Here is a 57,671-nt window from a genome sequence, read left to right as displayed (position 1 = left end):
CGTGGCGATGGTGCCGCTGGCGCGCACCCCGCTCTTCGTGTGGCCCGCGCCGCGCACCGCACGTCGGCCGGCCCCGCGAATCGCGGCGTCGACCTCCTGACCTCCTCTCGCTTTCCGGAGTACTCTTGATCCGCACTAGCCATTCGCATTCCGGAGGACTCCATGACCGCTGCACCGCCCATCCCCATGCGCGCCCGCCTCTGGGCGGAGTTCATCGGCACGTTCTGGCTGGTGTTCGGCGGCTGCGGCTCCGCGGTGCTCGCGGCGAAGGTCGTCGATGGTGACGGCATCCAGATGGGCATCGGCTTCCTGGGCGTCGCCCTGGCGTTCGGTCTCACGGTGGTCACGGGTGCGTACGCGCTGGGCCACATCTCCGGCGGCCACTTCAACCCGGCGGTGACATTGGGTGCCCTGTGCGCGGGGCGCATCGAGGCGAAGGCCGTCGCCCCCTACATGGGCATCCAGGTCGTCGGCGGTGCGGTCGCGGCGACCGTGCTCTACATCGTCGCAAGTGGACAGGACGGGTTCGCGATCGACCCGTCCGCAGCAGGCTCCTTCGCCACCAACGGGTTCGGCGATCTGTCGCCGGGCGGCTACGGCCTGCTCGCCTGTCTGGTGCTCGAGGTCGTCCTCACCGCGATCTTCCTGTGGGTCATCCTCGGCACCACCGACAAGGGGGCGCCTGCTGGTTTCGCGCCGCTGGCGATCGGCCTCACGCTGACGATCATCCACCTCATCGCGATCCCGGTGACGAACACGTCGGTGAACCCGGCACGGTCACTTGCCGTCGCCTTCTACAACCCCGCGGCACTGGGGCAGGTGTGGCTCTTCATCGTCGCCCCGCTGATCGGCGCCGCGATCGCGGGACTCAGCTACAAGACGCTCACCGCCGCGAAGGACTGACCCCGCTCGCTATCAGGGCACAGGAAGACTGAGCGGCCTACTGCTCATCCCCGTGGCGTCGCCGGTCAGTCGGCTGTGAACTCCGTCGCTATCGGCGGAATCCGCCTGCGCGCCGGTGCAGTGACTTCTCCGCGCCGCTCACCACGAGCAGCAGGGATGCGAACCAGATCGCCCCGGCAGGCCCCACGGCCCACGCGATCCCGCCGGCGGCCAGCGGTATGACGACCTGTCCCATCCGGTTGCCCATGAGGCGGACGGCCAAGGCGGTGCTGCGCCACGCGGTGGGCACGGACTGGACGACCAGTGTCATGGTGAGCGGTTGGCCCAGGCCCAGGAAGAATCCGCCCACGGCCATGAGGATGATCGTCACCACGGGCCACGTGAGGGTCGACGGTGTTGCGACGATCGTGACGCCGGCGCCCAGCAGGCTCACGATCACGAGGTCGCTGCGGCGGTACCGGGCGGACAGCCACGGCAGGCAGATCCGCGACGCGATCGTCGCACCCGCCCGCACCGCGAGGAAGACTCCCACCCACACCGGGGCGACACCGTGCCGCTCCCCCACGACCGGGAGGAACGCGATGAGGAGGTCGGCCATCGTGAGCAGCGCCAGGGACGCGATCATGTGGGAGGGGATCGTGGGCAGCCGCAGGATGCGGAGCATCGTCGGCTTGCCGACGGGTGACCCCTCCGTCGCCGAGGCCCCCTCCGGTCCGCCCGCCCCTCCCCTGTGCGAGACACCGACTTCTGTGACGCCTCCTTCCGCGGCACCCCCGTCCGAGCTGCCCGCCTCAGGAACGCCGTCCTCCGAGACACCGCCGTCCGGTACACCGGCCTCCGGCACGTCGTCCTGTGGGGCTTCGGCCCTGCCCGCGCCGTCGCGATAGGGGCGGGCGAAGCCGAAGACCAGGGGCGCGATGACGGGGAGCGCGACGAGTGACACGGCGGCCCCCACGAGCATAGTGGTGCGGATCGCCGTGGTGCGCGCGTCGAGGTCCGTGTCGCTGCCCAGCATGAGTCCGCCCAGCAGCGGGCCCAGCAGCTGCCCCACCGCGTAGCCGGCGGTGAACCAGCCGAATCCCCGGTCCAGGTCCTCCGGCGGCATGTACCGGGCGATGGACGCCTGCCCCGCGATGGTGAAGACGATGTGGGCGACACCCAGGACGACGGAACCGATCGCAACCACGACGATCGTCGTGGCGTAGGCCAGCAGCAGGCAGGATGCGGCGAAGACCACCGCGCCGACGGCGATGAGTGCGGAGAGGCGGGGCGTCCGCTCCGTGAGCCTCCCCAGCCACATGACGAGGACGAGGGGCAACAGCGCGTACGCGGAGGTCACCAGGCCGACGGCCCCGGCGTCAGCCCCCATCCCCAGCAGCTGGTAGCTGACCGTGGGGCGGACCAGGTTGAGGGTCGTCTGCGTGAGGATCGCGGTACCGACCAGCAGCCACAGCCAGACGTGCGGTCGACCGCCCACGTCAGTTCACGCGCGCGCCGAGGCGCTGTGTGTCGACCGTGTGCATGTAGGCGGCGAAGGCCTCGGTCGCGCGCTCGACATCCGAATCGGCGAGCGCGTCCAGGGAGTCCTCGAGCCGGTGACGCATGTCGCTCTCCCAGTGGTAGGCGGACATGCCGCCCAGGTCCAGTTCGAGGATCGAGTTGAAGTCGAAGCTGTCCAGCCATTCGGCGAACTCGGCCGCAACGGCGGCAGGCCCGTCGGACGGCGTGGTGGCTGCGAGGACGTCGCGCGCCCAGTCGGCCCGGGCGGAAGCGCTCATGATCTCCGCGCGCACGCGGATGCGGACGGAACCGTCGTCCTGCTCCTCCTCGATGACCTGGTCGACCGTCTCGTCGAAGGCGAGCCACCACTGGAAGGGGACCCGCCAGCAGGAGACCTGCGTGTACATGAGGTCTCCGTCCTCGCGGCGCAGCCAGTCCATCCGCTCCATGGATGCTTCACGGCGGACGCTGCGAGGCACCAGAGGGTCCAGCAGCGATGTGGGGACCGACTCCTCGAGCTCCCGGATCGCGCTCCACGACAGCACGTCCTGCTGGACGGGCCATACCCGGTCGATCCCATCGGAAGTCTGGGAGGCCGGCAGGAGCATGCGCATGCTGGGAGTCGCCGGAGGCATCGGAGCGGGAGGCAGGACGAGCAGCCGCTGGTCCGCATCCTCCCGCAGGGCGGATTCGATCCGGTCCCGGTTCGCATCGGTACCGCCGCCCTGCCACCGAGGGTGCGCTGCGAGCGGCTCGAACACGCGCAGGAACAGTTCGTACGGACGGGTGAAAGACATGGACACCAGCTTATCCGCGTGAGCGGGAGCCCGCGAGGACACACGTCCGAAACAGCGTCCAGGATACGGACTCGTCCCACATGCGTCCGGCCTGAGTGGCCCCCCGGAATGGCTAGCGATACGCCAAAGAGGTAAGATACTGCGCAGAACGATGGAAGACGGACCAGGGACCTCGTGTCACCCGCCCTGGATGAGCACGGAGGGGGTCAGGCCAGTGGGTCGCGGTCGCGCCAAGGCGAAGCAGATCAAGGTCGCTCGAAAGCTCAAGTACTACAGCCCGGAGACGGACCTCACCGCACTCCAGCGAGAGCTGGGGGGACAGTCCGCAGTGTCGGAATATGACGGTGAGGACGACTACTCTGCCTACGCAGACAAGTACAACGACTTCGACGATGACGACGACAGCGAGGACGCTCGCTGACGGACAGTACGTCCTGTTCTGACAGAAGGGGCGGGGAAGACCACACCGGTCTTCCCCGCCCCTTCTGCAATCCCAGAGACGACGCCAGCGCCGCCCCGGGTCACGCAGTCAGTCGATGAGGATCGCGGCTCCCGCGTCCACACCCTTGGCTCCCTGGACGTAGGCGTCCGCACCGCTGTGGGTGGAGTCGTCGGCCACCACGTCGCCCAGCACCCACGCTCCGGGGTAGGCGCGCAGCACGTCGTCCACGCGGTCGGCCGCGACGGACAGCACCATGCCCACGCCCTGGTTCCAGGTGCGCTCACGGTCCAGCTGCGGCACTCCGCCCAGGTCGCCCAGCACGTCGAAGACGGGCGGGACCGTCCAGGACGACCGGCGCATGACGCCCACGGTGCCCTGCGGCAGGATCCGGGCGACGTTCGCGCTCAGCCCCCCGCCCGTCACGTGGGAGATCGAATGGACCGCACCGGGCAGCTCTGCGATGAGCGCCAGCAGCGGGCCGGTGTAGACGCGTGTGGGGGTGAGGACCTCCTCGCCCAGGGTCCGACCGAACTCCTCGACCTCGCGGTCCAGCGACCAGCCCGCGTCCGCGATGATCCGACGCACCAGGGAGTAGCCGTTGGAGTGCAGGCCCGATGCCGGCAGTCCCACGAGTGCGTCGCCCACCTGCACGCGGTGGGCGCCCAGGACCTCGTCGGCCTCCACCACACCGGTGGCGGCACCGGCGACGTCGTACTCGTCGACGCCCAGCAGCCCGGGGTGTTCGGCGGTCTCCCCACCCACCAGGGCGACGCCCGCGCTCGCGCAGGCCTCGGCGATGCCGCGGACGATCGCGGCGATCCGTTCCGGCACGACCTTGCCGCACGCGATGTAGTCGGTCATGAACAGCGGCTTCGCACCGATGACGACGATGTCGTCGACCACCATGCCCACGAGGTCGTGGCCGATCGTGTCGTGGATGTCCAGCTGCTGCGCGAGCGCCACCTTCGTGCCCACACCGTCCGTGGACGTCGCGAGCTGCGGGTGGCGGTAGTCCTTGAGAGCCCGGGCGTCGAAGAGGCCGGCGAACCCGCCGAACCCGCCCACGACCTCGGGCCCGTGGGTGGTCGCGACCGCGGCCTTCATGAGTTCGACGGCGCGGTCACCTGCCTCCACGTCGACGCCGGCGGCGGCGTAGGTGGTTCCACTGGTGCGTGCGTCGTCAGCCTTCATGTGTCATGACCTCGTGTGTGTGAGTTCCATTCCGGGCCCCTCGACGGGGATCGGGTACTTGCCTGAGAAGCATGCGGAGCACAGCCCTTCCGCGGGCTGGCGGGTGGCGGCGATCATGCCGTCCAGGGAGATGTAGCCCAGCGAATCGGCGCCCAGATTCTGGCACACCTCGTCGACGCCCAGGCCGTTGGCGATGAGTTCGGCGCGGGTCGCGAAGTCGATGCCGTAGAAGCAGGGCCACTTGACCGGAGGGGAGGAGATCCGCACGTGGACCTCCTTCGCGCCGGCCGCGCGGAGCATCTTGACGATGGCGCGCTGCGTGTTGCCGCGGACGATGGAGTCGTCGACGACGACCAGGCGCTTGCCCTCGATGTTCTCGCGCAGCGGGTTGAGCTTGAGGCGGATGCCCAGCTGGCGCAGCGACTGCGTGGGCTGGATGAAGGTGCGGCCCACGTAGGCGTTCTTCATGAGTCCCTGGCCGTAGGGGATGCCGGATTCCTCCGCGTAGCCGACGGCGGCCGGCACGCCGGAGGCCGGGGTCGCGATGACCATGTCCGCCTCCACGGGGTGCTCGCGGGCCAGGGCGCGGCCCATCTCCGCGCGGGCGGCGTGGACTGTCCGCCCGGCGATGATGCTGTCAGGACGTGCGACGTAGACGTACTCGAAGACGCAGGTCTTGGGGTCCGGCTCCGCGAACCGTTCGGAGCGCAGGCCCTGCTCGTCGATGGCGATGAGTTCACCGGGGTCGACTTCGCGGACGAAGGTGGCGCCCACGATGTCCAGTGCGGCGGTCTCCGAGGCGACGACCCAGCCGCGCTCCAGCCGGCCCAGTGCCAGGGGGCGCACGCCGTGGCGGTCGCGGGCGGCGTAGAGGGTGCCCTCGTCCATGAAGACGAGGCTGAAGGCGCCGTCGAGCTTGGGCAGCAGGCTCATCGCCGCGTCGTGGAGTGATTCCTTGGCCGACGACCCGAAGAGTTCGGTGATGAGGGAGGTGTCGTTCGACGAGTCCCGGTGGCCGCGCGTCCGCAGCGTCTTGTTGGTGGCCTGCGCGACGGTGTGCTGGTGGTCGGCGCGGTATTCGTCCGCGATCGCTTCGAGGGTCTCGACGTTCGTGAGGTTCCCGTTGTGGGCGAGTGCGAGCGTGCCGAACGGGGTGGGGCCCAGGGTGGGCTGTGCGTTCTCCCACGAGGACGCGCCGGTCGTCGAGTAGCGGGTGTGGCCGACGGCGATGTGGCCGGGGAGGGTTTCGAGGTCGGTCTCCTTGAAGATGGAGGAGACGAGGCCCATGTCCCGGTAGACGAGGATCTGCTGGCCGTTGCTCGCGGCGATGCCGGCGGACTCCTGGCCGCGGTGCTGCAGGGCGTAGAGGCCGAAGTAGGTGAGGCGGGCGACTTCTTCGCCGGGGGCCCAGACGCCGAACACGCCGCACTCCTCGCCGGGAGGGGTGTCGAAGGGGGGTTCGGCTGGGGCTTCAGAGGGGTCCGTCTGGGGGTCCGTGGTGGCGGGCGCGAAGCGCTCCGCGCGGGACAGGTTCACTGCGGGCACAGGTTCATTGTTTCACATCGCCCGAGGCCGTCGGATCGTCCGTCTCCCGGCCCGGTTCAGTGCCCGTCGCCGAGGTGCCGGTCGACGGATCTCCCGGCTCGCTTCCGGTGGCCGGGTCTTCTGAGGCGGTGTCGGCCGCCTGCCCGTCCGAGGCTGCGTCCGTGGTGGATGCGGTGGCCGAGTCGTGGGCGCGGTCGCCGTTGGTGCTGAACTCCGGGCCACCGGACCCGTTGCGCGGGGTGCTGCGTGCGACGTATTCGGCGCGCACGGTGTAGGTGCGGACCTTCCGTGCGTTGGTCCAGTCGAGGATCAGAGCGACGCCACCGCCGAGTCCTGCGCCCAGGAGCCCGAGCACGAGCATGAGGAAGGCCATCGCGGTGCCGGTCGAGTAGTCCGCAGTGAGGGCGGACGTGTCGACGGGGAGAACGACGAGGATGCCGGCGACGATGAATCCGAGGAAGATCCCGGCGAGGATGAAGACGCCGTAGCGGGGGCTGCGGCGGACGACGACGTCCAGGTCGTCGGTCATGCGGATATCGGGGTCCTCGGTCATCGGCTCCTGCTCAGGACGGGGGCGGCGGTGTGCCCCACCATTCTAGATGCCATGCGCGAGGACCTGCTGCCCCCACGCGATCCGGGCGTGCGCGTCCCACGTGTATACATGCGTGGGACGGGCGAGTTGCACTCGCCCGCCCCAGCGGTCTCTCATCCCTTATCTGATGGCGTTAGCAGTCAGCCACGGTCAGCAACGGTAGAAGGTCACCTTCACGTAACCCATCTTTCCCGTAGGGGCGCCTGTTGTATGCGTACGAGGGTCAAGCCCGGCGTCGAATTCGATGACGGTACCACTCACGTAGCTGCTCCCTCCGCCACCGGTCGCAGCGATGCCGTAGCGACCGTCATAGATGTCCGGTTTAGGGCCGGTGTAGTTGGCCAAGGCCGAGGCACCGCCACCGCCGCCGCTGTATCCGCCACCCCCTCCACCTTCCACACTGGTCGATTGGGGGCTGGTGCCGTTGACGGCTCCGTTACCACCGTTACGGCCCGAGCCAGGCGACCCATTAGGGCTCCAGTCCACGCTGAAATCGGTAGGGCCACTCACCCACCGAGGAAGACCCCCCGCACCGGGTGACCCCGCTGTGGCACCGCCGCCTCGACCACCGCCTGACATCAGCCGGATCTGTGACGCTGTGGGAGCCGAGTCGGTGTCGGGTCGATTGCCCATCCACCCCAGGAGCCCGGTCTCTCCCGCCATCCCGCTTCCGGACCATCCGCCATTGCCGTTACCACCGAAAGCAGTAACTGACGAGGAGTTGTAGGTTGCCGTGGTGTCCTGGCGCAGGCTTCCCGAGAAACGCGCGGCCACGGCCTGCGACCCGCTGCCCGGAATCGGGTACACATTGGCGTGCGACCCTCCTCCACCGCCTGCAACAGCGACGATCGTCGCCCCTGCGACAGTCGTCCCCAAGAGAAGTGTGCTTGCGCCGCCACCACCACTGCCGCGCACATTCTGGCCGGTGCCACCGTTTCCGCCGTTTCCGAACAGCGACTTCCCTCCCCGGCCTTGACGGCCATAGGACTCGCCGCCGGCCCCCGCCACCAACAAGTAGGTCTGCCCCGGCGACACGGCGAGGTCACCTATGATGCGGGCGCCGTCGGTGAAGTTGCTACCACCTGAACCACCAACGACTTCGAACTGCATGCGCCCGGCACCGTCGGGAACCGGCACGCTCAGGGCTGCACGAGCGTTGCCCAGGTTCGTATCGGTCGCATGGACCTCGTTCCCTCCGGGGACCTCCTCAACGCACGATGCCGCAAACGCCGGTGCTGCGGCGGACACCGTAATGGCGGGAACCGACCACGCTGCCCCCTTGACGAGTACACGCCGGTTGAGTCCGCCGCCAGAACCGCGGACCACTCTCCCGGCGCCGGTTGCCGCAGAAGAGCTTTCGCTCGTAGGCTCGTTGTTGTTCATGGGTCCCTTCACTTCTCATGACGGACACAGCGGAGTCACGACCTGCCCACGGGCGACCCGCAAATGCCGAGTGAACGCGCATGCGCGAAGGTGCGACCAGCGTCCAGACGACCGCTCTCCCACTAAGACCTGAGGATACGAGGCAACGCAACGTTGCCGTTCGATAGCAGTAACTTAGTCTCTCTTGCGGTTACCGGCAAGTCTCGTGACCACCACCACGGGAGCACATGAACCCTTCTATCACCAACGACGCGTCGACGACTCAAGGAAGCAGTGAGAGGGCCGGTGCGTGATTCCACCGGCCCTCTCGCTATTGCTTACCAGCGCCGGGCTGTCAACAGGAGAACGTCACTTCGATGAGCCCGTGCGCACCGAAGCCACCGCTGGCAGTGTTCGACGCAAGGCCTCCCGTGAACGTGTCCACAACGCTGGAAACCCAGCTCGCGCCCCCTCCACCGCCACTGCCGACTCCGGTTTGGAATGCCGCCTGCTTCGGACCAGTGCCGTAGAGCATGGCCCCTGCGCCACCGCCGTAGTACCCACCACCGCCACCACCGGCTGACGGAGGATTCGGTCCGTCGGCGTGCTGGTAGTCCGCGCTGCCACCATGCCCGCGCCCGCCGGGATGCCCGTTGACCAGACCGTTGAACTTGATCTTCTGCCAGACCCACGAGGAGTCGGCGTGGGCTCCAGCCCCGCCTGCAGAGGTTCCACCGCCACTTCCACCTTCGACGCCCATCGCAATCGCACCCTCAGTGAGCTTGTGCGGGCTGCGCGCACCCTCGGGCGTGACAAACATGTAGGCGCCCTCACCACGAGCGCCCGCAGCAATCGACCCTGCCGCCTTCGGAACGCCCGCAGCTCCTGACCCCTGCGGCACCTTGCCGAAAGCAGCGTGCAGCGTGCTCGACCCCTGATAGTAGAACGTGCCGTCGCCCAACGACTGCGCCGTCGACTGGCTGAGCCCGCCACCGCCCCCTGCGACGACGAGCACGTCATCGCCGAACTGGAGGATGCTCGCTGCACCACCACCGCCGGATCCGCTGCCCATCCCGTGGCCGCCGGAGCCTCCGAACTCGAGCCCGGTGGAGTTGACGACGCCAGCTGCGTTCGTGGTGTTCTTCTTCACGCTGGCCCGGTGCTGCCCAGCGCTGCCGGGCCTCAGCGTCACCTTCTCACCCCCGGAGATCGGGATGAAGCCGTCGATGACGGCACCTTGCCCACTCTTACCGTTCCGGTTGGACAGAACGCCACCGCCACCGCCGATCACCTTGAACGTCATCAGGGTCGCCCACTCGGGTGCCGTCACTACCCTGCGGATCGGACCGCCGTCCGTCGTATGAGCCTTGGCAGCTTTTTCCGTATAGGTCAGAGGCGGGTTCGAATCCGGGCTGCACGCTAACGCGGGAGCGCCTGAAACCATCACGATCGCCGGGGCCGCCCATGCGGCCTTCACGGCGGCACGACGGGGAAAAGACCTGGGTTCACGCCGAGGCGGAAGAATGAGATCGGACACTTTGGCTCCCGCCGAAATTAAGAACTGAAACGATTAAAGAACCATAGAGTAACCTCACCACGGAGAATAGGCAAAATCAATTAATTGCAACTAGTTCTGCAAATGCATCGCAAGATATTTCTGCAGGTCAGCCCCCTACGACACGCCACCAATCACGCCATTGTTGGCGACGTCACACGCCACTGGAACGCCATTCAAGAATATGACCAGCCGGCCGACCGGGCTGTCCGCGAATGACTCTCACAGGTAAAACCCTTCAGTGATCTCCGCGCATTCACATACCATCCAACCAGCCAGCAAATGTGCGCCACAATTGCTACTTCTGAGATTCTTGATACGGACTGGCGGGGTCGCATCTCCTCATCGAGAAGCAAACCGCGCGACTCAACGCGGTGGTCGGGGCGGAGGAGCATTCCCAGGTCAACATCACCGGGTGGACCTACCAACGTGTCGTCGCCGCCTATCGTGACCTCGACCGCGCACGCGGACATGCGCGGACGCAGGCCGTCATCCAAACGGTCTCGACAGGTGGGCCGGCGGCATTGACGGAGCTGACCACCTTGGGCCGGACTTCACGAAGAACCCGGTAGGGATGCAGATGTGACCTCATGACTAAGGCTACAAAGCAACCAGGATAAACGCCGGAGCAAGGGTACTGAACCACAAAGGGTTGCTGAAACCTTCCGTTGCCCTCGCTACTGACTGCTTATTCTCAACTCATTGCCCCCGAACGAGCGCGACGGCGTCGCGCCCAGTAGGAAGTCGCCGGAAACTCAAAAAGCAGCGCGATCGGGTATCGCGCCTTCAACTTGCTTAAGACCCACCCGACCAACAGTGCTGCAACCACATTCGCGACAAAGAGAAGATAGAAATCATCCAGACCGAATACTTCGAGGACCGCCCCCATCCCGAACATCACCGGAAAGTGCGAGAGGTAGTACACGATCGAGTGCGCGCCTACATATTCCACGAATCTCGACTTTTGCGGAGCTCGGTAGAAGCGCTGGAACCACCCGACGACCGCAACGATGCCGATAAGACTCGTAATTATTGCGACGATCGACCAGCCGCTGGGTGCGAAGAGGCTCAGAACCACGGCGGCTATCAGTGCAGTCCAGCGCACCACTCCTCGTGTCGTTGCGTAACACGCTCGCGTGGACGAGGAAAGCTGATGTCCGAGATAGAAGTATGCGGCGAAGAGAACGAATTTGCTGATGAACCCACGGTCTTCGATCATCATAGACACGATGATGGCGACCAGCGGAATGACACCCGGAGGGAACCTCCCCACGAGAGGGGCGACGCAATAGTAGATGAAGACGAACAGCAGGAACCAGAGGTACGTGACGGGGATCCACACCTGAGGACGCGCAAAGAGCTCAAGCTGTTGCGTGGCCGCCAGGAATATGGCGGCCCAGACCACATATGGCCAAAGCAGCTTTCTGAGTTTCCCGCCGTAATACTCACCGAAAGGTTTCGTCAGCGACCGCCCCAGCAGCATGCCGGACAAGAACATCAGAACGGGCATCCGGTAAGGAGCAAGAAAATTGTTCAGATGCGCGAATGCGTCAGGCATCGACGCAGGCTGGTAGATCGTGGGAATCGAACTCGCATGCCAGACCAGCAGTGCGAGCATGGCGGCCCCGCGGACAAAGTCCATCCACTGGATGCGAGACCCTCTGTCAGCGACTTGGACACGCACTCGAAGTTCAGAGTGGCGATCCCGCCTCATCCAGGGTCTCCCTCTTACAGTTTCATGACGACGGTTTTCGTCTGGGTGTACTCGTCGAAGGCTTCGATAGATTTCTCACGCCCGTAACCGGACTTCTTGAAGCCGCCGAACGGGAGCTCCACTCCCCCGCCGGCACCGTACGTGTTGACGAAGACTTGGCCGGCCTCGATCCCGTGCGCCATACGGTGTGCCCGCGACAGGTTCTGCGTCCACACCGCAGACACCAGCCCGTACTCCGTCCCGTTCGCCAGCTCCAGCGCTTCGTCATCGTCGTCAAAACGCGTGACGGCAACGACCGGGCCGAACACCTCTTCGTGGAAGATCCGCTGCGACACGTCGACGTCGGTCACGATCGTCGGCGCCACGAACGCGCCACACTCCAGCGCGCCACCCAGCCCGTCCGGACGCCCACCACCCACCACGACCTGTGCGGATTCGACCTCGTCGAGGAACCCCTGCACGCGGTCACGCTGCTTCATCGACACCAGCGGCCCCAGGCCCGGGTCATCGATGCCGCGCCCCACCGTGATCGCGTCCATGACACACCCCATCTTCTCCACGACCTCGTCGTGCACAGAGGAATGGACCAGCAGCCGTGAACCCGCGGAACAGGTCTGGCCGGCGTTCTGGATGACGGACCGTACCAGGCTGGGGACAGCACCCTCGATGTCCGCGTCGGGGAAGACGAGGTTCGCGGACTTGCCTCCCAGCTCCAGCACCGTGGGGATCACCCGGTCTGCGGCGGCGTGGGCGATGAGGGAGCCGGTCGCTGTGGAACCGACGAAGCCCAGGTGCGCGATGCCGGGGTGATTCGCAAGCGCGTCTCCGGCCTCGGCGCCCAGCCCCACGACGACGTTGAAGGCGCCGACCGGGAACCCGGCTTCGTGAATGAGTTCGGCCAGTCGGACAGTGGTGCGCGGCGTTTCGTCCGCGGGCTTCGCCACCGCGCAGTTGCCCGTCGCCAGCGAGGTCGCTGCGGCACGGCCGATGAGCTGAAGCGGGTAGTTCCAGGCAACGATGTGCCCCGTCACCCCGTAGGGTTCGCGCCGGGTGTACACGTGCATGTCGTCCGCCAGCGGGATCTGATGACCGTAGTACGCCTCGATCGTGTGGCCGTAGAACTCGAAGTAGCGGGCACACACATCCGCGTCAGCATAAGCCTGAGTGAGCGGCTTGCCTGTGTCCTCGGACTCCAGCCGGGCGAGCTCCTCGCGGTTCGCGCGGATGAGCGCCCCGGCGGCGACGAGCAGCTTCGACCGCTGCTCAGGTGAGCTGCGGCGCCACTCCCGCTGCGCCTTCGCTGCGGACTGCACCGCGTGGTCGACCTCGTCCACACCGGACCTCGCGACCTGTCCGATCACGGCACCCGTCGACGGGTCGATGTTCGGGTACGTCCGGAGCGTGGGGAGATGGCGGCCGGCGATGAAGGATGTCGTCTGCACAGTGCGAGCGGTCATGGCCTCATTCAACACCACGCCGCACCGTCCACGCAGGGGCGTCCGCGGTCTGGATCAGGCGAGCGCCCGTCCCTGCGTGTCGAACAGTGGCAGCAGGTGTCCGAGGTACGACCGCACTCCCGATGCGGCGACGGCGTGAGTCTCCACGGCGTGCGCGAAGTCCGTCTTCCCGGTGACCAGACTCAACCATGTCGCGGGGTCCGCTTCGACAGTGTTGGGCGGCGTGCCACGGGTGTGCCGGGGGCCTTCGACCGCCTGGGTGACACCGAACGGAGGCACCCGCACCTCCACGCTTCCCCCCGGGTTGCGGGCGGCGAACTCCTCCAGCGTGAACCGGACAGCTGTCGCGAGGGTCTTCCGGTCGACCTCGGCCGCACCGCACGGCTCCGCCGCGCACCACACGTCCAGTGCCTGCCGGCCGACTGCGGGGTCCGTCTTGCGCTTCACACTCATGCCCCGCTCCTCCGCACAGTCGTCAGTGCATCGCCCACGCGCAGTGCGCCGACGATCCGGGCCTCGCCGCTGCCCTCGATGCCGCCCGTGATCGGCTGAGTCAGCCGCGCGGCGACCTGGGCGGCAGCATCCGCGTCCACGGCCTCGGCGAATGCGAGAAGCTCGAGGGCGACCAGCGTCGTGGGACGGGACGAACCGTCCAGACATTTCACTGCGACCGACCATCCGCTGCGAGTCGCCATCACCATGACGCCTTCGGCACCGAACTTCGCGAAGATCCCCAGATCCTCGATCACGGTGGTGTTGGGGCGTCCGCCGCCTTCGATGCCCCAAGGGTGGGCGAACACGGCGTCCATGAGGCGGGCCGCAGGCTCGTCGGCCCCCTGAGCGACACGACCGATCGCGGTGGCGAGCGCTGTGAGCGTGAGTGCGTGGACGGGCGCGCCGCAACCGTCGACTCCCACGGCCAGCGGTGGTCCTCCGGTGTATTCCTCCACGACCCGGGCGACCTCCTGCTGCACCGGGTGATCCGGTTCCAGGTAGGAGCCGAGGTCGTGGCCGCCTGCCACTGCGGCCATGAGGAACGCCGCGTGCTTGCCGGAGCAGTTGAAGTGGAGGCGCGACTTCTCCTCACCGGCGGCACGCCGTGCTTCGCGCGTCGCGCGGTCCGCCGGCGCCACCGACGGGCACTTGAGCGCGGACTCGTCCAGACCAACGGAGTCGAGCATCCCGGCAACCACGTCGATGTGCCGCTGCTCCGCACGGTGCGACGCCGTCGCGAGGACGGCAGCCTCACCCTGCAGGTCCGCGCCTGCGCGCATGCTGGCGATCGCCTGGAGGGGTTTGAGCGTCGAACGGACGAAGACGGGCGAGTCGACGGATCCCACAGCGACCACGGGCGCACCGCTGGGGTCCAGCAGGACGGCGGAGCCGATGTGGCGGGACTCGACGAAGCCCGACCGTTCGACGACCGCGAGCTCGACCGCTTCCTCCGCAGAGAACGTCTGCACTGCCATCGCGTCTCTCAGCTCCCGGCTCCGGCGATCTGGTCCATCGCGGTGGGGTCGGAGTCGTTGAGGAACTTCTCCACGCGGGCGGCTTCCTCGGCTTCTCCGATGCTCGCCGCAGCGCGGCCCAGCGCGTAGAGGGAGCGGAGGAACCCGCGGTTCACGTCGTGCGTCCACGGGATCGGGCCCACGCCGCGCCAGCCGGCGGCACGCAGAGCGTCCAGCCCGCGGTGGTAGCCGACACGGGAGTACGCGTAGGAATCGACAATGCGTCCTTCGTCGAACGCTTCGTCTGCGAGTTCCGCCCAGGCGAGACAGGACGCGGGGTAGGCGCTGGCGACGTCCAACGGTTCGTCACCTGCTTCCAGCCGTGCCTTCGCGGGCACGTCCGGGTGATCGTCCGGCAGGTACGTGGGCTGAGGCCCCAGCTGCGAGGCGTCGAGGTTGCCGATGGGCGAGGGATTCCCGAGGTTCTGGCTCATGCCCCCAGACTATCGGGCGGCTGGAAACTGTCGTCCTGACGCTCGCAGGATCTCGAGGGGCTTCGCCACCGTCGGTGCCCCGTTGCGGAACAAGCGCTTATGCTGAGGCTTGGCTTGTGCGGGTTCCACACCCGAAGTACTTCAATCGAGGAGAATCGATGCCTAGTCGCCTTACTGTCGTTCTTCCAGACAGCATCATTCGACAGGGCAAGGATCTCTACCTGGACCCCAAGACACTCAGCGGCCTGAATGCGTACGCAGCCAACTGGCCGGGCGAGTTGACTGTCATCGCAACTCCTTCAAGGAGTACACGGGTCACAAACCTCAACCACGCCACCGAGTCTGAACTCGCGTTCAGTATCGTCACCACGGACAATCCACTAGGCGCGGCACACCGGCGTGGGTCCGTTGCGACCCTCGCTCTGCACACCATCAGCAACGCCCCTCTCATGGAGTTCGATCCACGCCGGATCATATGGACAACTGAGAACCCGCTTCGCCAGCGGCTCTCCTCGTCGTTCATCGGATCCAACGCAATAAACGGGATCCGTTCTTCGATCGGCCACCTCCGTCGCGCAGCACCCTTGTGGTCGATGATTCGTCGAGCTGGGGGCATTCAGTGCAATGGCTACCCGACTTGGAATGCGTACTCTCACCATTCAGCAAACCCAATGCTGTTCTTCGACACCCGCGTCTCCGACAAGCAAATTAACGACTCGCAAAAGCGTGAATACGCGCGTAACTCCGCAACGAGGCCGTTAACGGTGGCGTTTTCCGGGAGACACATCCCTATCAAGGGACCACAGTACGCCCTCGCCGCTTTCGACGCGTGCTCCCGTGACGACTACTCCACACTGTTCATCAATGGCCACGGAGAGATGACTGAGAGCCTTCAGACTAAAGCCGCTTTCGACAACTCCAGAACATCGTTTACTGGCTACCTCGAATACGAATCCGAGTGGACCGCATTTGTGCGAGAGAACGTGGATCTGATGATCCTCCCGCACACTCAGGGGGATCCAGCCGGAAGCTATCTGGAAGCAGCCGCGCTTGGTGTCCCGGTGATCGGCTTCAACAACGCCGCCTTGACCCCACTCACCGCCAGGCACGGCATAGGCTGGACTGTCCCGATGAGACGCGCAGACCGCTTGACGCTGAAGCTCCGGGAACTGGCGAACAGCCCGTCCGAGATACGGGCAGCAGGTCAACGCGGAATCGACTTCATGTCACAACATACGTTTGAAACCGAGTTCAGGCGACGCATACTGCACCTCAGAGAGGTTGCACAACACTGAGTGCGGCAGTGCCTTACGCAGTCATGTCTGGGGATCCTGCCGAAATTTCATTCAGGTTACGTTGAGGCTTTGCGCCACGGTGGGGAGAAGAGCAACGGAGCATACGTTCGAGCAAGCCTTTCAACCGCTAGCGGTCCCGCGACCCCGATGAGCAGCCCGACAACAAGATGGAACGCTGATGAATCCACACCCGTGACCGTCAGCGCAACCCTAATTCCAGCGGTAAAGATAATATGCGACAGGAAGATATGATTCGAGTGTCTACCAAAGGAGGAAAGGGTGCTCTCGATCTGTGGCATCGCACGCATCACCAGAGAAACCAAAGCAATAGTTGCGATGACACCTGCGCCCGTCCCGACAGTGCCCAACACCACACCTTCAACAGAGCGTTCGGAAGGAAGGCCAGTCGGCGCCGACGAATTAAGCCCGAACCCAAGTCCGAGCGGCACTGCGCTTCCCGCAACTGACATCAACATAACAGCAAGCCAGCGAGATGCTACAGATTCGATAAAACACACTGCGGACCCCACACGCACTGCGGCCCCTATCACGACAAAAATGATGAGTGGCAAGCCCGCCAGGAAAATCACTTCGGGAAGTGCCGACCACGTGAGGAGGCACAATGCACCCTTCGATGCCATGCCGAACACGAGTCGCCCTGTCGATCTCCGCGGCTGGGCGACGGCAGTCACGGCAGATGCCAGGCATCATGAACGGCAAGAACCACAGTGGAGACAGCGGATAGAGCAGGTTGAAGGCTTCTGCCCACGTGACCGGGATGCTCGCGTAGTTACTTGCTACGACTGCGATCGTTCCCTGAATCAGAGTCCAGACGAGGAACTGATACGCGATGAGCTCGCTCCGTGTCACGATAAATGCGCGCGGTCCGCGTCTCATGACGGAACCAGGGATCAGGGTGCCTGCCAACAGTGCGAACAAGGACATCCGAACGAGATGAAGAGTTCTATCGAGTGAACTGAAGAACGGGATCGACGGATCGACGATGTCGGCGGCGAAAAGCTCTCGAAGCACATACCCGAAGACGACTCCGATGATCGCGGCACCCGAATGGCGTCGACGAGCTAGTACCGCTGGCTTCCAGATACCTCTGTTCGGTCCCGCGGCCCACCGCCACGCGGCGGTTCCTTAGTCATCCTGCTCGGCGGTGATCGCAAACGGGTCTGCGACGACAGCGCCTCGGGCACCGTCTGATACGGCGTCGTCGTATTCGTCGGGGGTCGAAACACCAGTCACCCACACGTCAAGTTCGGCATGAGTCCACGACTCCCACGCTTCAGAGTCATGATTTGCCGCAACGCTGTCGTAACCCGCTCGCAGGAGTTCTTCGGGCGAAGTCTCGTCGGCTTCCCCCACATAGAGAACCGAGACGTTGCGGTCGTTCGCTCTGGCAGCGGTCTCGTCATCCGCGGTGCGGATGATGAGTGAGTCGATCCTGTCTGCGTCCTCCGCAGCGGTGAGCACCGCGTCGAGCTCGCCCTGGGTGTCGACCGCCGGCATGAAGATGGTGTCGTCCGCGTACGTCCTGTACACCTCCGCCCACGTGGCCGGGGTGCCCGCGTCGGTGTCCTCACGCGGGGCGGGGATCTCCCCGTCCGCGAACGTCTCCTGCGTCAGCTCGGAGTAGGGCTTCCCGAACACGTCCTCGCCGTCATCCGGCCCACCCTCGCCCAGCACCACCGTCCCGTCGCCCAGCACCACGAGGTCCACGGCGGGGGCGAAGCCGAACCGCACGTTCTCACGAACCGCTTCGAGGGAGTTCGCCGGATATACGGCGGAGCCTGCGCCGTCCGCGGCGACGACTGGGGTGGGCATCGTGTCGACTGTCACCGGGTCACTGGACGACAGCGTGGACCAGACGATCAGCCCCACGACACCCAGGACGGCGACACCCGCAACGACGAGCGGAGCGATCGTCCCCCGACCCTCCCTCTCCTCCTGCGCATGTGCGACGCGCTCGTCCCACGCCGCCTGTTCCTCCGCGCTCACCGGCTTCGCCCGCCCCGGGCGCGTGCCAGGTACCTCCGCGGTTCCCGTCCCGTCGCCGGTCCCGCCGCCCTCATCAGGCGACTTCCGGTTCTTGGGTGCGAGGTCGGCAAGGGTTTCCATCCGGTCGTCCCTGTCGCGTCCGCGCTTCCTCTTGGCCACGAGGGCTCACCTGCTCCTGTCTCTGTTCGATGCCGCTCCGGTCGCCAGCCCCCGCAGGAAGCCCGCGCCCCAGCTCAGGTGCATCGACGGCAGGACCAGCGCGAACCAGCACCGTTCACGCAGCCCCGCGTCTCTGGCGCTCCACGCGGCGGCGACGATCCCCGCGATATAAGCGGTGCTGGGCACGTGCACCAGCGACGTGAAGCGCCGCAGCACCCGCGGCCACCTGCGGGTCGTCCCGCTCAGCTGCAGCAGCGCTTCGATGAGAGCCGCCGCCACACCGACGACCAGCAGCGGTGGTGCGAAGTACCGCACCGAATTCCGGGTGCCGTGCCTGCGGACGATCTCCGCCCGCCACACACCCGTCGCATAGAACTGCTTGACGAGCTTCGACCACGACGAGCGCGGCCAGTACGTCACCCGGAGGCCCGGGGCGAACCAGACACGTCCGCCGGCTTCCCGGATCCTGAGGTTGAGCTCCCAGTCCTGCCCGCGCCGCAGCGATTCGTCGAAGCCGCTCAGTGCGTCGAACACCTCACGACGGAAGACCCCCAGGTAGGCGGATTCCGCTTCCTGCGCTTCGTCGCCGGCGTGGTAAGCGGGGCCGCCCAGTCCGATCCGGGACATGTACGCCCGGGCCACGGCCTTCTGGAAGGCGCTCTTCCCCTGCGCCACCATGAGGCCGCCCACGTTCGCGGCCGCCGTCTCCCGGAGCACCTCGATGCCGCTCGCCGTGTAGTCCGCGGTGAGCTCCGAATGGGCGTCGACCCGGATCACCACCGGCTGGGTCGTGGCGGCCACGGCCAGGTTCAGACCGATCGGCGTGTCACCCTGCGGGTTGTCGACCGCGACGATCCGCGGATCCTTCTCAGCCATCCCCGTGACGATCTCCGTCGTCCCGTCCGTGGACGGACCGATCGCGACAACGATCTCCTTCTCCCCCGGATACTCCTGGGCGAGGACCGTCGTGATCGCCTCCTCCACGTGGTCCGCCTCGTTGAGGATCGGCATGATGTAGGACACGCCCGGGACCGCGGCGAGTGGCGGCAGCGCCTCCGGTGTCAAACCCGCGTGCGCCGCACTGTTCTTCCGGCTCACTTGTGCTTCTCGTATTCCTTGACGACGTCCTTCGTGTCCCCGTCCGCCCGGAGGACGCCCTTCTCGATCCAGATGGTCCGGTTGCACGTGTCACGGATCGACCGCATCGAGTGGGACACGAGGAAGACGGTGCCGGCGGCTTCCCGGATCTCCCGGATGCGCGCTTCGGACCGCTTCTGGAAGTCGCGGTCGCCCACGCTCAGCGCCTCGTCGACGATGAGGATCTCGTGCTGCGCGGCCGTCGCGATGCCGAACTTCAGGCGTGCGGACATGCCGGACGAATACGTGCGCATCGGCATGTCGATGAATTCGCGCAACCCCGTGAACTCCACGATCTCGTCGTACTTCGACTCGATCTCTTCACGCGTGAGCCCCATCGCCAGCCCGCCCAGGATGATGTTGCGGCTGCCGGACAGATCGCTCATGAGTGCCGCACCCACGCCCAGCAGGTTGGGACGCGACTTCGCGTAGACCGCACCGCGGCTGGGCGGGGTGAGTCCGGTGATCGTCCGCATGAGCGTCGACTTGCCGGACCCGTTGGTGCCGATGATCCCGATCGATTCGTTCGCCCGGGCGACGAAGGACACGCCCTTGAGCGCGTGGACGGTCTGGAGCTTCCGCCCGCCGCGCTGCAGGATGCCCGTCGCGCTGCCGGGGGTGATCCGCTTGCCGGTCGACAGCGTCCGGTATTCGACGTGGACCTCGTCGCAGATGACGATCGGCTGGTCCTTCTCCACCCCGTCCATGGGGGTGTGCTCAGCTCTCTCGGCCATACCGCTCCTCCGCCTTCCAGAAGAACACCACGCCGATCACCAGGATGACGACCGCCCAGATCGCGAACTGTCCCCAGAAGTGCCAGGGGATGTCGTAGTCCGGCAGCAGGATGCCACGGGCGATCGACAGAACATTGTGCAGCGGGTGCCAGTTGTACACGGGCTCCCATTCGGGGAAGTTCTTGAGGATCCGCGATGGGTCGAAGAAGACCCCGGACGTGTAGAAGATCATGCGCGACACGAAGGGGATGAACTGGCTGAGGTCACGGAAGTGGACGGTCAGCCGGGCGAAGATGAGCGCCACCCCGGTGTTGAAGATCGTGAAGAGCACGATGAGGGGGATGAAGAGCAGCCATTGGAGGTTGGGCCGCGCCCCGTTGAAGGTGGTGATCGCCACCATGAGCAGCAGCGTCGGCATGAAGTTCAGCAGGCATTCCAGCACCTTCGCGAGCGGCAGGACCATGCGCGGGAACGGCAGCGACTGCACGAGGCTGGAGTTGGAGATGATCGCCTTCGACCCGCCGTTCATCGACGAGTTGAAGAACTCCAGCAGGAAGACCCCGATGACGACGAACGACACGAAGTTGGGTGGGCGGGATCCCGCGAGGATGAACCCGAACACCAGGCCGTAGACGCACGCGGAGAAGATCGGTCGCAGCAGCACCCACGCCATTCCCAGGCGGTTCCGCTCGTTCTCGCTCTGGATGCGGTAGCGGGCCAGGGAGAGGGTGAAGTCCCGACGCTCCCACACCTGCTTGAGGTAGGACGGCAGCGAAGGGCGGGCACCGACGCGGGCGAGGCCGTATTCCTCCGCCAGTTCGGAACTCTTGCTCATCTATGGGGTGCTCTCTGAAGGGATGCGGACACGGTGATTCTAGCCCTCGAACCGGTGTGCCCCTCACGGGCAGTGCACACCGACTAGTCTGTGGGGCGTGAAGGTACTCGTCATCGGTCCCGGCGCCCGCGAACACGCCCTTGTCTCTGCCCTTTCCCGCGACCCGCAGGTCGACGCGGTCATCGCCGCTCCCGGCAACCCGGGCATCGACCTCCTGTGCGACACGCGTCCCCTTGATCAGACGGATCCGCAGGCTGCGGTCGCGCTAGCGCGTGAGCTCGACATCGACCTCGTCGTCGTGGGCCCGGAGGCCCCCCTGGTCGCGGGTGTCGCGGACGCGCTGCGCGACGCGTCGTTCCCGGTGTTCGGCCCCGGGCAGGAGGCCGCGACGCTCGAGGGTTCCAAGACGTATGCGAAGGAGGTCATGGAGGCCGCCGGTGTGCCCACCGCGCAGGCGGTCGCCGCGACGACCCCCGCCGAGGCCGCGGACGCCCTGGACAGGTTCGGCGCCCCCTACGTCGTCAAGGCCGACGGTCTGGCTGCCGGCAAGGGCGTCGTCGTCACCGATGACCGCGCCGAGGCGCTGTCCCACGCGGAGAGCTGCCTCACCGTGGCGGACCGCGTGGTCATCGAGGAGTACCTCGACGGGCCCGAGGTGTCGCTCTTCGCGGTCTGCGACGGCACCTCCGTGGTCCCCCTGTCTCCCGCGCAGGACTTCAAGCGGATCGGCGACGGCGACAGCGGCCCCAACACCGGCGGTATGGGTGCGTACTCGCCGCTGGACTGGGTGCCGGACGGGCTCTCGGACGACGTCGTCGCACGGGTCGCGCAGCCGGTCGTCGACGAGATGGCCCGTCGCGGCAGCCCGTTCGTGGGGCTCCTGTACTGCGGCCTCGCCCTCACGTCGCACGGGATGCGCGTCATCGAGTTCAACGTCCGGTTCGGCGATCCGGAGACGCAGTCGGTGCTCGCCCGGCTGCGCACCCCGCTGGGCGGCCTGCTGCTCGCCGCGGCGCAGGGCACGCTGGCGGACCACCCCGCACTCGACTGGGATCCGCGCCCTGCGGTGACGGTCGTGCTCGCCGCCGGGAACTATCCCGGCGCACCGCGCACCGGCGACCCGATCGCGGGTCTCGAGGAAGCGCTGGCGCTCGAGGGTGTCGACGTCCTCCACGCGGGGACCGCGAAGGGGGACGACGGCGAGTTCGTCACGAGCGGCGGCCGCGTGCTGTCCGTCGTCGCGCTGGGTGACGACCTCGCAGCCGCCCGCTCCCGCGCCTACGAAGCGGCGCGCCTCATCGACTGGGAGGGCGTGCAGTTCCGCTCCGACATCGCACTGCGGGCGGAGCGCGGGGAGATCACGGTGCCCACGACCTCGGGCGCGGGATCCACACCACCGGGTGACGCGCCGGGCGCGGCCGCGACGGCGACTTCGGAACCGGCAGCACCGGCTGCTGCCTCCGCAACCCCTCCGGAGGTCCCGGGCTGGGTGCACGCGTATTCGGGCAAGGTCCGCGACCTCTACATCCGCACGGGCGTGCGGTCGCTCGCGAAGGCCGACGAGGTGCTCATGGTCGCCTCCGACCGGATCAGCGCGTACGACTGGGTGCTGCCCACCCCGATCCCGGACAAGGGCAAGGTGCTCACGGGACTGAGCCTGTGGTGGTTCGACCAGTTGGCGGACCTCGTGGGCAACCACGTGGTGAGCGTCGACGTGCCGGCGGAGGTCGCCGGCCGCGCCATGATCTGCAACCGTCTGGACATGTTCCCGGTGGAATGCGTGGCGCGCGGCCACCTCACCGGGTCCGGTCTGGCCGACTACCGGGCGACGGGATCCGTGTGCGGCAACGCGCTGCCGGACGGCCTGGGTGAGGCGAGCCCGCTGGAGCCTGCGGTCTACACGCCCGCGACGAAGGCGGCGGTGGGCGACCACGACGAGAACATCGACTACGACCGCACCGTCGACATGCTGGGTGCCGTGGACGCCGCACTGCTGCGGGACCTCACGCTGCAGGTGTTCGAGAGGGCGCGGGAGATCGCGGCGGAGCGGGGGATCATCCTCGCGGACACGAAGTTCGAGTTCGGCCGCAACGAGCACGGTGCGGTCGTCCTGGGCGACGAGGTCCTCACCCCCGATTCCTCCCGGTTCTGGGACGCGGAGACCTTCACTGCCGGTGAGTCGCAGGACAGCTTCGACAAGCAGTTCGTGCGCGACTGGCTGACCTCCGAGGCGTCCGGGTGGGACAAGTCCGGCGACGTGCCGCCGCCGGAGCTTCCCGCCGAGGTCGTCGCCCGGACCCGGGAACGGTACATCGATGCGTTCACGCGGCTCACGGGCCGCGAGTTCCCGGCGTGACGACAGAGTTCGCGCGTGCCGCGAGCGTCGTCGTGCCGTCGCGCGGCGGAGCCCGGCACCTTCCCGTCCTGCTGGGTGCCCTCTTCCGACAGGACCGTGACGATTTCGAGGTCATCATCGTCCTCGACGGTGACATCGACCGGTCGCGGGAAGCGGTCGCACGCTTTGCGCGGTCCTACGGCGACAGACTGTCCGTCATCGAGTTCCCGGAGAACCGCGGACGGGTCGCGGCGCTGAATGCGGGCTTCGGAGAGGCTCGGGGGCGGGTCCTCATCCGCTGCGACGACGACTTCGAACCGGCACCCGGCTACGTGAGCGCTCACATCAGCGCTCACATCGACGCACACAGCGAGCAGGGAGGAGTCGTCGGCCTGCCGCGCAACCGTTTCAGCGACACCCCCTACGCGCGGGTGTACGGCATCCCGCGCGATGAGCTGTTCCGTGCGGAGGCGTATGCGCGCCCGGTCTCAGAGCACTGGAACTACTGGGCCGGCAACTGCTCCGTGACGCGCGAGACCTTCGACCGTGTGGGACCGTACGACAGCGACTACCGCGCCTACGGCTGGGAGGACGTCGACTACGGGTACCGCCTGCATGACGCGGGGATCCCGGTCCGGCTGGTGCCGGAGACGGAGACCGTCCACCACGCCGCGGCCGTGAGCACGGCGCTGCGGATGAAGCGCGCCTTCTACTCCGGTGCCGCCAGACGACTCTTCGACGCGAAGCACCCCCGCGCCTTCGCAGCGGCCCACGACAGCAGTCCCGCGGCAGTCCCCGAACCCTCACTCTGGAACCGCATCGTGGACGCCGAAGCCCGGCTCATCACCGCGGAGTCCGTCGAACGGGTCGGTGACACCATCGACGCGGCGATCCGGGTGCTTCCGCGGCCCGTGGCGGAGAAGCTGGTCGCCTCAGGCGTCGAAGCGGCCTCGGCCGCGGGACGACGCGTCGACGGACGGCTGGACCGCACGTTCTGAGCACGTGCACGCACCGGCCCGCCCCCGGACTAGACTGTGAGCACACTCGTCATTCCACCGCTAAGGAGCACGCGCGCATGGGTCGCATCGTCGTCGAAGTGATGCCCAAGCCAGAGATCCTTGACCCTCAGGGCAAGGCCATCGGGACAGGACTGGAACGGCTGGGACTCACCGGCTTCACCGACGTCCGGCAGGGCAAGCTCTTCCACCTCACCGTCGAAGGCGAGGTGACCGCCCAGGCGCTCGAGAACGCGCGCGAAGCGGCGGCCTCGCTCCTGTCCAACCCCGTCATCGAGGACGTCGTCTCTGTCCGCGCTGCGGATGCCGAGGAAGACGACCGATGAGCGCCCGCGTGGCGATGGCGACGGCGGCCCCCCTGGTGGGGGACCGCGGCGACGGCGGGGCGATCCCCGGGGCTGACGCGCTGCGCGTGGGTGTCGTCCAGTTCCCCGGCACGCTCGACGACCGCGACGCCCTGCGCGCGGTGACGCTGTCCGGGGCGCAGGCGGTGCCCCTGTGGCACGGCGACGATTCGCTGTCGGACGTCGACGCGGTCATCCTGCCCGGCGGGTTCTCCTACGGCGACTACCTGCGGTGCGGAGCGATCGCCCGGTTCGCACCGCTCATGACTGCGGTGGTCGACGCGGCGAAGGGCGGCATGCCGGTCCTGGGCATCTGCAACGGCTTCCAGGTGCTGTGCGAATCGCACCTGCTGCCCGGCGCTCTCATCCGCAACGACCACCAGCGCTTCATCTGCCGCGACCAGGAACTGGTCATGGAGAACACGGACACGACGTGGACCCGTGACTACAGCACGGGTGAGACCATCACGATCCCGCTGAAGAACGGTGAGGGCGGCTTCGTCGCGGATCCGGCGACGCTGGATCAGCTCGAGGATGAAGGACTGGTGGTCGCCCGCTACCACGGCTTCAACCCGAACGGCTCGCAGCGCGACATCGCGGGCATCACCAATGCGCGCGGCAACGTCGTGGGTCTCATGCCGCACCCGGAACACGCGGTCGAAGCGGGCTTCGGCACCGACTCCGCGAACGGCATGCGTGCAGGTGTGGACGGACAGGGCTTCTTCACGTCTGCGCTGCGGAGCCTTCTCTCCGCGTGACCGGGCCGCTCCACTAGGGTGGGACGCATGAGCGAATCCCTCCAGACCCTGGTCGACCGTGCGGCGTTCCTGTCTGCGGAGGTCCAGCAGAGGTTCGGCGCACTCATCGCAGGAAGCGACTTCGACGTCGACTTCTCTGCCGCGCCGCGCTTGCGCTTCACCGGTGACGACCCGATCACCTTCCGTCCGCACATGATCGGGTCGTCGGTCGACCGGCGGGCGGAGAAGACGTGGCACTGGGGGTGGGACAACCTCAACGGCTTTCCCGATCCGGTCGTCGCCCTTTCCGCCCGCGTCCGCGACCACGGCGCCGCTCATGGCATCACCGCGCTCACGGACGCGGAGCTGCCGATCGAATCGAAGGACCTTCCGCTCGCGCTCACTCTCGCGGCGAAGGCCGTCACGGGTGCGTGGGCGCACTACCCGGTGGCCGCGGGCGGCGGGACGACGGTGTGGGTCCTGGTCGACGACGAACGGTTGGCGAGCACTGAGCCGGAGCTCAAGCCGGTGGTGCGCGCCATCGCGTCCGGCATCACAGGTCTGGAGCTCTCCGATCACCGCGCCGCCTTGGCGGCATATGCCGAACTGAGGGGCCTGCGCACTGCGGCGCTGCCGGACGGCGGGGTGAGGATCCTCTGCGCGGACGGTTCCGCTGACGTGACGTTCGACGAGGAAGAGCGGATCGCCTCCTGCCAGGCGCATCAGCCGCTGGAGGGCGAAGCCGCGGAGCAGTTCGCCGCGGTGGGACCCGTTGCAGGAACCGCCGTGTTCGGGGTGGCGTACGACGATGCGGACGAGCCGGTCCTCGAAGAGACGCCACCGGTATCGGCTGAGGATGCTGCAGCCGACGAGCGGGGCGTGCCGGAGCCCGCACCTGCTCGTGCAGGAGCTGCGGACGACAGCGGGCAACCCGATGCGGTCGAACCCTCCGAGCCTATCGAACCTCAAGCACCTGCGGAGCCTGCGGAGAAGCCCGCGGAGCCGGAAGAGAAGAAGGGCTTCTTCAAGCGCCTGTTCGGCCGGTGAGAGACGCGCAGTCCGCTCGTGTCACCGAGCAGTCTGTACACAGGTGTTCGTCCGCAGCGGCGGTGCAGTCCTCGCACTTGAGGAACTGTGTGCGGCACGAGCCGTTCGTGCAGTTGACGAACAGAGGCGTCCGCCCGCCGCATTCAGTGCAGCTGCCCAAGGATTCGGCGCCGTCGCCGAACTCCATGTGCATGCGATTGTCGAAGACGTACAGCGAGCCGTCCCACAAGCCGGAATTGCCGAAGGCTTCGCCGTATTTCGCGATCCCGCCCTCCAGTTGATACACCTCCTGGAAGCCACGATTGCGCATCAGCACACTCAGCACCTCGCAGCGGATGCCGCCGGTGCAGTACGTGACGACCGCTTTGTCCTTGAGATGGTCAAACCGACCTGACTCAAGTTCGTCGAGGAAGTCCCGGGTGGTGTCGGCGTCTGGGACCACGGCATCCTTGAATCTGCCGATCTCTGCTTCCATCGCGTTGCGACCGTCGAAGAAGACGACATCGTCGCCCCGTTCCTCGATCAGCGAATGCAGTGCGCCCGGCTTCAGATGAGCTCCCCCGCCTTGCACTCCGTCCTCCGTGACGACGATGTCGTCTGACGCATCGAACGTCACCAGCTCGGGGCGCACCTTCACGCTGAGGCGCGGGAAGTCATTCCCCGTGCCGTTGGACCACTTGAAGTCCGCACTGTTGAAAGGCTTGTACGACCGGGTGCCCTTGGCGTATTGCTTGAGATCCCACACATCCCCGCCCAGGGTGGCGTTGATCCCCTGCGAGGACACGATCACCCTGCCGGTCAATCCGTGACGCTCCGCCAGCGCGTGCTGCCACAGACGAACGGCGTCGGGATCCGCCAATGGAGTGAAGACATAGAAGAGGACGATCTTGGGTACGGCCATGGGCGCGATTCTATCGGTCGGCATGCGGCTACGATGGAGGCATACCCAGACTGGAGCCTCGGCCGAAAGGGCGTTCAACTGCGATGACCACTACCGCTTCTCCCGGAGCTTCGTCGGACAAGAGGGTCAAGGAGACCGTCGAGTTCGCCGCCCAGAATCCGGACGTGGAACAGCCCTTCGCAGAACTGGGACTGAAGCACGATGAGTACCTGAAGATCCGCGACGTTCTGGGGCGTCGCCCCACTTCCGCCGAACTCGCGATGTATTCGGTCATGTGGTCCGAGCACTGCTCCTACAAGTCCTCCAAGGTTCATCTCCGCAAGTTCGGGGACAACGTCACGGACGACATGAAGAAGAACCTACTCGTCGGCATCGGAGAGAACGCCGGCGTCGTCGACATCGGTGACGGCTGGGCGGTGACGTTCAAGGTCGAGAGTCACAACAGCCCCAGCTACGTCGAGCCGTATCAGGGTGCCGCCACCGGTGTGGGCGGTATCGTCCGCGACATCATCTCCATGGGGGCACGACCGGTGGCCGTCATGGACCAGTTGCGGTTCGGTGCGATCGATCACCCGGACACCGCACGGGTCCTCCCCGGTGTGGTCGGCGGTATCAGCGGCTATGGGAACAGCCTCGGCCTCCCCAATATCGGCGGAGAGACGGTCTTCGATCCCAGCTACCAGGGCAACCCCCTCGTGAATGCACTCGCCGTCGGCGTGCTCCGGCACGAAGACATCCGCCTGGCGAACGCTTCCGGCAAGGGCAACAAGGTCGTCCTGTTCGGTGCACGGACAGGTGGTGACGGGATCGGCGGTGCGTCGATCCTCGCCTCCGAATCGTTCGACGACTCGAAGCCGTCGAAGCGCCCTGCGGTCCAGGTGGGCGACCCCTTCGCAGAGAAGGTCCTCATCGAATGCTGCCTTGAACTCTTCCACGCAGACACCGTCGAAGGAATCCAGGACCTCGGTGCCGCAGGTATCAGCTGTGCGACATCGGAACTGGCGTCGAACGGCGACGGCGGCATGCACATCACGCTGGAGGACGTCCTCCTGCGCGACCCGACTCTGACTCCTGAAGAGATCCTCATGTCGGAGTCCCAGGAGCGGATGATGGCAGTTGTCCGCCCGGACAAACTGGATGAGTTCCTCGCCATCACGGGCAAGTGGGAAGTCGAAGCCAGTGTGCTGGGCGAAGTGACCGACACAGGGCGGCTCGTGATCGAGTGGCACGGCGATGTCATCGTTGATGTTCCGCCGCGGTCTGTGGCACACGATGGACCGGTGTACGAGCGCCCCTTCGAGACCCCCAGCTGGACCGAATCCACGCAGAAGAACACCGTGGCCGCCGCAGGCCTGACGAAGCCCGCCACGGACGACGAACTGCGCGAGACGGTCCTCACCCTGGCGGCTTCACCGAACTTGTGCTCGAAGGACTGGATCACACAGCAGTTCGACCGATACGTGCAGGGCAATACCGCGCTCGCGTTCCCCGATGACGCGGGTGTCATCCGCGTCGACGAGCAGAGCGGACGCGGCATCGCACTGGCAACGGACGCGAACGGTCGCTACTGCTTCCTCGATCCCGCAGAAGGCGCCAAACTCGCTCTTTCCGAAGCACACCGCAACGTCGCGACGTCAGGGGCTCGACCTCTGGCCGTGACGGACTGCCTGAACTTCGGCTCCCCGGAGGATCCGGAGATCATGTGGCAGTTCGCGCAGACGGTCGAAGGCCTGTCGTCGGCCTGCCTGGACTTCGGGATCCCGGTGACCGGCGGCAATGTGTCCATGTACAACCAGACGGGAACCACGGCGATCCTCCCCACTCCGGTCGTGGGAGTCCTGGGCGTCTTCGACGACGTCGGTCGTGCCATTCCCAGCGGATGGCGTCTGCCGGGCCAGACCATCTACCTGTTGGGGACCACCGGAGACGAACTGGACGGTTCCGCGTGGGCGGACGTCGTGCACGGCCACCTGGGTGGTGTACCGCCACGGTACCGTCCTGAGGCCGAACGTGAGCTCGCAGAGATCCTCATCAACGCTTCCCGCGATGGGATGATCGACGCCGCCCACGATCTCTCCGAAGGCGGCCTGGCACAGGCCATTGTCGAATCGTCCCTGCGCTGGGGCGCCGGGGCACGGATCTGGGTGACGGAACTGCTGGAGCGTGATGGGATCGACCTCTTCACTGCCCTCTTCTCCGAATCCACCGCACGTGCAATCGTGGCGGTGCCACGCAGCGAAGAAGTCCGGTTCTCCGACATGTGCACAGCCCGCGGCTTCCCGTTCGTCCGTATCGGGATGACGGATGTGGGAGACGAGGACCACCCGAACAGCCTGGAGTTCGTCGACCACTTCACGATCGGCCTGGACGAACTCGCGCAGGCTCACAACGGGACTCTGCCTCACCAGTTCGGCTGACCGGTGAGGCTCAAAGACTGGCTCGCGTACAGCTACACTCGGGACGCACACTCGGTTTTCGCATCGATGAGCCCGCGGCATTCACGGCCTGCGCTCACTGGGAAGGTACATGAACGCGGAGCACCCCACGACTGACGACGGAACACTCGACGTATCATCGTCGCGGCTCTCTGGGTCCCGTCTGATCCACGGGGTGAGGAGCGGAGCCAAAGACGTAGGGGATCTCAACCTGTTCGACTTCCTGTCGGGGTTCGCTCTCATCGTGCTCGCCGGTCTGGTGCCGACGGTGGGCGGTGTGCCGACGCAGGAACTGCTCATCGGTGTCCTCGTGTTCATCGCGTTCTTCCGTACACCTGCCCATCAGCTGCGGGTGACGAGGAACCTCGTCCCGGTGTTCGCTGGCGGCTTCATCTTCATCGCCATCGTCTCTGCGACAGCGGTATCCACACCGGACGCCTCCGAATGGAAGATGCGGCTCCTGCGTATCGCCGCGACGACTGTCTACGCCTACTGCCTCGCAACGGACCGGATCAACCTCAAAGCGACGGTCTACGGCTTTGCGGCTGCGCTCGTGCTGAACGTTCCGGCCAACTACGTCTTCGGCCTCGCCTATTCAGACAGCTATGGAGAATTTCTCACCGGCTTCATCAGCGACAAGAACGTCGCAGGGCTCGCCTACTGTGTTCTGGGAGTACTTTTCTTCGCCTACCAGAAGACACGCGTGAGCCAGGGGCTCGCCGCCGCAGGAGCCATGGGAGCCCTCTACCTCACGGGATCGCGCACCTCGATGGCGGCATTCGCCTTCGCCGCCTTGTGGATCGTGCTGTCGCCCAAACTTCCGAACATCGTGAAATGGGCACTCGCGCTAGGCATGTTCTGGGTCATCGAGTACATCGAGAACAATTTCGCACAGGCTGGGGCGTTCGAAGATCGCCAGGGTTCGGACATTCTCCGCAACCGCATCGATGCCGCATCAGAGATCAAGGTCAACGAAGCTCCGTGGTACGGCAACGGTCTGGGCGAGGCATACGTCTACCTGGACGATCGGACGTGGTTCTTCCACAACTCGTTCTGGACTGCCCAAGTCGAAGGAGGCTACCCCTGGCTGATCCTCGTCCTGCTCCTCACACTCTTTGCCATGGGTCGACCCTTCAAATCGCTCATGAGCCGGGACCAGCTCGTCGCCCAAGCGCTCGCGGTCGCGATCCTTCTCTGCGCCTCACGGTTGGGAGAGGTCTTCTTCACCCTCTTCTGGGGGCTTGCGATGGCCTACGCGATGCAGTCGGAGCGGACCGACGCGGGCCTCGTCAAGCGGATGGAAGAAGAAGGCTCCGACCTTCGGCCCCTCGCTACACAGCCGGCGCGGTCGAAGAAGCGGGGAGGCGGTCAGTCGATCAAGTCGTGACGGACGATCGACTGCTCGCGATCCGGTCCGACCCCGATCACCGAGATGCGGCACCCTGACAGCGCTTCGAGCGCTTCCACATAGACCTGAGCGTTCTTCGGCAGGTCGTCGAACGTCCGCGCGCCCGTGATGTCCTCCTGCCAGCCGTCGAAGTACTCGAAGATCGGCTGAGCATGGTGGAATCCGGTCTGCGTCATCGGCATGTCGTCGACACGCTCTCCGTCGATGTCGTATGCAACGCAGACTGGGATCTGCTCGAGTTCCGACAGGACGTCGAGCTTCGTGAGGACGTAGTCGGTGAAGCCGTTCACCCGTGCGGCATAGCGCGCGACCACGGCGTCGTACCAGCCGCAGCGCCGCGGACGGCCCGTGTTGACGCCGAATTCGCCGCCCTTCGTCTGCAGGTGCTCACCCATCTCGTCGAACAGTTCTGTCGGGAACGGCCCTGCACCGACGCGGGTCGTGTACGCCTTGACGATTCCAACCACGCGGTTGATCCGGGTTGGCCCGATCCCAGCGCCCACACACGCGCCGCCTGCGGTGGGGTTCGACGAGGTGACGAACGGATACGTGCCGTGGTCGACGTCGAGCATCGTCGCCTGGCCACCTTCCATGACGACGAGCTCGCCCCGGTCCAACGCCTCATTCACGAGGCGTGACGTGTCTGCGACATACGGTTCGAGTCGTTCCGCGAAGGACAGGAAGTAGTCGACGATCTCATCCGTGATGATCGCGCGACGGTTGTACACCTTGACCAGAAGTTCGTTCTTCTGCTTGAGCGCCCCTTCGACCTTCTGCCGGAGGATCGACTCGTCGAACAGGTCCTGCACCCGGATGCCGAGCCGGCCCGCTTTGTCCGAGTACGCCGGCCCGATGCCGCGTCCAGTCGTGCCGATCGCCCGCTTGCCCAGGAAGCGTTCGGTGACCTTGTCGAGCACCTGGTGATAGGGAGCCACGAGGTGCGCATCGGCAGAGACGCGCAGCTTCGACGTGTCAGCACCACGTGACTCGAGCATGTCGATCTCCTCGAACAGCGCTTCGAGGTTGACCACCACACCGTTGCCGATCACCGGTGTGACGTTCGGCGAGAGGATGCCTGCCGGCAGAAGCTTCAGCTCGTACTTCTCACCGCCGACGACGACGGTGTGGCCTGCATTGTTGCCACCGTTGGGCTTCACAACGTAGTCGACGCGAGTCCCGAGGATGTCGGTCGTCTTCCCTTTGCCCTCGTCGCCCCACTGGGCACCCACGACGACCAATGCTGGCACAGCGATCACCTCTTGCTTTCGACAGAGTCTGCAGACACACCTTACCGCCCTACCAGTGAGTCACTTTTCGCGGCGCAGTCGTACGTGTCACGCAGATCAGCGGTTCGACCACGGTAGGATAAGGGTTCACCCCCTTCTGTTTCCGTGATGGAGAGAGCTCGATGACAGTCTCTGACTTCCTGCGTATGACGATTCGCCATGCCATCCTCATCGCTGCATGTGCAATCGTCGGCGCAATCGTCGCTTTCGGCATCGCACTCACCCGTCCACAAGTGTTCCAAGCGTCCGCATTGGGCTACGTCGTCACCGCGAACTCTGCGGGCGACGTCACGGGCATCAACAACATCAATACTCAATCCGTCTCCCAGGCAGAGTCGTACATCCCACTCTTCAGCACGCAGGCGGTAGCCGAAGGCGTTGCAGAACGCACTGACTCGGATGACAGCGCAGGAGCCATCGTCGGATCGCTGTCCGCGACAGTCGACCCGAACCTCCCGATCATCACGGTGACAGCGCAGGCGGACACCGCAGACAAGGCGCAGCAACGGGCCAACGCGGCAGTCGAGGCAGTGGCGGAAGAGGCCATCAAGATGAACAACGGTGGGGAGCTCACCGACAACCCGCCCGTGCGGCTTGAGCCGTACCAGACCGCGGGCTTGCCCGGCGCCCCCGTCGCCCCGAACTTCTCCATGTTCATCATGTCCGGCGCGGGGATCGGCCTGCTGCTCGGCTACAGCGTCGCGTACTACCGGTTCCGGATCGATACGCGTATCCGCACAACCCGCGACCTCGAAGCGATCACCGACCACCCGAACCTCGCAGTCCTCCCATCGGCCCCGGCCGTCAAGCGTGAAGACGGGCTCATGGACGAACCCGACGACTTCGCGGCACGTGAAGCACTTCGCAAGCTCCGCACGAACCTGCGCTACGTCAACGTCGACAGCCCTCCGCGGGCCATCGTCATCACGTCGTCGTTCCAGGGCGAAGGCAAGTCCACGATCGCGGGCAACCTCGCACGAGTCGTCGCCGAATCCGGACAGCGGGTAGTCCTGGTCGACGCAGACCTCCGCCGTCCCACCGTTCATCACTCCTTCAAGGTGGACGGGACCGTCGGCCTCACGCAGGCTGTGGCCGGCAGCGTCGACCTTTCGCAGGTGATCACCGCGACGCCCGTCGAAGGGCTCTTCGTCATCCCTGCCGGGCAGCTGCCGCCCAACCCCTCCGAGCTGCTGGGGTCGCGCAAGATGAAGGACGTCATCGAACGACTCAGCGCAGAAGCGCTCGTCATCATCGATGCGCCGCCTCTCCTGCCTGTCACCGACGCTGTGCTGCTGAGTGTCCACACCGACGGTGCGATCGTCGTCGTCCACGCCGGCGAAACGACTCAAGAGCACCTCACGCGTGCGATCGGAAACCTCGACAAGGTGGGCTCCCCCGTCCTCGGCACGGTGCTCAACAAGGCCTCCACCAAGGCTATCGGTCGACTCGTCTATGGCGATGCCGAATACGGGTACGGATACGGCAAGTACCAGAAGGGGTACTACTACGGGGACGATAAGAAGACGCGTATGAAGGCGTCGAAGACCGGAAGCGTCGGAGAGATCACGCAACCTGCCGTCCGGCCCGTCCCCGCGTATCGTTCACCCGGCATCCCGGCGAGTTCTGATACACCGCACAACGAACCGCCCACGGGCGCGGTCCCTGTGGTCGCAGCGACTCCCCACAATCGACACGTGAGCGCAGCGACTGCCGCACCCACGTCCACCGCTGCTGCCGCTGCCGCGCCTCCGTCGTCTCGCCGTGAAGCGCGTGCACGGCAGGGCCGCAAGAAGTGACTCAAGCACCTTCTGAGGTCTCTGTCGTCATCCCCTTCTACGGAGACCCCGACGAGACGACCCCGCTCATCGACTTCCTCATCGACGACGGTCTGCAGGCAGAGCGGATCATCGTCGCGGACGACGAATCGCCGGTGGCGTTTCCCACCGGATACAGAGGCGTTCGCGTCACTCGTCGTGAACGGAACGGCGGTTTCGGAGCTGCAGTGAACTCAGGGGCGGAGCTCGTCACAACACCTCTCATGCTCGTCCTGAACTCCGACATCCAGCTTCCGTATGGATTCATCGACGATTTCGTGGCGATGTCCCTCCCGTGGATGCCGGCTGTCACGGGTCCTCGGATGGTGGACGAGAAGGGCACCGAGTCGTTTTCGGCACGTCGCTTCCAACAGCCGTCACATCACGTGGTCGAGTGGCTCAGTCCGCTCGCTCGGTTCCGCCATGTGCCGGCGCTTCATCGTGCCGTCGGGCACGACATGACGGCTCTCGGAACGGATGACAGTCCCGTCGACTGGCTGGTGGGTGCATGCCTGCTTCTTCCGACGGATTGGTTCCACGCGGTCGGCGGACTCGACGAATCGTTCCACATGAACAGCGAAGAAGTCGACCTGCAGCTGCGCCTTTCCCTTGTAGGGATCCCCCGTGTCCGCATCGGTCGTATCACACTGGTGCACGAAGGCGGTGGGTCCACGGATTCCGCCAAGCGTCGGCTGTGGGTGACACGGTCCAGATTCGTCTACGCACGCAAGTGGACCAGTGCCCGTATGCTCTGCGCGGGCCTGACGGCCGCGTCGTTCGCGAACCTTGCGGTGAACACGCTCCGACGGGCGAGGAACCCCGAGGTGCGCCCACTGTCGATCGTTCGAGACGAGCTTCAGACGATCAGGCAGGCATCACGGTGACTGTTCCAATACAGGGACTTGCCTTTCCCACTGACCTCGCCGCGTGGACGCGATGGCAGAACAGTCGTCGCCGACTCAGCCGTTTCGCAGGACGCCTGCGTGCGCCCGGAGGGCGAGCGCGCTCGAGTCTCCCACTGTTTGCCACCGGCCCTGACGACGCCGACGTGATCGTCGCCTTCGATACGGTGAATCCCTCGACCGTGCGCACGTTCCACGACGTCGTCGACCGGTTGCAGGGAGCTGGTGCCACAGTCACGGTGGTGGACAGCGGCGACACCCGATTGCGTCACTCAGTCACGGGCGAGGCCCGCGTGGTGACCGCAGAGGACGTGTCCGCGGGAGCCGTCATCGGCATCGGACACTACGCCGCCACGGGTTCCGCCCTGTGGCGTCTCTCCCGACGCCGGAACAGCCGCTTCTTCGTCCTCCAACACGGTCTCCTCACCCCGTTCGCGCCTCCCCTTCCACACGGGGCACGTCTGCTGGCCTGGAGTAGCGACGACGCTGCGTTCTGGACCGCTGACCGCTCTGACGCACATGCGACCGCAGTCGGATCGCACATGCTGTCGTCCGCCCGCGCAGAGAGCACAGCATCTTCGGCTGCACCCGATACGGATCGGCCGCTCTTCCTCGGGCAGATGCACGGCGCGGAACTGAGCTGGTCCGTCAAGATCAGATCTGCGCTGGAGTTCTGCCGCGACACCGGTGCCCTCTACAGGCCGCACCCTTCGGAGACCTCGCAGCTGTCACATGCCGCCCATTCCGCTCTCCGCGTCGCAGGTGTGGAAATCGACACGAGTCCCTCGCCGCTGTCGGAATGGAACGGCCCCGTCGTCGGCATGTTCTCGACGGGCCTCCTCGAGGCCGCCGTTGCCGGTCAGCGCACTTTCGGCTATGCCGCCCCCGCTCCCCAATGGGTGGAAGAATTCTGGACCCGCTATCAGATCGGACGTTGGCCGGACAGCCCCACACGACTGGATGAGTCGCTCGCACCTCGTGACCCCGATGCCGTGGTCCGCATGATCGTCGACGAGGTGGGGACACAGTGATGCCCCGCGCTCTCGTTGCGTGGTACCTGCCGGTGGCTGACACCGGCGGTGTCCTTCGCCATGCGCTCGACGTCGCCCAGGCCGGCATGACGAGGCATCGGCTGGTGTTCATCGTGCCCCCGGGCCCCGCCGGGGATATTCTCCGTTCCTCGGGTGTACCCGTGGTCGTCACGGACGTGGGGACGGAAGCCGGGCCGCTGCGTGCGGGCCGCTCCCTCAGGCGCGTGGTGCGCACTCTCCGACCAGCAATCGTGCACTCACACCTCGCCTTCGCCGACGTGGTCCTCGCTGCCACACCTCTACGTCGCGGGGTGCACCGTGTGACGACCGAACACGGCATCGCAGGAGCAGCGGGCCTGTACCACCCTTCACGCTTACGGCGCGCTACCACCCCCCGCGTCCATGCGGCCCGTCTCCGTCGGTTCTCTGCCGCGATCGCTGTGTCGCAGTCGACGGCAGACGAAATGAAGCGGCAGTGGAAGGCCCCGACTCCCCTCCATGTCATTCACAACGGGGTCGACACGCACGCACGTCATCACCGACCAGGGCACCGCATCCTGAGCCTTTCGCGGCTCGCACCGGAGAAGCGGATCGATCGTCTCCTCGAAGCCTTCGCGGCTCTCCACGCCGAAGACCCGTCGTGGTCGTTGACCGTCGCCGGGGACGGCGACATGCGGAACGACCTGCTCCGTCAGGCCATCGACCTGGGAGTGGAGACGGCGGTTCGTTTCCCCGGATTCGTCGACGCCTCGGACGCGCTCGACACGCACGACGTGCTCGTTCAACTCTCCGAGTGGGAGAACTGCTCCTACTCGCTCTTGGACGCCACCGCTCGGGGGCTGGGGACTGTCGCCACCGACGTAGGGGGGAACCGGGAGATCCTTCCTCGCCACTCACTCTCCGACGGGTCTCCCGCAGACCTGATCACCCGCATTCGCGAGCAGGCAGAAGACGTACATGTGCGTCCGAACCTTCCCGACAACTGGCCGTCCGTCACCGACATGGTGGAGAGGATCGAGGAACTCTACGAAGGACTCCGCTCATGAAGATCGCCCTCCTCTCGAACCAGGGGACTCTGGGCGGCGGCGAAGTCATGCTCTTCAACGTCGCAGAGCAACTGTCCGCGCTCGGTCACACTCCGGTGATCGTCGGCCCCTCGCACCATTCGGACGTGCTTCTTCGCGCGCGCCAATCGGGTCTTCGATACGCGGGCATCAAGTCCTCGGGCCGTGCCGACTATCTTCTGCGACTGCGGTCGTGGGCGTGCGCATCATCGGTGGACCTCCTGTGGGCCAACGGTTTCCTGCCGGCGACCGCCACGGCGGGTATGCCCCGACGGGTCGTTCACCTGCACCAGGTACCCGCCCCTCGACTCCAACCGCTCGTCAGGTGCGCACTCCGCAATGCTTCACAGATCATCGTGCCATCGCAGTTCGTGGCGGACCGAGTGCCTGGATCCGTGGTCCTCCCCAATTGGACTGCCGACATGCAAGTCCTACCCGCTCCCACCGCGTCGGCCACGGGCACCGCGACACCACTGCGCGTGGGCTTCCTCGGACGTCTGACCATGGACAAGGGAATCCACGATCTTCTTGGCGCTCTATCAGCCCTCGACGCCTCCGTTCCAGTGAGGCTGATCACCGGAGGCGCCACACGGTTTGCGAGTCGTGCAGAGGAACGCCGCATATCCGCAGCCCTGTCTGCTGCTCGCTACCCGGTGGAACAGCACGGGTGGACCGAGCCCTCCAGGTTCCTCTCCCAGATCGACCTCTTGGTCGTTCCCTCCAACTGTCGAGAGGCTTTCGGTCTCGTTGCGGCAGAAGCGATGTCGGCCGGTACTCCTCTCATCGTGAGCGACGACGGGGCTCTGCCGGAAGTCGTGGGTCCCGCGTACCCGTACATGTTCCCAGCCGGTGACGTTTCGGTCCTCAGTCGTCTGATCCACGATGTCGCCGCACATTCGCCCACGATCGACCGCGCTGCCCTGATCCAGGAGAACAGGCAGCGCTGGGAAGATCATTTCAGTTCGGATTCCGCCGCGCGACGGTTGGAACGCACCCTCGCCACCCTGGAGGGATCACTATGATTCGACCCCGCATAGCAATCGCTCACGACTACCTCACACAACGGGGAGGGGCGGAGCGCGTCGTCCTCTCCCTCGCGAGGGCCTTCCCCGATGCAGAGATACACACGCTCCTCTACGACAGGGACGGCACCTACCCGGAGTTCGCGGACCTCCGCATCAGAACGTCCCCGCTCAATCGCGTCACGCCGTTGCGACGCGACCACCGCAAGGCGCTTCCCGTTCTCCGGGCCTTCGCCGATCGGATGGCGATCGACGCGGACCTCACCATCGTGAGCACGTCCGGGTGGGCCCACGCGTTCCCCGTGAGCGGTCGCAAACTCGTGTACTGCCACTCCCCGGCCCGCTGGCTGTACCTCGCGGACGAATACCTCGGTGCGCACCCCTTCACCTCTTTCAGGGGCACTGCCCTCTCTGCACTGCAGCCCAGTCTGGTGCGGTGGGACCAGACTGCTGCGCGGACGGCCGATCGCTATCTCTCGAATTCGTCACTCGTGTCGCGCCGGATCAAACGCGTGTACGGCTTCTCCGTCCCCCCGCTCTTCCCACCAGGAGGCGTGGAGACCTCCGGTGACCAGCAACCTCTGCCCGAGGCGGCCCCGTGGGCAGAGTCCCCTGCGGCGTTCCATCTCGTCGTGTCACGTCTGATGCCGTACAAGAATGTCGACAAAGCTGTCCGCGCTTTCAGCCTGCTCCCCGATGAGAACCTGCTGGTCATCGGGAGCGGGCCGGAGAAGGACGCGCTCCGGTCCGTCGCCCCCACGAATGTGGCGTTCGCGGAAGGCGTCTCCGATGCCCAGATGCGCTGGGCTTACGCCCACGCGCGCACACTCATCGCGGCGAGCTTCGAAGACTTCGGTCTGACTCCGCTCGAAGCCAACTCGTACGGCACACCTGTCATCGCATTGCGCGCAGGGGGTTACCTCGACACGGTCGTCGAGTCGGTCAACGGGCGCTTCTTCGACGTCAGCACTCCCGACGCCATCGCCCGTGCAGTGCTGCGCTCGAACGATACGATTTGGGATGCGTTCCGGATCCGGGACCATGCTGATGCATTCTCGGAGGAGCGCTTCATCGCGTCCATGCGGGAACACGCCTCACAACTCCTTGCCGAGACCCCTCAACCACGCTGAAACGACAGCACACAGGAGACCGTCACGTGGCCAGAAAGCTGCTACTCGTTTCACCGGCCTTCCAGGGGTACTGGCAGGCGATCACAGCGGCACTGAACGCTCAGGGCTGGGATGTGGACGTCCACATCTACGATCAGCCCGGACCCGCCTATGCGCGCGCCGCGAACGCCCTGGCGCACCGCTCCCCCAGCCGCAACGTCACTGCACTCATCGACCGTCACCTCTCCGACCTCGCGATCTCACGGCTGCGGGCGACGAAGCCGGACGCAGTGCTCGTCGTGCGAGGAGACCAGCTGTCGTCCAGTTGGTGGTCCGCTGCAGCTGAGGCCCGCGTCCCTCTCATCACGTGGGCGTATGACGAGTTGCGCAGGATGCGCAGCGACTTCGTCTCGCATGCCCGGGTCGGTACGATCGCGACGTATTCCAAGCCCGACGCGGACAGGCTCGCCGCCGCAGGCGTCGAGTCCTTCTACCTTCCGAACGCATTCGACACCTATTCTCCAGTGGAGCACCGCGCTTTCCGCGCGACGACATTCATCGGTGCCAGGTATGCGAATCGAGAAGAGATGCTGCTGGCGCTCCACCGTGCAGGAGTCCCCGTCGTCGCTTTCGGGAAGACATGGTCGTCGCGACTCGTCGACCAGGCGCGGACCCGGCAGTTCGCACCGCTCCCCTTCACGACCTTGCCGAACGTGTCACGCGCGGAGGCCTACGGAGTCATGGCGGGGTCCGATGCAACGCTGAACTCGCACTGGGACCAGGAAGGATTCACGATGCGCACGTTCGAGGCGAGTGGCGTGGGAGGCGTCCAGCTCATTGACCGATCTGACGTGGCGGAATTCTACGAACCCGGTTCCGAGGTGCTCGTGTACGACTCTGAGGACCATCTGATCGAGCTCTGCTCGCGCATCTCACGCGGTGCGCTCGCCACATCCGCGATTCGCGACGCAGCCCAGAAGCGCACAGCCGCGGAACACACCTTCGATCACCGCGTCCGCATCCTCCTGGAACACCTCTGACCGTGCAGGCGGGATCGTCGCAGCAGTCTCCTCACAAGGGAGCGACTCGACGGCGCATCGGGGTCGTCATCCTTCTGACCGGGTCGAGCCTCGCGGCGTTCCTGGTGCTCTTCCCCTCGGGGTGGGTGATCAATCGGCTCAATGTCCACATCTGGTGGTTCCTCCGCCAGAACACCCCTCTGCCCCCGGCGATGACACCCGAACAACTCGCAGAAGTGTGGAACGTCGTGATGTTCGTCCCGCTCGGACTCGGACTCGCACTCATCCTTCCGCGCTGGTGGTGGGCAGGAGTACTGTGCGGTCTCAGCATCACGATCGAGCTGCTCCAATTCTTCGTCCTCTCCACCCGACACCCGGATATCGGTGATGTGGTCATGAATACTGCAGGTGGTGTGTTGGGGGTCGTCGTAGGCGCCCTGATCACCAGGTGGTGTGAGAAGCGGAGCAACCAGTCGATAGACTCGCCCCATGCCTAGAGTCCTCTTCGTCTGCACTGGCAACATCTGCCGTTCCGCCTATGCGGAACGGCGTGCCCAGCACATGGCGCCCGGAGTCGATTTCCTGAGCGCCGGAACCCACGCAATGCGCGGATGGGGCATGGACGACACCATGACCACAGAGCTGGAAGCGCGAGGAGGGACTGCTGACGGCTTCCAGGCTCAGCAGCTCACGGCCGGGCTGGCTCGCAGCGCGGACCTCCTCTTGTGTGCCACACGTGAACACCGTGCATACGTCGCAGAGGAGTGGCCGGACATCCTCAACCGCACATTCGTCATGAAGCCCTATGCCCGCGATGTCTCCGCGGAATCGACGAATGCGCCGTGGGTCCCCGTCCCGGTATCACTCTTCCGCCCGGCTCTCACCCGCGAGGATGACATCGCGGATCCCTACAGGCTGGGGCAGTCCGAAGCTGCCCGGGCTGCGGAGGAGATCGACGAAGTCCTCGCCACCATCGCGAATGGGCACGGATGAACCGTCCCGATCAGCTGTGGAGACTCACCGATGTCGCAGTCGAAACCGACGGCGACATCGTGTGGGTCGCACCCTTGCCGAACGGGCCGATCGTGCGGTTGGAAGGCGTCGCCTCGGTTCTCCTCGAACACTTCCGCGAACCCTCACGAATTTCCGACGCGGTGGGTGCATGCGTCACTCTCTTCGATGACGCACCTCCCGATGCTCACATTCAACTCGGACACCAGGCTGACGACTTCGTCTCGATCGGCCTCCTCACTCCAGCGGTCGCACCCCAGCCGACCGCTTCGCACTGAAGGACACTCGATGCGCGGAATCATTCTTGCCGGCGGGACCGGTTCCCGGCTCCACCCTCTGACGTACGGTGTGAGCAAACAGCTCATGCCCGTCTGGGACAAGCCCATGATCTACTACCCGCTGTCAACACTCATGCTTGCGGGCATTCGAGACATCCTCGTCATCACGACTCCTCACGACGCAGATGCGTTCTCCACGCTGCTGGGAGACGGGTCGCGCTACGGCGTGAACATCACCTACACCCAACAGCCCAGTCCGGACGGCCTCGCACAGGCATTCATCCTGGGCGAGGAGTTCCTTGACGGTCAGCCCAGTGCCCTGGTGCTCGGGGACAACATCTTCTATGGCACGGGGCTGGGTACACGGCTCCGCGCGAAGAGCGACCCAGACGGCGCCGTGGTGTTCGGCTACTGGGTTGATGACCCGCGGTCGTACGGAGTGGTCGAAGTGGGTGCGGATGGGCGCGCGCTCTCGCTCGAGGAGAAGCCCACCGACCCGAAATCGCACTGGGCCATCCCCGGTCTCTACTTCTACGACTCGACCGTCACCGAACGGGCGAAGCAACTGGCACCGTCCGACCGCGGAGAATTGGAGATCACTGACCTCAACCGCAGCTACATGGACGATGGAAGCCTCACAGTCGAACTGCTGCCGCGCGGAACAGCATGGCTCGATACGGGAACCTTCGAGTCTCTGCACGCCGCCGGTTCATTCGTCTCAGCGATCGAAGCACGCCAGGGACTCAAAATCGCATGCCCGGAAGAGATCGCATGGCGCCTCGAGTGGCTTGATGACGACCAGCTGATGGACCGCGCACAGCCCTTGAAGAAGAGCGGCTACGGAACCTATCTGGAACGACTGGTCGCACGCGGTCGCGACGACTGATCCTGCTGCGGGTGAGCGCGTGCTCTCATCGCACCTGCCCAGATCTTCGGGAGCGGAATGACCGCACCCTGGCGGGTAGGAACGTGGCTGCCACCCACCGTGCGGCTGTGCCCGCCCGGCGCATCTGCTCGTTCACGAGCTCACCGCGGCTGGGGCGATGCCCCAGTTTCAGTCCCAGATGATCCTGGTTCGCTTTCAGCGCGTCTCCGACTAGCAAGCTCACTTCTCGTATCGATGAAGCGTCTTTGAATCGGGCGAACCACTGCTCTGTGGTTCCCCGGTTCGTCACCACTGCGGCCCACAGACGAGCGTGTCGCCCCGGCACCACACCAGCGTCGGTCGTCACGAGCATGAAGGGGACGTGTGCACCCATGGCGTACGCCGCGTTCCTGATCCGACGGCGCTGGGGACCTTCGACGTCGCCCCACCCCAGCCGGAAGTCCGTTCCCCTGCGGGCTCCGTTGCGTGCCGCATGGAGCAGCAGAATCAACCGGTGGTGGTCATCTGACGGCACTGCGCAAGGCACTCCGCCCAGCTCTCGGGCCAACCGATCCGACCACAGGTATTCGAACGAAGCACAGGGGCCTCGGTCGAGGCCCGGTATCCATCGGTGGACGTCTGCAGTGCCCCAGGTCGGATGGTAATACGTCGCCGCGTGGCCGAACACCGAGCCGGACCGGAAGGTAGTGTACAGCGTCCATCCCAACGACCGCAGTGCCGCTTCGAATCGTGACAACTCTGACGGCGCCACCAGGACATCGACGTCCGACCCGCCCCCACGGAGGACCCGCATCTCCTCATCGATGGCGTGTCCCTTGATGTGGAGAACACGCACCCGCGCACTCTCCGCAATCCATTGGACACACGCATGCGCGAGTCGCACATGAAGAGCCGCAGGTGGGCCGCCCACCACCGCTTCCGCGGTCGTCATGCGCGGAGGTACTCGTCGAGTCGTAAACGCCAATCTGCCGGTTCGAATCCGGTCGCCCTGATCTTACTGAGGTCGAACGTCGAGTGAGCAGGACGGGGTGCGACTCCGTCGCGACCCTCGAAGTACTGCGAAGTGGTCACTGGTCGTATGGCGTCCCGATTGCCGCCCACTGAGGCGAAGACGTCAGCTGCAATGTCCGCCCAGCTGACGGGATCCCCCGAACTCGAGACGTTGTACACCCCAAAGGGAGCATCACCGTCGAGCAGGTGCAGAGCAACGGCAGCCAAGTCCTGCGCGAAGCTCAACCGGCCCACCTGATCGTCAACCACCTCGGGACGCACGCCACGTTCACACAGGTTCTTCATCGTACGGACGAAGTTGGCGCCTTCACCGATGACCCAACTGGTGCGGACGATGTAGTGCTGCGGCACGGACTGAAGAGCGACGTCGCCCGCGGCTTTCGACTGCCCGTACACACCCAACGGTGAGAGCGGCTCGTCTTCCGTGTGGACTTCCGTCTCGCCGTCGAAGACATAGTCGGAGGAGAAGCCGAGGACGGTCACTCTGTGCTCGGCGGCCACCTGAGCCAGTCTCGCCATAGCGGCCGCATTGACCGCCCATGCGCGAGTACGCCCTTCGTCGGTCTCTGCTCCGTCCACAGCAGTGAACGCTGCCGCATTGATGACTGCGCGATAAGCACTCCACCGGATGCCGTCGAAACAGTGCCCATCCCACAGATCGCATTCTGCTCGTGTGAGGAAGTCGAGGTCGGTCCGCCCATGGGCTTCTGCATGCTTCCTCAGCGCGCGACCTACCTGCCCATTGGCCCCGAGGACGAGGACCTTACGAGGCGGCATCGGAACGACACCACTCAGCTCCGGATGGGACCGATCCTTGTCGGACATCTCGACCTCGGCCGAATCGAGCGCAATGGGCCAGGGGATCGGGGACGCGGGGTCCGCAAGGTTGAGGAAGGTGTACTCACCCGTCGCTTCGGCCGACCAGTGATCGTTCACCAGATACGAGTAAGCAGTGGCATCTTCGAGGGTCTGGAACGCATTTCCGACCCCGCGCGGAACGTATACCGCGACAGATGGGTTGATGGTCGTGGAGTAGACCGTCCCGAACGTGGGGCCTTCCCGCAGGTCCACCCATGCACCGAACACCGCTCCGCTCGCCACGGAGACGTACTTGTCCCATGGCTCAGCGTGGATACCGCGTGTGGTGCCCCGTGTGCTGTTAAAGGACACGTTGTTCTGAACAGGCCCGAAGTCCGGAAGGCCCAAGGCCGCCATCTTCGTCCGCTGCCAGTTCTCCTTGAACCACCCGCGGCTGTCTTCGTGCACGGGGATCCGCACCACGAGCAGCCCGGGAATCGGTGTCTTCTCGACCTGCAGCTCAGAGACGTTCTCCATGCGTGCGGTCACTGTCCCTGCGCCGAGTACTTCGCCTCAGTAGCGCTCTTCGCGTGCCGCCACCACGCTTCGTTGTCCCGGTACCACTGAACAGTCGCCTCGAGTCCCGATTCGAAGTCGGAGAACGACGGGGTCCACCCCAGTTCGTCCCGAAGCTTCGACCATTCGATCGCGTAGCGGAGATCGTGCCCAGGACGGTCCGCCACGAGATCGTAGTCGTCCGCTGCTCGATCGAACAGCGGCAGGAGGAGTTCGACAACTTCCTTGTTCGACTTCTCGCCGTCCGCACCGATGAGATAGGTCTCGCCGATGCGCCCCTTGTCGAGGATGAGCGCGACCGCTGAGGAGTGGTCTTCTGCGTGGATCCAGTCGCGGACGTTCGTCCCGCTGCCGTAGAGCCGCGGTCGTACACCGTCGATGAGATTCGTAATCTGCCGCGGAATGAACTTCTCGATGTGCTGGTACGGACCGTAGTTGTTGGAGCAGTTCGACAATGTCGCCTGAACCCCGAACGACCGTACCCAGGCCCGCACGAGATGGTCCGACCCTGCCTTCGTCGACGAATACGGGCTGGACGGCAGGTACGCGGTGTGTTCGGTGAACCGTGCGGGATCACCCAACTCGAGGTCCCCATACACCTCGTCCGTCGATACATGATGGAATCGGACGCCGTGTTTCCGCACCGCTTCGAGCAGCGTGAATGTGCCGATGATGTTGGTCTGGACGAACACTCCGGGATCAGCCAGAGAATTGTCGTTGTGGCTCTCTGCCGCGTAGTGCACGACGGCGTCGGACCGGGTCACCAGATCGTCGACGAGCTTCTCGTCGCAGATGTCTCCTACGACCAGCTCAACCCGGTCGTCGGGGAGGTCCGCCAGCGACTCTCTGTTCCCGGCGTACGTCATCTTGTCGAGGACGATCACGTGGTCGTCCGTCGTGCGGACGATGTGATGGACGAAATTGGAGCCGATGAAGCCGGCTCCTCCGGTCACCAGAAGCGTACGGGTCACAGACAGTCCTTTCGGTTCTCCAATCCAACCTCGAGTCTAGCGCCCCGGGAACGTTCTCAAAGACGTACCGAGCGATGACTGCCGCCCGGCTATGCTCGCCGGGCGGCAGTCTGTCAGTCTGCGTGCGGAAACGTCACTTCAGACGGTTCCCCGCAGATCCCAAGTGCTGGCACGCTTCGACGATGCGGTCGGCCATCGACGCTTCGGCCGCCTTGCCCCAAGACCGGGGATCGTAGAGCTTCTTATTGCCCACGTCGCCGTCGATCTTGAGGACGCCGTCGTAGTTCTTGAAGATGTGATCGACTACCGGACGGGTGAAGGCGTACTGCGTATCCGTGTCGATGTTCATCTTCACGACGCCGTGGCGAACAGCGGTCGCGATCTCCTCTTCGGAAGAGCCGGAGCCACCGTGGAAGACGAGGTCGAACGGACGCTCCTTGCCGACTTCGGCTCCGATGGCTTCCTGGATCTCACCCAGCAGCTCCGGGCGCAGCTTCACATGGCCCGGCTTGTAGACACCATGGACATTGCCGAACGTCAGTGCGGTGAGGTAGCGGCCCTTCTCACCCGAACCGAGGGCGGCGACTGTGGCCCGCGCATCCTCCACCGTGGTGTACAGCTTCTCGTTGATCTCGTTCTCGACGCCGTCCTCTTCACCGCCCACAACGCCGATCTCGATCTCGAGGAGAGTGTTCGCCGCATTGGACAGCTCCAGCATCTCCTCAGCGATCGCCAGGTTCTCGTCGAGCGCGACAGCCGAACCGTCCCACATGTGCGAGCCGAACAGTGGATCCTCGCCTCGCTGCGTCCGCTCCCTGGAGATCTCGAGCAGGGGCTTCACCCAGTGCTCGACCGCGTCCTTGGGAGCGTGGTCGGTGTGAAGGACTATGTTCACGTCGTAGGACTTCGCGACTTCGTGTGCGTACACAGCGAACGCGACTGCGCCACGGACGCGGTCCTTGATGGTGGGGCCGGACAGGTACTCGGCACCGCCGGTCGACACCTGGATGATCCCGTCGGATTCCGCCTCCGCGAAGCCGCGGATCGCCGCATTGACCGTCTGGGACGACGTGCAGTTCACCGCCGGGTATGCGAAACCGTTCTGCTTCGCGCGATCGATGAGTTCCGAGTAGACCTCAGGGGTGGCGATGGGCATGACGACTCCTTCTGTGTGATGCAACGGTGCGGGACGGAGCGCGGTCGGCACATGTCCGACATCGACATCCCTATGGTTTCATCCCCGTGCGGAATCCTCCACTGCAAGGGTGGAGACCCCGCTGGAGAGCGCGCGATGTCAGGGTTCCGGACGCGCGCGCCCGCTGACAGGTGGCTCCGGCTTTGCCACGTGCCACCGCTGGCGCTGATTCGACAGTCGGTAGTCGATGCGGTCGTCGACCTGCGGTCCGAAGTGGTCGCTGAAGTTCTCCTGCAGGTCTGCTCGCAGCTGGGTGTACCGGTCGACGAACTCCCCGTGCTGCGTGTAGGCATCGTCGATCTTCAACGCGCGCAACGTGGCCACCGCGACGCCCAGGAGGACCAGACTGAACGGCAACGCGGTCGCCAGTGCCGCAGCCTGCAACGCGCCCAGACCACCGGCCCAGAGGAGCCCGATGGCGATGAGTCCTTCGAGTACGGCCCACAGGATGCGCGACCAGACCGGGGGGTTCGGGTGTCCGCCGGAAGCGAGCATGTCGACGACCAGTGAACCGGAATCCGACGAGGTGATGAAGAAGATCGCAACGAGGATGATCGCGATGAAGGAGAGGATCTCTCCCATCGGCAAGGCGCCGAGGACGTCGAAGAGTGCTGCCTCTGCCGCAACTTCCTCCCCCTCCCCCACGATGGGGTCGCCGGAGTCGAATTGGCGGTACAGGCCGCTGCCACCCATGACGGTGAACCATAGGAAGCCGACGAGGCTGGGCACCAGGAGTACGCCCAGGATGAACTCCCGCACCGTTCGGCCACGGGAGATGCGAGCGATGAAGACCCCGACGAACGGTGCCCAGGAGATCCACCAGCCCCAGTAGAAGATGGTCCACGCGGAGTTCCACGTGTCGCCTTCATCGCCTGTGTGCGCCGCGGAATCGAACGTCATCTCGAAGAAGTTCGCAAGGTAGACACCCAGGGATTCGACGTAGGTCTTCATGAGGAAGAGCGTCGGGCCCAGGAGGAGGACCGTCAGCAGGACGAGCCCGGCCATGCTCAGGTTGATGTTGGAGAGCCATTTGATGCCACGGCCCACTCCGGACACCACGGACAGGATGGCGATGAAGGTGATGCCGACGATGAGTGTGATGAGCAGAACCAGATCAGCGGCCTCGACGATGCCGACCGCCTGCATGCCCGCTGCGATCTGGTTGACTCCCAGTCCCAACGACGTGGCGATGCCGAACACGGTGCCGAATATCGCGAGGATGTCGATGACGTCACCCATCCACCCTTTGACCCGCTGTCCGAACAGCGGCTCGAGGGCCCAGCGGATGGAGATCGGCCGACCACGGCGGTGGATCGCGTACGCCAGACCCAGACCGATCACGGCGTAGATCGACCAGGGGTGGACGCCCCAGTGCACGAACGTCTGCGCCATCGCGAGCCGCTGCAGCGTCTGCTCATCAGTGGGCCACCCGGGCTTCGGATCGAACGTGGCGTACGACAATGGCTCGCCCACTCCGTAGAACACGAGGCCGATCCCCATACCGGCGGCGAAGAGCATCGAGAACCACGACAGCATCCCGAACTCCGGCTTCTCACCTTCCCTGCCCAGAGTGATCTTTCCGTATCTGCTGAGTCCCACTCCCACGGAGAAGAGGATGAAGAGTCCGATGACCAGCATGTAGTACCAGCCCAGCGTCCCGACGATCCAATCGTTCGTCGTCGTGAGGACGGAGCCCACAGCATCCGGGAAGGCGATGGCGAGGATCGCGACACCCAGGATGACGGTGAGCGCGGGCCAGAAGACCGCGGGGGCCACTCCCATCGCCCCGATCCGCACCCCCTGGAGCTTGAGCTTCGCCATGATCCGCTCGTCGGAGTCCTCCTCCTGGATCTGGTAGCTCTCGGAGAGGTCGGGGTCCACGACCTCGGCGACGGTATTGGCCCAGAGTCCCGGACCGTACGTTCGATGTGCGTCTTCCGGGCTCTCGTAGTCGACATGCGCGCCGGCGGGCGTCGCAGAGTGCGGCTGCGGGTCGGTATCCATCAATCCGTCCTGTCGGTTTCACATGGCCACGGCGAGTGTAACGAGAGGAGCCCGCTTACGCTGGGGCCATGTCGAACATTGTGAGCCGTCGCACCGTCGCCGCGTGGGCGGTCTGGGACTGGGGTTCCGCGTCCTTCAACGCGGTCGTCGTCACGTTCGTTTTCGCCCCCTACCTGACGACCGGAGTCGCAGCGACAGAAGAAGCGGGATCGCAGGCACTGGGGTGGGCCACAGCTGCCGCCGGCCTCGTCATCGCACTGGTCGCGCCTGCAGCGGGCACCCGGGCTGACGCGGGTGGCCGCCACCGCTTCTGGCTGGGCTTCCACACCTTCGTCGTCGTGGCGTGCATGGCCGCCATGTTCTTCGTGAAGGACTCCCCCGAGCATCTGTGGCTGGGCCTGGTCCTCCTGGCACTGGGCAACGTGTTCTTCGAGTTCGCGGAGGTGTCGTACAACAGCATCCTCCTGTCCATCTCCACCCCAACCAATGTGGGCCGGGTCTCCGGCATTGGATGGGGCATGGGGTACCTGGGTGGGCTGGTTCTCCTGGTCCTCCTCCTCGTCACCGTCATCTCCCCCGATGTTGGACTGTTCGGCGCCGTCGACGAGGACGGACTCCGCTACCGGATCGTCGCGGTCGTCGCCGCAGCATGGTTTGCACTTTTCGCACTCCCCGTCCTGTTCCTCGCACCACGGTCACCGGTGCCCACCGGCCACGAGGACACCGCACAGGCAGCCGCTCGCACGCGGTCAGGGCTGATCGGCAGCATCACACTCTTCCTCGCCGATTACCGCCACCTCATCCTTCGGATCGCCCGACTGTGGCGGGAGGACCGCCTCACCCTCCGCTTCCTCATCTCCTCCGCCATCTTCCGGGACGGTCTCGCCGCGATCTTCGCCTTCGCCGGCGTGCTTGCCGCTGGCTCCTACGGACTCACCCCGTCGGAAGTCATCATGCTGGGCGTCGTCGCCAACATCTCCGCGGGAATCGGGGCGATCGCGGCTGGCTGGGTCGACGACAAGCTCGGATCCGCCGCGGTCATCATCGTCGGACTCATCTGTCTGGTCGCCGCGTCCATCCCCATCACGATCTCCGATTCGCCTGCCGTGTTCTGGGGCTCAGCGGTCTTCATGTGCCTCTTCGTGGGGCCCGTCCAGTCGTCGTCCCGCACATACCTCGCGCGCATCACTCCCCCGGAGGAAGCCGGAGAGAACTTCGGTCTCTACGCCACCACGGGCCGGGCCGTGAGCTTCCTGGGGCCCGTCATGTTCGCCTCGTTCATCGCCCTCCTCGGCTACCAGCGTGCCGGCGCGCTGGGGATCGCATTGGTGCTGTTGACGGGGCTGCTGCTCTTCTGGTCGCTCACGCGCGCACAGTCAGCGGAACGCGCCCCTGAACGATCGACCAATTAATTGCTAGAATCGTCCCGACGATCGGCATCCGGCATGCGCCGGACAGCCCCGATTCCCACACAGGAGTGTTTATGGATCAGCTGCTGAACCAGGAAGAGCGCGAGTTCGCCCAGCACATGCGCACCTTCTACCGCACCGAGGTGCCCGAGGAGATCCGCTACCGGGTCGCCACGGGACAGGAACTGAGCAAGGACGACATCGTCACGGCTCAGCGCATACTCAACAAGCACGGTTACGCGGTCCCCAACTGGCCGGTGGAGTGGGGCGGTCAGGACTGGACTCCGGTCCAGCGCCACATCTGGCTCGAGGAGATGCAGCTGGCCTGCGTGCCGCAGCCGCTCGCGTTCAACGCGTCGATGGTGGGCCCCGTCATCGCGACGTTCGGCAGTCAGGAGATCAAGGAGCGCTTCCTCCCCGCCACGGCGAACCTCGACATCTGGTGGGCGCAGGGCTTCTCCGAGCCGAACGCGGGCTCCGACCTCGCTTCGCTCAAGACCTCCGCCGTCCGCAAGGGCGACGTCTACGTCGTCAATGGCCAGAAGACCTGGACCACCCTCGGCCAGTACGGCGACTGGATCTTCATGCTCGTCCGCACGGATCCCAACGTGAAGAAGCAGGCAGGCATCTCGTTCCTGCTCATCGACATGACGACCCCGGGCGTCACTGTCCGACCGATCGAACTGATCGACGGCAGCGTCGAGGTCAACGAAGTGTTCTTCGACAATGTCGAGGTCCCCGTCGAGAACCTCGTCGGCGAAGAGAACAAGGGATGGACGTACGCGAAGTTCCTGCTGGGCAATGAACGCACCGGCATCGCGCGGATCGGCATGTCGAAGGTCAACCTCGCACGCGCCAAGGCGTACGCCGCGATGACGAAGACCGCACGCGGCACACTGCTGGACGACCCGATGTTCTCCGCCCGCCTCACCAAGCTGGAAGCACAGCTCACGGCGCTCGAGTTCACACAGCTGCGGATCCTGTCGACCCAGGTGTCCGGCAACGACCAGCCGGACCCGCGGTCCTCGGTCCTCAAGCTGCGCGGCTCGCAGCTGCAGCAGGACATCACGGAACTCCTCGTCGACGTGCTGGGGCCCCAGGGACTCGACTTCATCGACACCGCCACGACGGCCGACGGGTTCTCCGATCTCCCGACGGCATCCGTCGACGCGATCCGCGACTACTTCAACTACCGCAAGGTGACCATCTACGGAGGCTCCTCCGAGGTCCAGCGCGGCATCATCAGCAAGGCCATTCTGGGCCTCTGACACATCGACTTCATCGAACTAGGAGACACAGATGGACCTTGAACTCACAGATGAGCAGCGCGAACTGAAGTCGACCGTGGCGCGACTGCTGCGCACGGAGTACGACGCGGCGGCGCGTGAAGAGATCCTCCGCTCGGACAAGGGCTGGAGCCAGGAGAAGTGGGAGACCTTCGCGGAACTGGGCCTTCTGGGCCTGCCCTTCAGCGAAGAGTACGACGGCGCAGACATGGGCTTCGGAGAAGTCGCAGTCGTCATGGAGGAGTTCGGACGCGCACTCGTGCTCGAGCCCTACCTCTCGACGGTGGTCCTGGGCGGAGGCCTAGTGGACGCTGCGGGAACCGCCCAGCAGAAGCAGGACATCCTGCCGGCCGTCATCACAGGTGAGATGCTCCTCGCCTTCGCAGCTTATGAGCCCACCGGACGCTACGACCTCACTGCGCCCGCCACGACAGCGACCGAAGCTGCAGACGGCTACACGATCACCGGTGAGAAATCCGCTGTGCTGGGAGCAGCCGACGCTCACACGTTCATCGTGTCCGCCGCTGCGGACGGCGGCGTGGGCCTCTTCCTCGTCGACGCGTCTGCGCAGGGCGTGGCAGTCGACGGGCGCGTGCAGGCCGACGGAATCCGTACCGGCTCCGTCACGTTCGCCGATACGCCGGCGACACGCCTGGGCACCGGCGACGCGTCCGCCACGATCGAGCGCGTCGTCGACACCGCGAACGCGGCGCTGGCGGCCGAAGCGGTGGGGGCGATGGAAGCTTCTCTCACCATGACGGCGGAGTACCTCAAGACGCGTGAGCAGTTCGGCGCACCGATCGGCGCGAACCAGGTGCTACAGCACCGCGCCGCAGAGGCCTACGCAACGCTCGAAGGAGCGAAGTCCATGGCTCTGTACGCGAAGCTCGCAGTCACGGGGGAACAGAGTGCTGCAGACGGAGAGGGCGACTCCAAGTCGCGTCACCGTGACGTGCTCGCAGCGAAGCTCATCATCGATGACGCATCGCGTGAGATCAGCCAGGAATCGATCCAGATGCACGGTGGCATCGGCATGACGATGGAATACCCCATCGGACACTATGCGAAGCGCCTCACCGTCATCCCGCGCACGTTCGACGATGCGGACACGGTCTCGCAGGAACTCGCGTCGCTGGGCGGACTGATCGAGCCGCAGGCGGCTGAACTGGGCTGACCTAGAGCTGCGCACACCGCAACTGTTTCGTGCGCAGAAATGTTTTCGCCGGAGCGCGGCAGGTGCAGTACTCGCGAGTACTGCACCTGCCGCGCTCCGCTACGATGGGTCAGCACTGTTCGGATTCCAGAAGAACTTTCGCGCATGTTGTCCACATGAAAGAAGCAGGCGTGCTCAGACGAGTGTTCACCATCCACGACAGGCTCATCCCACACGAAAGTAAGGGATGGCTGGCTTGGGCTGCTTTGGGCTCCTTTCTCATAGCCATGATGGACATGGTCGGGGTCGCGATGACGCTCCCCCTCATGCTCGTGGCTACTAGCGCTCCAGGCAGCGAACGAGTCTTCTCGGCTCTCCAAGCAATCGGGCTGCGGAGCACAGGCACGATGATCGTCGCTCTGGCCGTCGCGGTAGGAGCAGTCTTCATTCTCAAGAGCGTGATTGCACTGGCTGTCAGATGGTGGCAGTTGGGACGCCAGAATCGGCTCGAAGGACTTGCTGCTGTGGGTTTACTCGAACTCTACTCAGCGTCTCCATACGACGTGCACCGCGCACGTGACAATGCTGACGTCCAAAGACAGATCAACTTCTCACTCGGCCAAGTCTTCAATGGAGTCCTTGGCGGATATCTGACGCTGTCCGTCGACGGGCTGACGATTGTGCTGACAGTCGTCGTCCTGTCGGTCGTCTCCCCTGTTGGCATGCTCACCGCTGCCATCGTGTTCGGCAGCTGCATTGTGGGGGTCCAACTGTTCACACGCGATCGCGCACGCAGGACTGGCATTCAGCTGTCCGATCAAAATCTCGTCGCCTGGTCATCGCTCCTTCCCCTCATAGAAGGATTCCGCGAAGTCCGACTCACAGGTAGCCGCGGCGCGTTCCTCACCCGATACCGCGAAGCTCGGATGGAGTCTGCACGAGCAGGTCGCAACTTGGCCGTCATCACAGAGCTCCCCAAGTACGCTCTAGAGATCTCACTCATCCTGGGGATCGGTTCCATTGCAGCCGTCGTCACCGCTTTCGGGAACCCCGCGCAGACAGTAGCAGTACTCGGCGTCTTCGCGGCTGCCGCCGGCCGTATCACCCCGACACTCAATCGTCTTGCGTTCACCTTCGTACAGATCAAATCCGCAAGTGTAAGCGTCGACGTCCTCGAACAGGCTCTCCAGACACTCCCCACACAGGACGCAATCACACATGCGACCCCTACTGATGACGGCTCCGGCATGTCTGGAGACATCACTCTGGAAAACGTGGGTTACCGGTATCCTGACTCTGAAGAGTGGCAAGTACGCAACATCTCCTTCACAGTTCCGTATGGGAGCTCTGTGGCAATCGCCGGATCAAGCGGTGCGGGAAAAAGCACACTCTTAGATCTAGTTCTTGGCCTCTTCACGCCGCGCGAGGGAGTCATTTCAGCAAATGGGGCGAACATTCACTCGGCGCAGGATGAATGGATGCGGTCCATCGGCGTTGTCTCTCAAGACGTGTACCTTCTCAACAACACTGTCGCGAGGAACGTCACGTTTGGCGTGCCAGACGAGGAAGTTGACATCGAGCGACTGCACCGCGCGATTTCAGACGCGCAGCTCAACGATCTCATCGATGAGCTCCCACAGGGCATCGACACCCAGATCGGCGAACGAGGGGTGAGGGTCTCTGGTGGTCAGAAGCAAAGACTGGGAATCGCACGCGCTCTATACCGCCAACCGAAAGTGCTCATCCTCGACGAGGCGACGTCCGCACTCGACAACAAGACCGAGCATCAAATCACGAAGACGATCGAGGCGCTCTCTGGAGCGCTCACGATCATCATCGTCGCTCACCGGCTCTCGACTATCCGGAACGTTGACAACGTCATCTATATGAGCAGTGGCAGCATCGCAGCACAGGGCACATTCGAAGAAGTCACAGCGGCGAACGCTGAGTTCGCCGAATTGGTAGAGCTCGGCCGCCTGACTTAAATGCCCCTGGGTTAGTATCGATAACTAGACGCACTTAAGCTCGTTCCGCCGATAAACACCGAAAGAAGTCACTGCAATGAGCGATGCACATCTCCGACCCTCTGACGTCACGGTCTTGGTGGTTGCATACCGACACGCAGACTACGTCGTCGAATGCCTCGAAAGCATTCGTCTCCAAACGGTCAAGCCTGACCGGGTCATCATTGCGGACGATGCTTCACCTGACAACACTTCGGCTGTCGTCTCCGCATACCTCACGGAACACCGTGGGTTCGGAGAACTTCACACAAATGCCGTGAACATTGGCCTCAACCGCACACTAAATAAGCACCTTGCTACAGTAGCCAGCACCTACGTGACTTACATTTCAGCAGACGACATAATGCTACCCGAGAGGATCGAGAAACACTTCACTCTCATGGACTCCGCTCCTGACGCCGCCCTTGCATATAGCGACGCATTGGTCATCGACGAAGAATCGAACATTCTACACGAGACGTCTCAACTGGAGTTTCCATGGCCGGATTCCGTAGATTCACGAGCGGCCCCCTTCGCAGCGCTGCTTCATACGAACTGGATGCCAGCAGCCTCCCTCTTTCTGAGAACAGCGCTACTCCAGGACGCGGGAGGCTACAGGGAAGATCTCTTCTATGAGGACTTTGAGCTCCTTGTGCGGCTTTCCAAGCACCACCAGTTCGTTTGGACAGAAGAACCGCTTGTGGGTGTCCGTCGTCTTGCAACGTCACTTGGATCGACTGGGTTCTCCTCCACAAACCCGGCATTCCTGATCGCTCTGGATGCGGCTTTGCGACATTACAGCGATGCCGCTCCTCCACTCCGAACATCTGCCGCGTCAAAGCGCTGGGAACTGGCGAAGCGTGCCTCAGCATCATCGATGCCCGCCCGAAAGTCGCTGGCCCTCCTCTGGAACGCTCGATCGGGAGCCTCGAGCCGTCTCGCTAGTTCCGCACATCTGGCCAGGTGGGTGCTGAATATCGGCCGCCGATTGTTTTCGCGACCTAGTGCATCGAGGTCTCACTGATGTTTCGCATAAACCTCAACCGAGCGCTGGACCTGATCCGCGCACGGCCGGGCTCTCCAGAGGTCCAATTCACGCCAGAAGCCGTACGGGGCGGCAACATTCTCTACTACTGGCAGTGGGCGTTCGCTGGAAGAGCCCTTGGTATGCGTCGGTCTGTTCTGGAAACCGACCAGATGGCCCGGTGGCTCCAGGAATTCCCCGCCCTCAAGCAACTCACAGTGCCGCGAGCCGACATCGGTCTGCTAGATCAGCGTACGTTCGCGACGCGGCATCACTTCGGCACGAGCTTCACATCTGCGGAAAATCTCGCCTTCAGCCTATGGCTGCTCCAGCAGACACCTTCATTCGGGTCACGAGTGGCGTCTGCGCGCGAATTCGTGACCGCTCAGACCTGTGTGCTGAACGTCCGCCGGGGCGACTACTACTCCGTTCCTGAGTTCAGAGCGGAGTTTGGCATTGATGTTCGTAGTCATGTCTCCGAGGCCATCCGTATACTTAAAGATTTGGGAAGATGGACCGAGCAGATATTGATAGTGTCTGATGATCCTGACTGGTGCAGAGAGAATCTCCTTGATGTGCTGCCCGGCGATACGCAGTTCGTCCCTCGGCGCATGGATATGTTCGATGATCTTGCAGCCCTTGCTGCCGCCCGAACTCTCATCCTCGCAAACTCGACGTTCTCCTACTGGGGAAGCTTCTTCGCGAATGCTCTTCAACCCGACCATATGGCAGTGGCGCCGCCGTTTCACCAGCGGCTCAAAGGCAGTGGGGTCGTCACCGATCTGTTCGATCCAGAGTGGTCAAGAACAAGCCTTCCACGTGAGCAGCGCGACGCTCCATGAACACCGCATCTCCTCGCCTCACTGTGATCATCCCGTGCTTTCAGGCTCGCGACATGCTACCTGTACAATTGCGCTCGCTGTCCACTCAGCAAAACGCGCCGCCTTTCGAACTACTCATCGTTGACAACCGTTCCACCGACGGTTTGGCGGACATCGTCGCTGAGTACCGGCCATCACTCATAGCGGCGGGCGTCACCGAGGTACGCCTCATCAATGCCCATCAGGAAGCTGGCGCCTCGTACGCTCGCAATGTGGGTGCGAGCCAAGCCTCCACAGAACTATTGGTGTTCTGTGACGCCGACGACTGTGTTTCTGCCTGGTGGTTGTCGGATGCGACTGCGCTTTTCAGTCAAGCAGACGCGTTCTCCGGGAGCGCAATCCCCGTCGCCGCTTCTTCGTTCGGAGACAACGTCGAAGAACTTCGCGCATTGATCGAAAGCCCTACCCGAGACTTGCCTCGGTTGCGCCCGCAAGAAGATCTAGCAATCCCAATTCTTATGGGTGGAAACTTTGGGATGCGCCGAAGTCTTTACCGGCTCTTCGTAATTGAGGGTGTAGACCCAGGTGCCGGGGATCCGCCCGTGTCG

At 64.9% G+C, this 57,671-nt stretch carries 52 protein-coding genes (1 of these 52 running past the window's edge); 29 read left to right on the top strand and 23 right to left on the bottom strand.

From position 1 onward, the window contains the following. A protein-coding gene (locus JFC09_RS14895; protein ID WP_198394839.1) for an acyltransferase family protein crosses the window boundary here: on the top strand, window positions 1-100 show its final stretch. It extends 911 nt beyond the left edge of the window; only the last 100 of its 1,011 coding nucleotides appear in the window; its start codon lies beyond the left edge, outside the window; its stop codon occupies window positions 98-100. A gap of 62 nt (window positions 101-162) precedes the next feature. Continuing rightward, window positions 163-903, top strand: a complete 741-nt coding sequence (gene aqpZ / locus JFC09_RS14890; RefSeq protein WP_198394838.1) for an aquaporin Z — start codon at window positions 163-165, stop codon at window positions 901-903. Between the two features lie 88 nt (window positions 904-991). On the opposite strand, the gene JFC09_RS14885 is transcribed toward aqpZ, so the two are convergent. After that, window positions 992-2,380, bottom strand: a complete 1,389-nt coding sequence (locus tag JFC09_RS14885; protein ID WP_198394837.1) for an MFS transporter — start codon at window positions 2,378-2,380, stop codon at window positions 992-994. Between the two features lies 1 nt (window position 2,381). Beyond that, entirely contained in the window at window positions 2,382-3,200 is an 819-nt protein-coding gene (locus tag JFC09_RS14880; protein ID WP_198394836.1) for a hypothetical protein, read from the bottom strand. Between the two features lie 214 nt (window positions 3,201-3,414). Here JFC09_RS14880 and JFC09_RS14875 point away from each other — a divergent pair, with 214 nt between their 5' ends. After that, window positions 3,415-3,621, top strand: coding sequence for a DUF3073 domain-containing protein (locus JFC09_RS14875; RefSeq protein WP_198394835.1), 207 nt, complete (start codon window positions 3,415-3,417; stop codon window positions 3,619-3,621). A gap of 108 nt (window positions 3,622-3,729) precedes the next feature. Here JFC09_RS14875 and purM read toward each other — a convergent pair whose 3' ends face one another. The 9 genes from purM to JFC09_RS14830 all read right to left on the bottom strand — a co-directional run bounded on the left by purM (window position 3,730) and on the right by JFC09_RS14830 (window position 15,000). Beyond that, window positions 3,730-4,833, bottom strand: a complete 1,104-nt coding sequence (gene purM / locus JFC09_RS14870; protein ID WP_198394834.1) for a phosphoribosylformylglycinamidine cyclo-ligase — start codon at window positions 4,831-4,833, stop codon at window positions 3,730-3,732. A 3-nt stretch (window positions 4,834-4,836) separates the two neighbouring features. Then, a complete protein-coding gene (gene purF, locus JFC09_RS14865) occupies window positions 4,837-6,255 on the bottom strand; it encodes an amidophosphoribosyltransferase (RefSeq protein WP_198394899.1) in 1,419 nt (472 codons plus the stop codon). Window positions 6,256-6,382: 127 nt separating this feature from the next. Further along, on the bottom strand, window positions 6,383-6,931 hold the full coding sequence (locus tag JFC09_RS14860; RefSeq protein WP_198394833.1) for a hypothetical protein: 549 nt from the start codon (window positions 6,929-6,931) through the stop codon (window positions 6,383-6,385). Window positions 6,932-8,687: 1,756 nt separating this feature from the next. Further along, window positions 8,688-9,635 carry a hypothetical protein gene (locus JFC09_RS14855; protein WP_198394832.1) on the bottom strand — a complete coding sequence of 316 codons (948 nt, stop codon included), beginning with the start codon at window positions 9,633-9,635 and terminating at the stop codon, window positions 8,688-8,690. Between the two features lie 946 nt (window positions 9,636-10,581). After that, a complete protein-coding gene (locus JFC09_RS14850; RefSeq protein ID WP_198394831.1) occupies window positions 10,582-11,529 on the bottom strand; it encodes an acyltransferase family protein in 948 nt (315 codons plus the stop codon). 86 nt (window positions 11,530-11,615) lie between these two features. Beyond that, on the bottom strand, window positions 11,616-13,058 hold the full coding sequence (locus JFC09_RS14845; protein ID WP_198394830.1) for an aldehyde dehydrogenase family protein: 1,443 nt from the start codon (window positions 13,056-13,058) through the stop codon (window positions 11,616-11,618). A 54-nt stretch (window positions 13,059-13,112) separates the two neighbouring features. Next, entirely contained in the window at window positions 13,113-13,511 is a 399-nt protein-coding gene (locus tag JFC09_RS14840; protein ID WP_198394829.1) for a sterol carrier family protein, read from the bottom strand. Further along, window positions 13,508-14,527 (bottom strand): asparaginase, encoded by a 1,020-nt coding sequence (locus JFC09_RS14835; protein ID WP_198394828.1) that lies wholly within the window; start codon window positions 14,525-14,527, stop codon window positions 13,508-13,510. Before JFC09_RS14835 ends, JFC09_RS14840 begins: the two co-directional genes overlap by 4 nt. A gap of 8 nt (window positions 14,528-14,535) precedes the next feature. After that, window positions 14,536-15,000 (bottom strand): DUF3151 domain-containing protein, encoded by a 465-nt coding sequence (locus JFC09_RS14830; protein ID WP_198394827.1) that lies wholly within the window; start codon window positions 14,998-15,000, stop codon window positions 14,536-14,538. A 158-nt stretch (window positions 15,001-15,158) separates the two neighbouring features. On the opposite strand from JFC09_RS14830, the gene JFC09_RS14825 reads away from it, so the two are divergent. Then, on the top strand, window positions 15,159-16,295 hold the full coding sequence (locus tag JFC09_RS14825) for a glycosyltransferase (protein WP_198394826.1): 1,137 nt from the start codon (window positions 15,159-15,161) through the stop codon (window positions 16,293-16,295). 56 nt (window positions 16,296-16,351) lie between these two features. On the opposite strand, the gene JFC09_RS14820 is transcribed toward JFC09_RS14825, so the two are convergent. The 5 genes from JFC09_RS14820 to JFC09_RS14800 form a co-directional block, all read right to left on the bottom strand. Then, window positions 16,352-16,945 (bottom strand): hypothetical protein, encoded by a 594-nt coding sequence (locus tag JFC09_RS14820; protein WP_198394825.1) that lies wholly within the window; start codon window positions 16,943-16,945, stop codon window positions 16,352-16,354. Window positions 16,946-17,441: 496 nt separating this feature from the next. Further along, on the bottom strand, window positions 17,442-18,422 hold the full coding sequence (locus tag JFC09_RS14815; RefSeq protein WP_198394824.1) for a hypothetical protein: 981 nt from the start codon (window positions 18,420-18,422) through the stop codon (window positions 17,442-17,444). Window positions 18,423-18,467: 45 nt separating this feature from the next. Continuing rightward, window positions 18,468-19,559: a glycosyltransferase family 2 protein gene (locus tag JFC09_RS14810; RefSeq protein ID WP_198394823.1), complete on the bottom strand. Its 1,092-nt coding sequence runs from the start codon at window positions 19,557-19,559 to the stop codon at window positions 18,468-18,470. Then, window positions 19,556-20,332, bottom strand: coding sequence for an ABC transporter ATP-binding protein (locus tag JFC09_RS14805; protein ID WP_198394822.1), 777 nt, complete (start codon window positions 20,330-20,332; stop codon window positions 19,556-19,558). Before JFC09_RS14805 ends, JFC09_RS14810 begins: the two co-directional genes overlap by 4 nt. Beyond that, on the bottom strand, window positions 20,316-21,167 hold the full coding sequence (locus JFC09_RS14800; protein ID WP_198394821.1) for an ABC transporter permease: 852 nt from the start codon (window positions 21,165-21,167) through the stop codon (window positions 20,316-20,318). The genes JFC09_RS14805 and JFC09_RS14800 overlap by 17 nt, the downstream gene beginning before the upstream one ends. A 97-nt stretch (window positions 21,168-21,264) precedes the next feature. Here JFC09_RS14800 and purD point away from each other — a divergent pair, with 97 nt between their 5' ends. The 5 genes from purD to JFC09_RS14775 all read left to right on the top strand — a co-directional run bounded on the left by purD (window position 21,265) and on the right by JFC09_RS14775 (window position 26,646). Then, a complete protein-coding gene (gene purD / locus JFC09_RS14795) occupies window positions 21,265-23,523 on the top strand; it encodes a phosphoribosylamine--glycine ligase (protein ID WP_198394820.1) in 2,259 nt (752 codons plus the stop codon). Then, window positions 23,520-24,500: a glycosyltransferase family 2 protein gene (locus JFC09_RS14790; RefSeq protein WP_198394819.1), complete on the top strand. Its 981-nt coding sequence runs from the start codon at window positions 23,520-23,522 to the stop codon at window positions 24,498-24,500. Before purD ends, JFC09_RS14790 begins: the two co-directional genes overlap by 4 nt. A gap of 77 nt (window positions 24,501-24,577) precedes the next feature. Then, window positions 24,578-24,844: a phosphoribosylformylglycinamidine synthase subunit PurS gene (gene purS, locus JFC09_RS14785; protein ID WP_198394818.1), complete on the top strand. Its 267-nt coding sequence runs from the start codon at window positions 24,578-24,580 to the stop codon at window positions 24,842-24,844. Then, a complete protein-coding gene (gene purQ / locus JFC09_RS14780; protein WP_198394817.1) occupies window positions 24,841-25,620 on the top strand; it encodes a phosphoribosylformylglycinamidine synthase subunit PurQ in 780 nt (259 codons plus the stop codon). Before purS ends, purQ begins: the two co-directional genes overlap by 4 nt. A gap of 27 nt (window positions 25,621-25,647) precedes the next feature. Next, window positions 25,648-26,646, top strand: coding sequence for a DUF6882 domain-containing protein (locus JFC09_RS14775; protein WP_198394816.1), 999 nt, complete (start codon window positions 25,648-25,650; stop codon window positions 26,644-26,646). On the opposite strand, the gene trhO is transcribed toward JFC09_RS14775, so the two are convergent. Beyond that, a complete protein-coding gene (trhO, locus tag JFC09_RS14770) occupies window positions 26,624-27,547 on the bottom strand; it encodes an oxygen-dependent tRNA uridine(34) hydroxylase TrhO (protein WP_198394815.1) in 924 nt (307 codons plus the stop codon). The genes JFC09_RS14775 and trhO overlap by 23 nt on opposite strands. 83 nt (window positions 27,548-27,630) lie before the next feature. On the opposite strand from trhO, the gene purL reads away from it, so the two are divergent. After that, on the top strand, window positions 27,631-29,964 hold the full coding sequence (gene purL, locus JFC09_RS14765) for a phosphoribosylformylglycinamidine synthase subunit PurL (protein ID WP_198394814.1): 2,334 nt from the start codon (window positions 27,631-27,633) through the stop codon (window positions 29,962-29,964). Window positions 29,965-30,157: 193 nt separating this feature from the next. After that, window positions 30,158-31,369, top strand: coding sequence for an ABC transporter permease (locus JFC09_RS14760; RefSeq protein ID WP_198394813.1), 1,212 nt, complete (start codon window positions 30,158-30,160; stop codon window positions 31,367-31,369). On the opposite strand, the gene JFC09_RS14755 is transcribed toward JFC09_RS14760, so the two are convergent. Continuing rightward, window positions 31,351-32,637 carry an adenylosuccinate synthase gene (locus tag JFC09_RS14755; RefSeq protein ID WP_198394812.1) on the bottom strand — a complete coding sequence of 429 codons (1,287 nt, stop codon included), beginning with the start codon at window positions 32,635-32,637 and terminating at the stop codon, window positions 31,351-31,353. The two genes, JFC09_RS14760 and JFC09_RS14755, sit on opposite strands and share 19 nt — an antisense overlap. 161 nt (window positions 32,638-32,798) lie before the next feature. On the opposite strand from JFC09_RS14755, the gene JFC09_RS14750 reads away from it, so the two are divergent. From JFC09_RS14750 to rfbA, 11 genes are all read left to right on the top strand, one after another. Beyond that, the gene (locus JFC09_RS14750) at window positions 32,799-34,472 is read left to right on the top strand and encodes a polysaccharide biosynthesis tyrosine autokinase (RefSeq protein WP_269770548.1); all 1,674 of its coding nucleotides are present in this window, start codon (window positions 32,799-32,801) and stop codon (window positions 34,470-34,472) included. Further along, window positions 34,469-35,374, top strand: coding sequence for a glycosyltransferase family 2 protein (locus JFC09_RS14745; protein WP_198394810.1), 906 nt, complete (start codon window positions 34,469-34,471; stop codon window positions 35,372-35,374). Before JFC09_RS14750 ends, JFC09_RS14745 begins: the two co-directional genes overlap by 4 nt. 185 nt (window positions 35,375-35,559) lie before the next feature. After that, complete coding sequence (locus tag JFC09_RS14740; RefSeq protein WP_198394809.1) at window positions 35,560-36,423, top strand: hypothetical protein; 864 nt, start codon at window positions 35,560-35,562, stop codon at window positions 36,421-36,423. Continuing rightward, a complete protein-coding gene (locus JFC09_RS14735) occupies window positions 36,423-37,469 on the top strand; it encodes a glycosyltransferase family 4 protein (RefSeq protein WP_198394808.1) in 1,047 nt (348 codons plus the stop codon). The genes JFC09_RS14740 and JFC09_RS14735 overlap by 1 nt, the downstream gene beginning before the upstream one ends. After that, window positions 37,466-38,509: a glycosyltransferase family 4 protein gene (locus tag JFC09_RS16965; protein WP_332839790.1), complete on the top strand. Its 1,044-nt coding sequence runs from the start codon at window positions 37,466-37,468 to the stop codon at window positions 38,507-38,509. Before JFC09_RS14735 ends, JFC09_RS16965 begins: the two co-directional genes overlap by 4 nt. Next, window positions 38,506-39,639: a glycosyltransferase gene (locus tag JFC09_RS14725; RefSeq protein ID WP_198394806.1), complete on the top strand. Its 1,134-nt coding sequence runs from the start codon at window positions 38,506-38,508 to the stop codon at window positions 39,637-39,639. The genes JFC09_RS16965 and JFC09_RS14725 overlap by 4 nt, the downstream gene beginning before the upstream one ends. A gap of 26 nt (window positions 39,640-39,665) precedes the next feature. Further along, window positions 39,666-40,658, top strand: a complete 993-nt coding sequence (locus tag JFC09_RS16960) for a CgeB family protein (protein ID WP_198394805.1) — start codon at window positions 39,666-39,668, stop codon at window positions 40,656-40,658. Between the two features lie 2 nt (window positions 40,659-40,660). Continuing rightward, on the top strand, window positions 40,661-41,134 hold the full coding sequence (locus JFC09_RS17095) for a VanZ family protein (RefSeq protein ID WP_198394804.1): 474 nt from the start codon (window positions 40,661-40,663) through the stop codon (window positions 41,132-41,134). Beyond that, window positions 41,127-41,630 (top strand): arsenate reductase/protein-tyrosine-phosphatase family protein, encoded by a 504-nt coding sequence (locus JFC09_RS14710; RefSeq protein WP_198394803.1) that lies wholly within the window; start codon window positions 41,127-41,129, stop codon window positions 41,628-41,630. Before JFC09_RS17095 ends, JFC09_RS14710 begins: the two co-directional genes overlap by 8 nt. Further along, window positions 41,627-41,926 (top strand): hypothetical protein, encoded by a 300-nt coding sequence (locus JFC09_RS14705; RefSeq protein ID WP_198394802.1) that lies wholly within the window; start codon window positions 41,627-41,629, stop codon window positions 41,924-41,926. Before JFC09_RS14710 ends, JFC09_RS14705 begins: the two co-directional genes overlap by 4 nt. A 10-nt stretch (window positions 41,927-41,936) precedes the next feature. Beyond that, the gene (rfbA, locus tag JFC09_RS14700) at window positions 41,937-42,812 is read left to right on the top strand and encodes a glucose-1-phosphate thymidylyltransferase RfbA (RefSeq protein ID WP_198394801.1); all 876 of its coding nucleotides are present in this window, start codon (window positions 41,937-41,939) and stop codon (window positions 42,810-42,812) included. A gap of 25 nt (window positions 42,813-42,837) precedes the next feature. On the opposite strand, the gene JFC09_RS17090 is transcribed toward rfbA, so the two are convergent. The 5 genes from JFC09_RS17090 to JFC09_RS14675 form a co-directional block, all read right to left on the bottom strand. Then, window positions 42,838-43,743: a nucleotidyltransferase family protein gene (locus tag JFC09_RS17090; RefSeq protein ID WP_408610977.1), complete on the bottom strand. Its 906-nt coding sequence runs from the start codon at window positions 43,741-43,743 to the stop codon at window positions 42,838-42,840. Beyond that, the gene (locus JFC09_RS14690; RefSeq protein WP_198394799.1) at window positions 43,740-45,158 is read right to left on the bottom strand and encodes a sugar nucleotide-binding protein; all 1,419 of its coding nucleotides are present in this window, start codon (window positions 45,156-45,158) and stop codon (window positions 43,740-43,742) included. Before JFC09_RS14690 ends, JFC09_RS17090 begins: the two co-directional genes overlap by 4 nt. Before the next feature lie 8 nt (window positions 45,159-45,166). Then, a complete protein-coding gene (rfbB, locus tag JFC09_RS14685) occupies window positions 45,167-46,168 on the bottom strand; it encodes a dTDP-glucose 4,6-dehydratase (RefSeq protein WP_332839789.1) in 1,002 nt (333 codons plus the stop codon). Between the two features lie 133 nt (window positions 46,169-46,301). Continuing rightward, window positions 46,302-47,324 (bottom strand): class II fructose-bisphosphate aldolase, encoded by a 1,023-nt coding sequence (fbaA, locus tag JFC09_RS14680; RefSeq protein ID WP_198394798.1) that lies wholly within the window; start codon window positions 47,322-47,324, stop codon window positions 46,302-46,304. Between the two features lie 138 nt (window positions 47,325-47,462). Further along, window positions 47,463-49,367, bottom strand: a complete 1,905-nt coding sequence (locus tag JFC09_RS14675) for a BCCT family transporter (RefSeq protein WP_198394797.1) — start codon at window positions 49,365-49,367, stop codon at window positions 47,463-47,465. Between the two features lie 68 nt (window positions 49,368-49,435). On the opposite strand from JFC09_RS14675, the gene JFC09_RS14670 reads away from it, so the two are divergent. The 7 genes from JFC09_RS14670 to JFC09_RS14640 all read left to right on the top strand — a co-directional run. Beyond that, window positions 49,436-50,779 carry an MFS transporter gene (locus JFC09_RS14670; RefSeq protein ID WP_198394796.1) on the top strand — a complete coding sequence of 448 codons (1,344 nt, stop codon included), beginning with the start codon at window positions 49,436-49,438 and terminating at the stop codon, window positions 50,777-50,779. 71 nt (window positions 50,780-50,850) lie between these two features. Then, a complete protein-coding gene (locus JFC09_RS14665; protein ID WP_198394795.1) occupies window positions 50,851-52,044 on the top strand; it encodes an acyl-CoA dehydrogenase family protein in 1,194 nt (397 codons plus the stop codon). Window positions 52,045-52,075: 31 nt separating this feature from the next. Then, window positions 52,076-53,236: an acyl-CoA dehydrogenase family protein gene (locus JFC09_RS14660; RefSeq protein ID WP_198394794.1), complete on the top strand. Its 1,161-nt coding sequence runs from the start codon at window positions 52,076-52,078 to the stop codon at window positions 53,234-53,236. A 155-nt stretch (window positions 53,237-53,391) separates the two neighbouring features. Next, the gene (locus tag JFC09_RS14655; protein ID WP_198394793.1) at window positions 53,392-55,200 is read left to right on the top strand and encodes an ABC transporter ATP-binding protein; all 1,809 of its coding nucleotides are present in this window, start codon (window positions 53,392-53,394) and stop codon (window positions 55,198-55,200) included. A gap of 76 nt (window positions 55,201-55,276) precedes the next feature. Next, window positions 55,277-56,242, top strand: coding sequence for a glycosyltransferase family 2 protein (locus tag JFC09_RS14650; RefSeq protein ID WP_198394792.1), 966 nt, complete (start codon window positions 55,277-55,279; stop codon window positions 56,240-56,242). Further along, entirely contained in the window at window positions 56,242-57,084 is an 843-nt protein-coding gene (locus JFC09_RS14645) for an alpha-1,2-fucosyltransferase (RefSeq protein WP_198394791.1), read from the top strand. Before JFC09_RS14650 ends, JFC09_RS14645 begins: the two co-directional genes overlap by 1 nt. After that, window positions 57,081-57,671, top strand: a 591-nt coding sequence (locus JFC09_RS14640; RefSeq protein WP_198394790.1) for a glycosyltransferase family 2 protein, incomplete at its 3' end; no start/stop codon positions are given. The genes JFC09_RS14645 and JFC09_RS14640, both read left to right, overlap by 4 nt.

Source organism: Brevibacterium yomogidense (genome assembly GCF_016107685.1).
GTDB classification, from domain to species: domain Bacteria; phylum Actinomycetota; class Actinomycetes; order Actinomycetales; family Brevibacteriaceae; genus Brevibacterium; species Brevibacterium yomogidense.
The sequence above is the reverse complement of the archived record's forward strand: the minus strand, read 5'-3'. Positions and strand labels throughout refer to the sequence as shown.

Excerpts from the sequence above, each read along its gene's own strand:
- aqpZ (WP_198394838.1), top strand. The coding sequence starts at position 163 with ATGACCGCTGCACCGCCCATCCCCATGCGCGCCCGCCTCTGGGCGGAG.
- JFC09_RS14880 (WP_198394836.1), bottom strand. The coding sequence starts at position 3,200 with ATGTCTTTCACCCGTCCGTACGAACTGTTCCTGCGCGTGTTCGAGCCG.
- purM (WP_198394834.1), bottom strand. The coding sequence starts at position 4,833 with ATGAAGGCTGACGACGCACGCACCAGTGGAACCACCTACGCCGCCGCC.
- JFC09_RS14860 (WP_198394833.1), bottom strand. The coding sequence starts at position 6,931 with ATGACCGAGGACCCCGATATCCGCATGACCGACGACCTGGACGTCGTC.
- JFC09_RS14855 (WP_198394832.1), bottom strand. The coding sequence starts at position 9,635 with ATGACGTTCAAGGTGATCGGCGGTGGCGGTGGCGTTCTGTCCAACCGG.
- JFC09_RS14850 (WP_198394831.1), bottom strand. The coding sequence starts at position 11,529 with ATGGACTTTGTCCGCGGGGCCGCCATGCTCGCACTGCTGGTCTGGCAT.
- JFC09_RS14845 (WP_198394830.1), bottom strand. The coding sequence starts at position 13,058 with ATGACCGCTCGCACTGTGCAGACGACATCCTTCATCGCCGGCCGCCAT.
- JFC09_RS14840 (WP_198394829.1), bottom strand. The coding sequence starts at position 13,511 with ATGAGTGTGAAGCGCAAGACGGACCCCGCAGTCGGCCGGCAGGCACTG.
- JFC09_RS14835 (WP_198394828.1), bottom strand. The coding sequence starts at position 14,527 with ATGGCAGTGCAGACGTTCTCTGCGGAGGAAGCGGTCGAGCTCGCGGTC.
- JFC09_RS14830 (WP_198394827.1), bottom strand. The coding sequence starts at position 15,000 with ATGAGCCAGAACCTCGGGAATCCCTCGCCCATCGGCAACCTCGACGCC.
- JFC09_RS14825 (WP_198394826.1), top strand. The coding sequence starts at position 15,159 with ATGCCTAGTCGCCTTACTGTCGTTCTTCCAGACAGCATCATTCGACAG.
- JFC09_RS14815 (WP_198394824.1), bottom strand. The coding sequence starts at position 18,422 with ATGGAAACCCTTGCCGACCTCGCACCCAAGAACCGGAAGTCGCCTGAT.
- JFC09_RS14805 (WP_198394822.1), bottom strand. The coding sequence starts at position 20,332 with ATGGCCGAGAGAGCTGAGCACACCCCCATGGACGGGGTGGAGAAGGAC.
- JFC09_RS14800 (WP_198394821.1), bottom strand. The coding sequence starts at position 21,167 with ATGAGCAAGAGTTCCGAACTGGCGGAGGAATACGGCCTCGCCCGCGTC.
- purS (WP_198394818.1), top strand. The coding sequence starts at position 24,578 with ATGGGTCGCATCGTCGTCGAAGTGATGCCCAAGCCAGAGATCCTTGAC.
- purQ (WP_198394817.1), top strand. The coding sequence starts at position 24,841 with ATGAGCGCCCGCGTGGCGATGGCGACGGCGGCCCCCCTGGTGGGGGAC.
- JFC09_RS14775 (WP_198394816.1), top strand. The coding sequence starts at position 25,648 with ATGAGCGAATCCCTCCAGACCCTGGTCGACCGTGCGGCGTTCCTGTCT.
- trhO (WP_198394815.1), bottom strand. The coding sequence starts at position 27,547 with ATGGCCGTACCCAAGATCGTCCTCTTCTATGTCTTCACTCCATTGGCG.
- purL (WP_198394814.1), top strand. The coding sequence starts at position 27,631 with ATGACCACTACCGCTTCTCCCGGAGCTTCGTCGGACAAGAGGGTCAAG.
- JFC09_RS14750 (WP_269770548.1), top strand. The coding sequence starts at position 32,799 with ATGACAGTCTCTGACTTCCTGCGTATGACGATTCGCCATGCCATCCTC.
- JFC09_RS14735 (WP_198394808.1), top strand. The coding sequence starts at position 36,423 with ATGCCCCGCGCTCTCGTTGCGTGGTACCTGCCGGTGGCTGACACCGGC.
- JFC09_RS16965 (WP_332839790.1), top strand. The coding sequence starts at position 37,466 with ATGAAGATCGCCCTCCTCTCGAACCAGGGGACTCTGGGCGGCGGCGAA.
- JFC09_RS14725 (WP_198394806.1), top strand. The coding sequence starts at position 38,506 with ATGATTCGACCCCGCATAGCAATCGCTCACGACTACCTCACACAACGG.
- JFC09_RS14710 (WP_198394803.1), top strand. The coding sequence starts at position 41,127 with ATGCCTAGAGTCCTCTTCGTCTGCACTGGCAACATCTGCCGTTCCGCC.
- JFC09_RS14705 (WP_198394802.1), top strand. The coding sequence starts at position 41,627 with ATGAACCGTCCCGATCAGCTGTGGAGACTCACCGATGTCGCAGTCGAA.
- rfbA (WP_198394801.1), top strand. The coding sequence starts at position 41,937 with ATGCGCGGAATCATTCTTGCCGGCGGGACCGGTTCCCGGCTCCACCCT.
- JFC09_RS17090 (WP_408610977.1), bottom strand. The coding sequence starts at position 43,743 with ATGACGACCGCGGAAGCGGTGGTGGGCGGCCCACCTGCGGCTCTTCAT.
- JFC09_RS14690 (WP_198394799.1), bottom strand. The coding sequence starts at position 45,158 with ATGGAGAACGTCTCTGAGCTGCAGGTCGAGAAGACACCGATTCCCGGG.
- fbaA (WP_198394798.1), bottom strand. The coding sequence starts at position 47,324 with ATGCCCATCGCCACCCCTGAGGTCTACTCGGAACTCATCGATCGCGCG.
- JFC09_RS14675 (WP_198394797.1), bottom strand. The coding sequence starts at position 49,367 with ATGGATACCGACCCGCAGCCGCACTCTGCGACGCCCGCCGGCGCGCAT.
- JFC09_RS14670 (WP_198394796.1), top strand. The coding sequence starts at position 49,436 with ATGTCGAACATTGTGAGCCGTCGCACCGTCGCCGCGTGGGCGGTCTGG.
- JFC09_RS14665 (WP_198394795.1), top strand. The coding sequence starts at position 50,851 with ATGGATCAGCTGCTGAACCAGGAAGAGCGCGAGTTCGCCCAGCACATG.
- JFC09_RS14660 (WP_198394794.1), top strand. The coding sequence starts at position 52,076 with ATGGACCTTGAACTCACAGATGAGCAGCGCGAACTGAAGTCGACCGTG.
- JFC09_RS14655 (WP_198394793.1), top strand. The coding sequence starts at position 53,392 with ATGAAAGAAGCAGGCGTGCTCAGACGAGTGTTCACCATCCACGACAGG.
- JFC09_RS14650 (WP_198394792.1), top strand. The coding sequence starts at position 55,277 with ATGAGCGATGCACATCTCCGACCCTCTGACGTCACGGTCTTGGTGGTT.
- JFC09_RS14645 (WP_198394791.1), top strand. The coding sequence starts at position 56,242 with ATGTTTCGCATAAACCTCAACCGAGCGCTGGACCTGATCCGCGCACGG.